At 62.9% G+C, this 57,671-nt stretch carries 43 protein-coding genes, 1 tRNA gene, 1 pseudogene and 2 riboswitches (2 of these 47 cut by a window edge); of the genes and pseudogenes, 21 read left to right on the top strand and 24 right to left on the bottom strand.

Annotation, left to right across the window (positions count from 1 at the left end; translation table 11 throughout):
- A protein-coding gene (locus F812_RS0107835; protein ID WP_020085413.1) for an ethanolamine ammonia-lyase subunit EutB crosses the window boundary here: on the top strand, positions 1-1,289 show its 3' portion. Its footprint begins 100 nt before the window's first position; only the last 1,289 of its 1,389 coding nucleotides appear in the window; its start codon lies off the left edge, out of view; the stop codon is at positions 1,287-1,289.
- A 13-nt stretch (positions 1,290-1,302) separates the two neighbouring features.
- Positions 1,303-2,115 carry an ethanolamine ammonia-lyase subunit EutC gene (gene eutC, locus F812_RS0107830; protein ID WP_020085412.1) on the top strand — a complete coding sequence of 271 codons (813 nt, stop codon included), beginning with the start codon at positions 1,303-1,305 and terminating at the stop codon, positions 2,113-2,115.
- Positions 2,116-2,186: 71 nt separating this feature from the next.
- Here the strand turns inward: eutC and gcvP are convergent, their stop codons facing one another.
- The 3 genes from gcvP to gcvT all read right to left on the bottom strand — a co-directional run bounded on the left by gcvP (position 2,187) and on the right by gcvT (position 6,714).
- A complete protein-coding gene (gcvP, locus tag F812_RS0107825; RefSeq protein ID WP_020085411.1) occupies positions 2,187-5,033 on the bottom strand; it encodes an aminomethyl-transferring glycine dehydrogenase in 2,847 nt (948 codons plus the stop codon).
- A 119-nt stretch (positions 5,034-5,152) separates the two neighbouring features.
- The gene (gene gcvH / locus F812_RS0107820) at positions 5,153-5,512 is read right to left on the bottom strand and encodes a glycine cleavage system protein GcvH (RefSeq protein WP_020085410.1); all 360 of its coding nucleotides are present in this window, start codon (positions 5,510-5,512) and stop codon (positions 5,153-5,155) included.
- A gap of 17 nt (positions 5,513-5,529) precedes the next feature.
- Positions 5,530-6,714 (bottom strand): glycine cleavage system aminomethyltransferase GcvT, encoded by a 1,185-nt coding sequence (gene gcvT / locus F812_RS0107815; protein ID WP_020085409.1) that lies wholly within the window; start codon positions 6,712-6,714, stop codon positions 5,530-5,532.
- A gap of 154 nt (positions 6,715-6,868) precedes the next feature.
- Positions 6,869-6,966, bottom strand: a riboswitch (glycine riboswitch).
- A gap of 224 nt (positions 6,967-7,190) precedes the next feature.
- On the opposite strand from gcvT, the gene F812_RS23070 reads away from it, so the two are divergent.
- The 7 genes from F812_RS23070 (at position 7,191) to F812_RS0107775 (ending at position 15,781) form a co-directional block, all read left to right on the top strand.
- Positions 7,191-7,700 carry a YqhA family protein gene (locus tag F812_RS23070; protein WP_020085407.1) on the top strand — a complete coding sequence of 170 codons (510 nt, stop codon included), beginning with the start codon at positions 7,191-7,193 and terminating at the stop codon, positions 7,698-7,700.
- Between the two features lie 239 nt (positions 7,701-7,939).
- Positions 7,940-8,278, top strand: coding sequence for a hypothetical protein (locus F812_RS0107800; protein WP_020085406.1), 339 nt, complete (start codon positions 7,940-7,942; stop codon positions 8,276-8,278).
- Positions 8,279-8,429: 151 nt separating this feature from the next.
- On the top strand, positions 8,430-8,999 hold the full coding sequence (locus tag F812_RS0107795) for an HdeD family acid-resistance protein (RefSeq protein WP_156827301.1): 570 nt from the start codon (positions 8,430-8,432) through the stop codon (positions 8,997-8,999).
- 57 nt (positions 9,000-9,056) lie between these two features.
- Positions 9,057-10,097: a patatin-like phospholipase family protein gene (locus tag F812_RS0107790; RefSeq protein ID WP_020085404.1), complete on the top strand. Its 1,041-nt coding sequence runs from the start codon at positions 9,057-9,059 to the stop codon at positions 10,095-10,097.
- A 3-nt stretch (positions 10,098-10,100) separates the two neighbouring features.
- Positions 10,101-11,558 (top strand): GntP family permease, encoded by a 1,458-nt coding sequence (locus F812_RS0107785; protein ID WP_020085403.1) that lies wholly within the window; start codon positions 10,101-10,103, stop codon positions 11,556-11,558.
- A gap of 39 nt (positions 11,559-11,597) precedes the next feature.
- Positions 11,598-12,716 (top strand): efflux RND transporter periplasmic adaptor subunit, encoded by a 1,119-nt coding sequence (locus F812_RS0107780; protein ID WP_020085402.1) that lies wholly within the window; start codon positions 11,598-11,600, stop codon positions 12,714-12,716.
- Positions 12,716-15,781 (top strand): efflux RND transporter permease subunit, encoded by a 3,066-nt coding sequence (locus F812_RS0107775; RefSeq protein ID WP_020085401.1) that lies wholly within the window; start codon positions 12,716-12,718, stop codon positions 15,779-15,781. The genes F812_RS0107780 and F812_RS0107775 overlap by 1 nt, the downstream gene beginning before the upstream one ends.
- 25 nt (positions 15,782-15,806) lie before the next feature.
- Here the strand turns inward: F812_RS0107775 and F812_RS0107770 are convergent, their stop codons facing one another.
- The 9 genes from F812_RS0107770 to F812_RS0107730 all read right to left on the bottom strand — a co-directional run bounded on the left by F812_RS0107770 (position 15,807) and on the right by F812_RS0107730 (position 30,652).
- Positions 15,807-17,558 carry a metallophosphoesterase family protein gene (locus F812_RS0107770; protein WP_020085400.1) on the bottom strand — a complete coding sequence of 584 codons (1,752 nt, stop codon included), beginning with the start codon at positions 17,556-17,558 and terminating at the stop codon, positions 15,807-15,809.
- 161 nt (positions 17,559-17,719) lie between these two features.
- Entirely contained in the window at positions 17,720-19,219 is a 1,500-nt protein-coding gene (locus F812_RS0107765; protein WP_198011157.1) for a caspase family protein, read from the bottom strand.
- Between the two features lie 49 nt (positions 19,220-19,268).
- Complete coding sequence (locus tag F812_RS0107760) at positions 19,269-20,807, bottom strand: caspase family protein (protein WP_198011156.1); 1,539 nt, start codon at positions 20,805-20,807, stop codon at positions 19,269-19,271.
- A gap of 60 nt (positions 20,808-20,867) precedes the next feature.
- Entirely contained in the window at positions 20,868-21,866 is a 999-nt protein-coding gene (locus F812_RS0107755) for an OmpA family protein (protein WP_020085397.1), read from the bottom strand.
- A complete protein-coding gene (locus F812_RS0107750) occupies positions 21,863-23,083 on the bottom strand; it encodes a serpin family protein (protein WP_020085396.1) in 1,221 nt (406 codons plus the stop codon). The genes F812_RS0107755 and F812_RS0107750 overlap by 4 nt, the downstream gene beginning before the upstream one ends.
- A 71-nt stretch (positions 23,084-23,154) precedes the next feature.
- The gene (locus tag F812_RS0107745; RefSeq protein WP_083929114.1) at positions 23,155-23,895 is read right to left on the bottom strand and encodes a DUF4384 domain-containing protein; all 741 of its coding nucleotides are present in this window, start codon (positions 23,893-23,895) and stop codon (positions 23,155-23,157) included.
- A gap of 36 nt (positions 23,896-23,931) precedes the next feature.
- The gene (locus tag F812_RS0107740) at positions 23,932-25,509 is read right to left on the bottom strand and encodes a trypsin-like serine protease (protein WP_198011155.1); all 1,578 of its coding nucleotides are present in this window, start codon (positions 25,507-25,509) and stop codon (positions 23,932-23,934) included.
- Positions 25,510-25,654: 145 nt separating this feature from the next.
- A complete protein-coding gene (locus tag F812_RS0107735) occupies positions 25,655-26,128 on the bottom strand; it encodes a DUF4384 domain-containing protein (RefSeq protein ID WP_198011154.1) in 474 nt (157 codons plus the stop codon).
- 576 nt (positions 26,129-26,704) lie between these two features.
- The gene (locus F812_RS0107730) at positions 26,705-30,652 is read right to left on the bottom strand and encodes a caspase family protein (protein WP_198011153.1); all 3,948 of its coding nucleotides are present in this window, start codon (positions 30,650-30,652) and stop codon (positions 26,705-26,707) included.
- Positions 30,653-31,318: 666 nt separating this feature from the next.
- Here F812_RS0107730 and F812_RS25365 point away from each other — a divergent pair.
- Both F812_RS25365 and F812_RS23060 read left to right on the top strand, forming a co-directional pair.
- Positions 31,319-32,707 (top strand): NADase-type glycan-binding domain-containing protein, encoded by a 1,389-nt coding sequence (locus tag F812_RS25365; protein ID WP_051113774.1) that lies wholly within the window; start codon positions 31,319-31,321, stop codon positions 32,705-32,707.
- Between the two features lie 37 nt (positions 32,708-32,744).
- Positions 32,745-33,608: a M15 family metallopeptidase gene (locus F812_RS23060; protein ID WP_020085391.1), complete on the top strand. Its 864-nt coding sequence runs from the start codon at positions 32,745-32,747 to the stop codon at positions 33,606-33,608.
- Positions 33,609-33,623: 15 nt separating this feature from the next.
- Here F812_RS23060 and F812_RS0107715 read toward each other — a convergent pair whose 3' ends face one another.
- The 4 genes and pseudogenes from F812_RS0107715 to F812_RS26975 form a co-directional block, all read right to left on the bottom strand.
- Positions 33,624-34,301: a hypothetical protein gene (locus tag F812_RS0107715; protein ID WP_020085390.1), complete on the bottom strand. Its 678-nt coding sequence runs from the start codon at positions 34,299-34,301 to the stop codon at positions 33,624-33,626.
- A complete protein-coding gene (locus F812_RS0107710; RefSeq protein ID WP_245257641.1) occupies positions 34,298-34,807 on the bottom strand; it encodes a hypothetical protein in 510 nt (169 codons plus the stop codon). The genes F812_RS0107715 and F812_RS0107710 overlap by 4 nt, the downstream gene beginning before the upstream one ends.
- A 301-nt stretch (positions 34,808-35,108) precedes the next feature.
- Positions 35,109-36,893 carry a PQQ-dependent dehydrogenase, methanol/ethanol family gene (locus F812_RS23055; RefSeq protein ID WP_245257653.1) on the bottom strand — a complete coding sequence of 595 codons (1,785 nt, stop codon included), beginning with the start codon at positions 36,891-36,893 and terminating at the stop codon, positions 35,109-35,111.
- Positions 36,894-37,046: 153 nt separating this feature from the next.
- Positions 37,047-37,754 (bottom strand): annotated as a pseudogene (locus F812_RS26975) (caspase family protein); the annotation flags it as partial.
- Between the two features lie 351 nt (positions 37,755-38,105).
- A riboswitch (cobalamin riboswitch) is annotated at positions 38,106-38,331 on the top strand.
- A 235-nt stretch (positions 38,332-38,566) separates the two neighbouring features.
- On the opposite strand from F812_RS26975, the gene F812_RS0107700 reads away from it, so the two are divergent.
- The 3 genes from F812_RS0107700 (at position 38,567) to F812_RS23050 (ending at position 41,817) form a co-directional block, all read left to right on the top strand.
- Positions 38,567-40,483, top strand: a complete 1,917-nt coding sequence (locus F812_RS0107700; protein WP_083929110.1) for a TonB-dependent receptor plug domain-containing protein — start codon at positions 38,567-38,569, stop codon at positions 40,481-40,483.
- A gap of 93 nt (positions 40,484-40,576) precedes the next feature.
- Positions 40,577-41,203: a DUF7676 family protein gene (locus F812_RS0107695; RefSeq protein WP_020085386.1), complete on the top strand. Its 627-nt coding sequence runs from the start codon at positions 40,577-40,579 to the stop codon at positions 41,201-41,203.
- A gap of 182 nt (positions 41,204-41,385) precedes the next feature.
- Positions 41,386-41,817 (top strand): hypothetical protein, encoded by a 432-nt coding sequence (locus F812_RS23050; RefSeq protein ID WP_198011151.1) that lies wholly within the window; start codon positions 41,386-41,388, stop codon positions 41,815-41,817.
- 251 nt (positions 41,818-42,068) lie between these two features.
- Here the strand turns inward: F812_RS23050 and F812_RS25360 are convergent, their stop codons facing one another.
- Positions 42,069-42,629, bottom strand: coding sequence for a hypothetical protein (locus F812_RS25360; RefSeq protein WP_020085384.1), 561 nt, complete (start codon positions 42,627-42,629; stop codon positions 42,069-42,071).
- 162 nt (positions 42,630-42,791) lie between these two features.
- On the opposite strand from F812_RS25360, the gene F812_RS0107680 reads away from it, so the two are divergent.
- Positions 42,792-43,865 carry a TraB/GumN family protein gene (locus F812_RS0107680; RefSeq protein WP_020085383.1) on the top strand — a complete coding sequence of 358 codons (1,074 nt, stop codon included), beginning with the start codon at positions 42,792-42,794 and terminating at the stop codon, positions 43,863-43,865.
- Between the two features lie 80 nt (positions 43,866-43,945).
- On the opposite strand, the gene F812_RS0107675 is transcribed toward F812_RS0107680, so the two are convergent.
- Positions 43,946-44,857, bottom strand: coding sequence for a LysR substrate-binding domain-containing protein (locus F812_RS0107675; RefSeq protein ID WP_026867940.1), 912 nt, complete (start codon positions 44,855-44,857; stop codon positions 43,946-43,948).
- 252 nt (positions 44,858-45,109) lie between these two features.
- Between F812_RS0107675 and can the strand changes: the two genes are divergently transcribed.
- The 3 genes from can (at position 45,110) to F812_RS0107655 (ending at position 49,626) form a co-directional block, all read left to right on the top strand.
- A complete protein-coding gene (can, locus tag F812_RS0107670; protein ID WP_020085381.1) occupies positions 45,110-45,835 on the top strand; it encodes a carbonate dehydratase in 726 nt (241 codons plus the stop codon).
- A gap of 170 nt (positions 45,836-46,005) precedes the next feature.
- On the top strand, positions 46,006-46,986 hold the full coding sequence (locus tag F812_RS0107665) for a TerC family protein (RefSeq protein WP_020085380.1): 981 nt from the start codon (positions 46,006-46,008) through the stop codon (positions 46,984-46,986).
- Between the two features lie 318 nt (positions 46,987-47,304).
- Positions 47,305-49,626 carry a heavy metal translocating P-type ATPase gene (locus F812_RS0107655; protein WP_020085378.1) on the top strand — a complete coding sequence of 774 codons (2,322 nt, stop codon included), beginning with the start codon at positions 47,305-47,307 and terminating at the stop codon, positions 49,624-49,626.
- A gap of 166 nt (positions 49,627-49,792) precedes the next feature.
- On the opposite strand, the gene F812_RS0107650 is transcribed toward F812_RS0107655, so the two are convergent.
- Both F812_RS0107650 and F812_RS0107645 read right to left on the bottom strand, forming a co-directional pair.
- Positions 49,793-50,194 carry a DUF1398 family protein gene (locus tag F812_RS0107650; RefSeq protein ID WP_026867938.1) on the bottom strand — a complete coding sequence of 134 codons (402 nt, stop codon included), beginning with the start codon at positions 50,192-50,194 and terminating at the stop codon, positions 49,793-49,795.
- 266 nt (positions 50,195-50,460) lie between these two features.
- Positions 50,461-50,545: transfer RNA gene (locus F812_RS0107645), tRNA-Tyr, on the bottom strand.
- A gap of 340 nt (positions 50,546-50,885) precedes the next feature.
- On the opposite strand from F812_RS0107645, the gene rlmB reads away from it, so the two are divergent.
- Complete coding sequence (gene rlmB, locus F812_RS0107640; protein ID WP_020085376.1) at positions 50,886-51,743, top strand: 23S rRNA (guanosine(2251)-2'-O)-methyltransferase RlmB; 858 nt, start codon at positions 50,886-50,888, stop codon at positions 51,741-51,743.
- Between the two features lie 73 nt (positions 51,744-51,816).
- Here rlmB and F812_RS0107635 read toward each other — a convergent pair whose 3' ends face one another.
- On the bottom strand, positions 51,817-52,143 hold the full coding sequence (locus F812_RS0107635; protein ID WP_020085375.1) for a hypothetical protein: 327 nt from the start codon (positions 52,141-52,143) through the stop codon (positions 51,817-51,819).
- 196 nt (positions 52,144-52,339) lie between these two features.
- Complete coding sequence (locus F812_RS23040; protein WP_156827298.1) at positions 52,340-52,720, bottom strand: hypothetical protein; 381 nt, start codon at positions 52,718-52,720, stop codon at positions 52,340-52,342.
- 249 nt (positions 52,721-52,969) lie between these two features.
- Here F812_RS23040 and F812_RS0107625 point away from each other — a divergent pair, with 249 nt between their 5' ends.
- Complete coding sequence (locus F812_RS0107625; RefSeq protein WP_020085373.1) at positions 52,970-55,141, top strand: GumC family protein; 2,172 nt, start codon at positions 52,970-52,972, stop codon at positions 55,139-55,141.
- Entirely contained in the window at positions 55,141-56,466 is a 1,326-nt protein-coding gene (locus F812_RS0107620) for a VpsF family polysaccharide biosynthesis protein (RefSeq protein WP_020085372.1), read from the top strand. Before F812_RS0107625 ends, F812_RS0107620 begins: the two co-directional genes overlap by 1 nt.
- On the opposite strand, the gene F812_RS23035 is transcribed toward F812_RS0107620, so the two are convergent.
- Positions 56,445-57,578 carry a glycosyltransferase family 4 protein gene (locus tag F812_RS23035; protein WP_020085371.1) on the bottom strand — a complete coding sequence of 378 codons (1,134 nt, stop codon included), beginning with the start codon at positions 57,576-57,578 and terminating at the stop codon, positions 56,445-56,447. The two genes, F812_RS0107620 and F812_RS23035, sit on opposite strands and share 22 nt — an antisense overlap.
- A gap of 63 nt (positions 57,579-57,641) precedes the next feature.
- Positions 57,642-57,671, bottom strand: partial view of a glycosyltransferase family 4 protein gene (locus tag F812_RS0107610; protein ID WP_020085370.1) — the 3' portion only. Its footprint extends 1,248 nt past the window's final position; only the last 30 of its 1,278 coding nucleotides appear in the window; the start codon falls outside the window, past its right edge; its stop codon occupies positions 57,642-57,644.

Below are 57,671 nucleotides of genomic sequence, written 5' to 3'. Positions count from 1 at the left end.
CAGGTGTGGCGGCAGGCGACGACGAGGAACGCGTGGCCGCTCAGATGGCGCTCGCCGATGTGCCCCTCAAAGTCTTCCTCGTCGAGCATCTGGTGCCTTACGAGACCGACGAGGTGACGCGCCTGATCATCGACGATCACGATGCGAAGGCGTTCGCGCCGATCTCGCATCTGACCGTCGGTGCCTTCCGCGACTGGCTTCTCTCTGACGAGGCAAACGAGCGCTCGCTCGCGGCGCTGGCGCCGGGCCTCACTCCGGAGATGGTCGCGGCCGTCTCCAAGATCTGCCGCGTGCAGGACATGGTGCTGATCGCGCAGAAGTGCCGTGTCGTCACCAAGTTCCGCAACACCATCGGGCTGAAGGGGCGCCTTTCGACGCGTCTTCAGCCCAACCATCCGACCGACGATCCGACAGGCATCGCGGCGAGCATCGTCGACGGCCTCATGTACGGAAACGGCGACGCGGTGATCGGCATCAATCCGGCGACGGACAGCATCTCCGCCGTAATCACGCTGATCGACATGCTTCACGAGATCATCCAGCGCTACAACATCCCGACGCAATCGTGCGTGCTCACGCATGTGACGACCAGCATCGAGGCCATCAACCGGCGCGCACCCGTCGACCTCGTGTTCCAATCCATCGCCGGAACCGAGGCCGCCAACAGCAGTTTCGGCATCAATCTCGCGGTGCTCAAGGAAGGCTACGACGCCGCGCAAAGCCTCCAGCGCGGCACAGTCGGCAACAATGCCATGTACTTCGAGACCGGACAGGGCAGCGCGCTCTCGGCCAATGCCCATCACGGCGTCGATCAGCAAACGCTCGAAGCGCGCGCCTATGCCGTGGCACGCAAGTACAAGCCGCTGCTCGTCAACACGGTCGTGGGCTTCATCGGTCCCGAATATCTCTACGACGGCCGGCAGATCATCCGGGCCGGGCTCGAGGATCATTTCTGCGGCAAGCTGCTCGGCGTGCCGATGGGCTGCGACATCTGCTATACGAACCATGCCGAGGCCGACCAGAACGACATGGACACCCTGCTGACGCTGCTTGCCGTTGCGGGCATCACGTTCATCATGGGCATTCCCGGCTCGGACGACATCATGCTGAACTACCAGACGACGTCGTTCCATGACGCGCTCTATGCGCGCAAGGCGCTCGGTCTCAAGCCGTCGCCCGAGTTCGAGGAATGGCTGCTCAACGTCGGCATCTTCGAGAAGAGCGAGGCGCTGAAGCTGGCCAATACGCTGCCGACGCCTTTCCAGCGCGCACTCTCGCATCTGCATTGAGGTGGAGCCCCGCATGTCGGACGATAACAATCCCATCGTCGTTCCCAATCCGTGGAGCAAGCTCCGCCAATACACGACGGCGCGCATCGCGCTCGGCCGCGCGGGCACCAGCCTGCCGACGAAGCCGCACCTCGAGTTCCAGCTCGCGCATGCGCGGGCACGCAACGCCGTGCATCATGAGCTCGACGTGAAGCGGCTCGAAGCGTCACTCGTGGCGCTCGGTCACCAGCCTCTCGTTCTGCATAGCGCCGCTGAAAATCGCCCGATGTATCTCCAGCGGCCCGACAAGGGCCGGCGCCTGGAGGCTGCCTCCCGAGAGGCGCTAACGAAGGTGGCGCGGCCCGCAGAGGGCTATGACGTCGTATTCGTGATCGGCGACGGACTTTCCTCATTCGCCATCGAGGAGAACGCCACAGCGTTCCTCGACGTGATGCTGCCACCGCTCGTGCAGCAAGGCTGGCGTATCGCCCCGCTCGTGGTGGTGCGGGAAGCGCGCGTAGCCGTCGGCGACGAGGTGGGCGAGCTTCTGGGCGCCAGCATGGTGGTGGTTCTGATCGGCGAGCGTCCGGGCCTCAGCTCGCCCGACAGCATGGGCATCTACATGACGCTGAAGCCCCGCGTCGGTCTCACGGACGAATCCCGCAACTGCATCTCGAACGTGCGGCGCGAGGGGCTCAACTACGGCGTGGCTGTGCACAAGCTGCTCTACCTGATGACGGAGGCCCGCAAGCGCGGACACTCCGGCGTTCAGCTCAAGGACGAGGCGGAGACGCTTTCGAGCACGCTCACCGCCCCGAGCAAGAGCTTCCTGATCGAGTCGCAGTAATCAGACACGTCTGACATGCATGACAGACGTCTCGGAAAGCGCGTGCGCGAGCTCTCCGAGACGCTGGCATTCTATTCCGCGGCCTCCTTGTAGCTCTCCAAGGGCGGGCATGAGCAGACGAGATTGCGATCGCCGTAGACGTTGTCCACGCGGTTGACCGGCGGCCAATACTTGTCGACGCGGAAGGCGCCAGGCGGGAAGCAGGCGGCCTCTCGCGAGTATGGCCGCTCCCACGAGCCCACCAGATCCTCGACCGTATGCGGTGCGTTCTTCAGCGGATTGTTGTTACGGTCGATGCGGCCGTCGGCGATGGCACGGGCTTCCTCGCGGATCGCCAGCATGGCGGAGCAGAAGCGATCGAGCTCCGCCTTGGTCTCGCTCTCCGTCGGCTCGATCATCAGCGTTCCAGCCACAGGCCAGCTCATGGTCGGGGCGTGGAAGCCACAATCGATGAGGCGCTTGGCGATGTCGTCGACGGTTACGCCCGCGCTTTCGAGCAGAGGGCGCGTGTCGATGATGCACTCGTGCGCCACGCGGCCATTGCGGCCGGTGTAGAGAACCGGATAGGCGCTCTCAAGCCGCTTGGCGATGTAGTTGGCATTGAGGATTGCGATGCGGGTGGCCTGGGTGAGCCCCCGCCCACCCATGAGCAGGCAGTAGCTCCACGAGATCGGCAGTATCGACGCCGATCCGTAGGGCGCCGCCGAGACGGTGTGCTCCCGGCCATCCGTCTCGGGATGTCCCGGCAGGAACGGTATGAGGTGCGCCTTCACGCCGATCGGTCCCATGCCGGGGCCGCCGCCTCCGTGGGGGATGCAGAACGTCTTGTGCAGGTTGATGTGGCCCACGTCCGCGCCGATGTCTCCGGGGCGGGCCAGCCCGACGAGCGCGTTGAGATTGGCGCCGTCGAAATAGACCTGGCCGCCGTTGGCGTGCGTGATCTCGCACAGCTCGACGACCGTCTCCTCGAACACGCCATGGGTCGAAGGATAGGTGATCATGCAGGCGGCCAGGCGGTCCTTGTGTTTCTCCGCCTTGGCGCGGAAGTCGGTGACATCGATGTTGCCGCCCGCGTCCGTGCCGACGACGACCACCGTCATGCCGCACATCTGGGCGGAAGCGGGGTTCGTGCCGTGGGCCGACGCCGGAATGAGGCAGACGTCGCGCCTCACGTCGCCGCGGCTCCTGTGATAGGCGCGGATGGCGAGCAGCCCCGCATACTCGCCCTGAGCCCCCGAGTTCGGCTGCATCGAGATGGCGTCGTAGCCGGTGATGGCGCAGAGCTTGCCGGAGAGATCTCCGATCAGTTCCTTGTAGCCCAGCGCCTGATCTGCCGGCACGAAGGGATGCAGCTCGCCGAACTCGGGCCAGGAGATCGGCAGCATCTCAGCCGTGGCATTGAGCTTCATGGTGCACGAGCCGAGCGGGATCATCGAGCGGTCGAGCGCGAGATCCCGATCGGCGAGGCGGCGCATATAGCGCGTCATCTCGCTTTCGGCGCGGTTCATGTGGAAGATGGGATGCGTCAGGATCTCCGACGTGCGGATCAGGTTCTTCGGCAATCGGGAGGCTGGATACGCCTCGTCGTACCGGAGGTCGAAGCCGCCGAACGCGCGCCAGACTGCCTCCAGCGTATCGGGACGCGTGCGCTCGTCGACGGTGATGCCGATGCGATCTCCGCCGACCTTGCGGAGATTGATGCCGTTATCGACTGCGTTCTTGAGGATCAGCCCCTGATAGGCACCGACCTCAACAGTGATGGTGTCGAAGTAAGCGGCAGGGCTCACCTTGAACCCGAGCGAGGTCAGCCCTTCATCGAGCCGCACAGCATCGCGATGCACGCGCTCGGCGATGGCCTTCAGGCCGCGCGGCCCATGGAACACGGCATACATGGACGCGATGACGGCGAGCAGAACCTGCGAGGTGCAGATGTTCGACGTGGCCTTCTCGCGGCGGATGTGCTGCTCGCGCGTCTGCAGCGCGAGGCGGTAGGCGCGGTTGCCTTTGCTGTCCACCGAGACGCCGACGATGCGGCCCGGAAGCGTGCGCTTCAGGGCATCGCGGGTCGCCATGTAGGCTGCGTGCGGGCCGCCGTATCCCATCGGCACGCCGTAGCGTTGCATCGACCCTATGGCGATGTCGGCTCCCATCTCGCCCGGCGATTTCAGGAGCGTCAGTGCCAGCGGGTCTGCGGCGACGGCAGCGATGGCGCCGGCGGCATGCAGCTTCGCGATCGGATCGGAGAAATCATGGCACGCGCCGCAGACACCCGGATACTGGAACAGCGCGCCGAAAACGGCCTTTGGATCGAGATCGGTGAAGGGATCGCCGACGATGACATTCCAGCCGAGCGGCTCGGCGCGTGTCCTCACGACGGCGATGGTCTGGGGCAGACAGTCCTTGTCCACAAAAAAGGCCGTGGCCTTGGAGCTCGCCACGCGGTGCGCCATGGCCATCGCCTCGGCGGCCGCGGTGGCCTCGTCCAGCAGCGAGGCGTTAGCGATGTCGAGCCCCGTCAGATCAGAGACGAGCGTCTGGAAATTGAGGAGCGCTTCCAGCCTCCCCTGGCTGATCTCCGGCTGATAGGGCGAATAGGCCGTATACCAGGCGGGGTTTTCGAAGATGTTGCGCTGGATGGCGGGCGGCATGATGGTGCCGTGATAGCCCTGCCCGATGAGCGAGGTCAGCACGCGGTTCTTGTTCGCGGTGGCGCGCACCTTGTCGAGTGCGCGGCGCTCGGTGAGCGATTTGCCGAAGTCGATACGCGACGTCTGGCGGATGCTCGCCGGAAGGGTCTCGTCGATGAGCGCGTGCAGGCTTTCAGCACCAATCACACTCAGCATTTCCGTGATCTCGGCCGCCGAGGGGCCAATGTGGCGCCGGTTGGCGAAGTCATAGGGATCGTATGAGCCGGGCATCGTTGTCTCCACGCAAGGGTGCTTCCGGAAAAGCGGGCGCCTTTCCGAGGCGAAGCACGACAGTATTCAGTGCCTATGTCTTTCCGCGTCTCAACGGCAGCGGAAGGCGCGCAAGTGTCTCAACCGACCAGGGCCTTGTAGGCCACCTCGTCCATCAAGCCGTCGAAATCCGCGACATTCGCGAGCCGCATGCGATAAAGCCAGCCTTTGCCGAGCGGGTCCGTATTGACCAGCGCCGGGTCCTTCACCACGGCCTCGTTAATCTCCACCACCTCGCCGTCGATCGGCGCGAAGACGTCCGACGCTGCCTTGACCGACTCGACGACCGCGGCGCCGTCACCCTTTTTCACCGTCGTGCCGACCTTCGGGAGATCGACGAAGACGAGATCGCCGAGCTGGGTGGTGGCGTGCTCGGTAATGCCGACGGTCGCCACGTCGCCCTCGAGCGTCAGCCACTCGTGCTCATCGGTGAATTTCATCTCGGTTGATCTCCTTCTCACGGCTGGCGGCTCGGGCCGCGTTTGAATCTGGTCGCGACGAACGGCAAAGGTGTGACAGTCATGGGCAGGCGCTTTCCGCGGATCTCGGCAAAGATTCGGGTGCCTGTTGCCGCCAACGAAGACGGCACGTACCCCATGGCAACGGGACGATCGAGGGTGGGGCTGAAGCCTCCCGAGGTCACTGTGCCGACGGCACGCTGCGAGTCTTCCGTGGGATACAGGTCCGCCCCTGCGCGGACGGGAGCCCGCCCCTCGGGCAACAGGCCGACGCGACAGCGCTCCGGACCACGCGCAATCTGGTCGAGAATGATGCGTGCTCCGGGAAACTCGGCGGGGTGCTCGCCCTCCGCGCGCCGCGTTCGCGGAACAGCCCAGGCTATCCCCGCTTCCACGGGCGTCGTCGTTTCGTCGAGATCCGCGCCATAGAGACAGAGACCTGCTTCGAGACGCAGGGAATCGCGCGCGCCGAGGCCGATAGGCTGTACGTTCGGATCCTCCAGAAGCGCGGCGGCGATCGCGCTCGCATGGTCGGCGGGTATGGAAATCTCGAATCCGTCCTCACCCGTGTAGCCCGAGCGTGTGACGACGCAGGGAACGCCCAGAATATCGATGTCGCGCACGTCCATGAAGTGCATCGACGCGCAGGCCGGTGCTAAGCGGGCCAGCGCGGTTTCGGCTTTGGGGCCTTGAAGCGCGATCAACGCGCGATCGAGCGGCTCGACTTCGCAGGTGCCGGAGAGGTTGACTGCAAGATGGGCGGCGTCCTCCGCCTTGCAATTGCTGTTCACGACGAGCAGGACGTGGTCCCCGCGATGGGCGATCATCAGATCGTCGAGGATTCCGCCGGTTCCGTTTGTGAAGAACGAGTAGCACTGGCGGCCAGGCTTCAGGTTGAGGAGATCGGCGGGAACGAGCCGCTCGAGCGCGAGCGCGGCGTCGGCGATCTGACCTGACCTCGGGCGGACGACGATCTGGCCCATATGCGAGACGTCGAACAAGCCCGCGGCGGCGCGCGTGTGAAGATGCTCCTTGAGAACCCCCAACGGATACTGGACCGGCATCTCGTAGCCGGCATAGGGCACAATGCGCGCGCCCCTCGCGACATGCAGCGCATAGAGCGGGGTACGGTTCAGAACGGGCGCGGGATCGGGGTGCGATGCGTCGCTCACGCGGGGCTCCATAGCTCTTCTGCGCGCATTATGCGCACAGATGCGAGCCCCCTCTGTCGTGAGACCTGAAAGATTAGGTGCCTTTCCCGCCAACTCACAGGCGGTCCCGGCCCTTGTCATCGTCGGTGGATGGAGCGGGTTACCGCCTCATCGCTTTCCAGAGTGTCGTTCGGCTGCAGTCCGTTTGCCTGAGAGTTTCCGGGGCGGTTGCTCCTTCGGCGCCGGTCATGCGTGAACATGACCGGTCTCTTCCGCAGTCGATTGCCGACATGGGGAAAATGGTGAGCTTCGCGGCGAGGGTCAAGTCCACTTTGGTCGAGCACTGTCCGCAAGGGGGCACTCTCTGCCCAAGAGTTGCGCAGATGGCCAACACAGGCTTGCCCCTGAACACGTCCTCGCTCTGAACACGTTGTCAGCTATTTGGTTGGTGCTTATGCTCTTGCGCGTGGGACAATTTGAGATGGACCGTATCCAGAAGAGGCCAACCCATGTTGCGCACGACGCTTGCCTCGAGCAAATACATCGTTGTCGTTGCCATCCTCGGCATCTATGTCGCCGCCGTTGCGCTGATCCTCTACGAGATCGCCGTTGTCGGCTCTGCGATCGTCGACACGCTCCGGATAGGGTCCGTCTCTCCAGAAGGCGCGCGTCTCTTGGCCGTTGGCCTGCTGGCGGCCATCGACGTGTTCCTGATTGCCATCGTGGGCTACATCACCTGCGTCGGATTGTTTGCGCTGTTCATCGACGACACCATTCCTCTTCCGGCATGGCTCGTCATTCGCAACATCGAGGATCTCAAGAACAATCTGATCAGCGTCGTCGTCGCGGTTCTTGCCGTTCTCTTCCTCAAGGAAGCGGTTGCGCGCACACGGGACCTCGATCTCCTCGGTCTCGGCATCGCCGTCGCGCTGATGATAGCGGCCTTGACTTTCTTCCTCAAAATTAACGCGACAGCTCCCCGGGCAGGCGATCCGCCGAGCGAGAAAGACGGCTCGTGAGCCCGATCAAAGCAAACGCCGCACGGCTTCGCATTCCGATCGCTTACTGCTCCAGATCAGAACGTCCAGGTTAAAAAATGGACGCTGCGCAAACTCATTGAGCCGAAGCGCGCTCTGATTTTTGAACAATTAACTCCAATTGGTCCGCTTCATTACATTTCCTTCTCATGGGGATGAATTGGGCCTATAGTTCGAGCACGGGGGACACTTAGTGAACCAATCGCTGAGGAGTCCGTGCAATGAAATTTTTGATTACGCCTGCTATTGCAATCGTCTCTTTCGGAGCCTTTTCGGCCTCCGCCCTTGCTGAAGAGCGCCCCATGCCCAAAGGGCCGCCCGTGACAATGGGCGATCAGGGAAAGCTCCCTGCCAGCGAGACCATGCGTAACGCAACGCCCGATATGACGGGGCCCAGCACGGGCTCGGCCGCCACTGGCGCAAGCACCGGAACGGGAGGTTCTGCCTCACAGAAAGGCCCGCCGCAGAGAATGGGTGACGAAGCCGGAAAGCTTCCCGCGACCGGCACCGTGAGCGGTGCCGTTCCCGAAATGCGCGGGCCCGCGCCTGAAGAAAAGTGATTTCATATCGGCAGCTTCATTCGAGCTGCCGATCACTTGAAACTTGAAACAGTACACTCGCTTCTCCGGAGAGCTGTTTTCGGAGACGAAGGAATTCGCCCCGAAATCTTTCTCGCATTTCTCTTTCACACTCGATTTCAAGAGGTCCACCATGGTCGACAAGTCAGTCATTCATTCGAGCCCGAATCTGGCGACAACGAGCTGGTGGGGCGCACTCCTGCTCGGCATCGTCTTCGTTGCCGCCGGTCTCTTCGTTCTCGGCGATGTCGCGCTCGCCACCGTGATCAGCGCGATCCTGATCGGCTTCTTCCTGATCATCGCCGGCGGATCTGAGGTCTTCCACGCATTCACGGCGCCGCATTGGAGCGGCTTTGCGTTGCGGCTTCTCATCGGCGCACTCTACGCCGTCTGCGGCGCGATCCTCATTTCCGATCCGCTGGTGGCATCCGTGATGCTCACCTTCGTCTTCGGTCTGGCGCTCATCGCATCCGGCGTCGTGCGCGTCGTGCAGTCCTTCCAGTACTGGCGTTGGTACGGCTCGCTGCTCCTTCTGTCCGGCGTCATCGGCATCATCGCCGGCTTCGTGATCCTCGCGAAATGGCCGGTGAGCGGACTGTGGGTGCTGGGCACGCTGGTCGGCATCGATCTGCTGCTGCATGGCGCCTGGTGGATAGCACTCGGTCTGCAGCTCCGTCGGGAACCCCGCGCGGTCGAACCCTAGACCGCGCGCCGAGCCCCGCAGATCGGGGATGGCTGAGATCCCGATTCGGAGCTACCGATGCCCAACGTGCGTCTCGAAGATCGCAAGACTCCACTTCTCGTGGACCTGGCCTTGCAGGGTGGTGGCGCGCACGGTGCCTTTACATGGGGCGTTCTGGACAGGCTCCTCGAAGAGCCCAACCTGCGGATCGACGGGATCTCTGGCACGTCCGCCGGTGCGATGAACGCCGCAGTGCTGGCAGACGGCTATGCCGATGGCGGGCCGGAGGGTGCGCGCGCTGCGCTGGAGACCTTCTGGCGGAAAGTCTCTGAAGCGGCCCGTTTCAGTCCCTTTCAGCGCAGCCCCCTCGACGTCATGCTCGGACGCTGGACACTCGACAACTCGCCCGCGTTCATCACCATGGACCTGATCGCGCGGCTCATCTCGCCCTACGATCTCAATCCGGGCGGCTTCAATCCCCTCCGCGACGTGCTCGCCGAATGCGTCCATTTCGACCGGCTTGCGAGCGGCTCAATCAAGCTGTTCGTGAACGCAACGAATGTCCGCACGGGACGCGGCCGCATCTTTCGCAACGCCGAGCTTACGCCCGACGTGCTTCTTGCGTCCGCATGCCTGCCCCAGCTTTTCCAGGCCATCGAGATCGACGGGGACGCATACTGGGACGGGGGCTATTCCGGCAACCCGAGCATCATGCCCTTGGTGCTCGAATGCACCTCGCGCGACACCATCCTGGTTCCGATCAACCCGATCGAGCGTCCCGGCACGCCGCGCTCGGCGCGGGAGATCCTCGACCGGATCAACGAGGTCGCGTTCAACGCCGTTACGCTCAAAGAGCTCAAGATGATCGCGCTACTGAGGCAGGTCGCCGATCCCGGCACGACCGAGGGAGCCCTGTGGGGCAAGATGCGCGTCCATGCGGTGCCGAACGACACCATGAGCAATCTCGGCTACTCATCGAAACTCAATGCGGAGTGGCCCTTCCTCGAAATGCTGCGCGACGAGGGACGGCGTTCGGCGGATGAGTTCATGACCAAGCACAGCCAGGATCTCGGGCGCCGGTCATCGGTCGATCTGGACTCCCTTCTTCATCAGGTCTAGCCAATGGGACTTCTTGGCATCATCGTTGCGCTCGGATTTCTCATCTGGCTCGCCTATCGCGGCTGGAGCATCCTTCTCCTGGCCCCTGCCGCCGCGCTGATCGCGGCCGCCTTCTCGCGCGAACCGCTGCTCGCCCACTGGACCCAGACGTTCATGTCCAACGCGGCGCAGTTTCTCGCGCAGTTCTTTCCGCTGTTCCTGCTCGGCGCGTTGTTCGGCAAGCTCATGGACGACAGCGGCTCCGTGAAGGCCATCGCGCGCTACATGACGGAGACGCTCGGTCCTTCGCGCGCCATCCTCGCCGTCATTCTAGCCGGCGCGGCGGTGACCTACGGCGGTGTCAGCCTGTTCGTCGCGTTCTTCGTTCTGGCGCCGATGGCAATCGAGCTGTTCCGGGCCGCGAACATCCCCCGGCGCCTGATACCGGCCGCGATCGCGCTCGGAACTTCCACGTTCACAATGTCCGCCCTGCCCGGCACGCCCGCGATCCAGAATGCCATTCCGATGCCGTTTTTCGGCACGACGCCTTTCGCAGCTCCCGGTCTCGGCATCATCGCCTCGGCCATCATGCTCGGCTTCGGGTTGTGGTGGCTGCGCCGTGAGGAGGACAAGGCGCGGCTCAAAGGAGAAGGTTTCGGGGGCGCGGACCTTGGGGATGCGGGCGCTGCAGCGGCGGACGACGAGTTCATCCGCGAGCGTGCGACAGCGGCTCGCGAGTTCGACCCGGCCGAAATTTCTCACGGCCAGCACACCGAGACGTTGCCGCCCATCTTGGTTGCCGCGCTGCCCCTGTTCGTCGTCGTGCTCGTCAATCTGCTGATGGCTTTGATCGTTCTCCCCTCGCTCGACTTCGCGTTCCTCAAGGAGGAGCGGTGGGGCGGAACCTCCATCCAGGCCGTGGGGGGCGTGTGGTCGGTGGCCATCGCGCTGGCCACGGCGACGCTCGTACTCATCATTCTCAACTACGAGCGCCTCCCCGCCTTGCGCAAAAGCATGGATGCCGGCGCCAACGCGTCCGTTCTCCCCGCGCTCAGCGTTGCGAGCCTCGTCGGCTTCGGCGCCGTCGTCGCCATGCTACCCGCCTTCGCGTTCGTGCGCGATTGGGTGCTCTCCATCGGCGGCGGCGTGCTGGTGTCTCTCACGGTCGCGACCAACGTGCTCGCGGCCCTCACCGGTTCTGCTTCCGGCGGCCTCACCATCGCGCTCGATGCGCTCGGGGGCACCTACATGCACCTTGCTGCGGACCAGGGCATCCATCCGGACCTGCTGCATCGCGTCTCCGTCATCGGGGCGGGAACGCTCGACAGCCTCCCGCACAACGGAGCGGTCGTCTCCCTGCTCGCCGTGTGCGGATCGACACACCGCGAAAGCTACCGGGACATCGTTGTCGTTTGCATCTTCGGCGCGATGATAGCCCTCGCGGCCGTCATCGTTCTGGGGTCGTTATTCGGATCGTTCTGAGGTCGCGCGCCGATCAGGCAGTTGAGGGAGCTTTGTCCGATGAGCAGATGGAGCCGAGCATCACAGCAGGTCGCGCCTCTTCTCGGCGTGCCTCTTCCCGCGATCGCGCTGCTCGGCACGCTCGCCCTGTCGGCTTGTAGCGACGACACCGAAAGCGCGGCGCCCGATCCCCGTCCCGTGCGTACCACGACTGTCGAGAAGCGTGTCGGCGGGCAGCCGCTGGCGCTCACCGGGCGGGTCGAGGCGGCCAACGAAGCCGCACTGGGATTCCGCATCTCCGGCCGCATGGCAGAGCGCACGGTCGGAATTGGAGATCGCGTCGAGGCAGGCCAAGTAGTCGCGCGGCTCGAGCCTCAGAACGAGATGAATGCGTTGCGCTCCGCGCAGGCCAACCTCGCGGCCGCTCATGCGGCGCTAACGGAAGCGCGCAATCGCTTCGAGCGGCAGGAGACGCTTCTCTCCCAGGGCTGGACGACGCGCGCGCTCTACGATCAGGCGGAGAAGGCGCGCGCGACCGCCGAAGCGCAACTCGACGCCGCGGAGGCTCAGCTCAAAGCGGCCCATGATCTCGTGAGTTTCACGGAGCTCGAGGCCGACGCGCCTGGCGTCGTGACCGCGACCGGAGCCGAGCCTCACGAGGTGGTGCAGGCGGGACAGATGATCGTCCGTCTCGCCCGCGAAGACGGAAAAGACGGCGTGTTCGACGTGCCGGCGCAGGTGCTGCGTTCCGTTCCAGCCGACGTGGAGATCGAGGTTCGGCTGAGCGACGATCCCTCCGTCAAGGCAGCCGGACGCGTGCGAACCGTGGCGCCCCAGGCCGACCCGACCACCCGTACATTCGAGGTGAAGGTGGGGCTGACGGACCCGCCCGAAGCGATGCGGCTGGGCGCGACAGTAACCGGCCAAATCGAACTCGACACGCTGGCGACCATCGAAATACCGGCGAGCGCGCTGACGAAGGTCAATCTGCAGCCTGCCGTCTGGATCGTAAACCCGGCCGATTACAGCGTCTCGCTCCGCAACGTCGAGGTGGCCCGCTTCGACCCGGCAACCGTCATGATCTCCGACGGCCTCGACGTGGGAGACGTCATCGTGACCGCGGGCGTTCAGGCGCTTCATCCCGGACAAAGGATACGCATCCTCGGAGCGGAACCGTAATGGGCGTCAATCTTTCACACTGGGCGCTGCGCAACCGCTCGCTGGTGATCTACTTCATGATCATGGCGGTGATCGCCGGTGTCTTCTCCTATGCCCGGCTCGGGCGCAACGAGGATCCGACCTTCGTCATAAAGACCATGGTGGTGCAAGCCGCCTGGCCCGGCGCCACCATCGAAGAAACGCTCAACCAGGTGACGGAGCGGCTCGAGCGCACGCTTCAGGAAACGGAAAAGCTCGACTTTCTTCGCAGCTACACCAAGGCGGGCGTCACGACCATCTTCGTAAACCTTCAGGGCGACACGACCGCCCGCGAAGTCCGCGACATCTGGGACGAGGTGCGCCGCAACGTGGCCGACATGAGATCCACCTTGCCTATGGGCATCGTCGGTCCCGGCTTCAACGACAATTTCGGCGACACCTTCGGCATCATCTACGGCTTCACGGCGGACGGCTTCACCCACCGTGAGCTTCGCGACCACGTGGAGGACGTGCGCTCCACCCTTCTCAAAGTCCGCGACGTCTCGAAGATCGAGATCCTGGGCGCGCAGGACGAGAAGATCTTCGTCGAGTTCTCCATGAAGGAGCTCGCCACGCTCGGCGTCGACCGGTCGGCGCTGATCCGCGCGCTGCAATCCCAGAACATCGTGCGCCCCGGCGGCACGATAGAAACCGGAGACGAGACGCTATCACTCAGGGTGTCCGGTGCGTTCACCTCCGAGCAGGATGTGCTCGACGTCAACTTCGCGGTTGGCGACCGCATGTTGCGCCTGCGCGACATTGCGCAGGTGAGGCGCGGTTTCTCGGATCCGCCGCAGCCTTTGCTCCGCGTCAACGGCAAGCCGGCGATTGGACTTGCCATCGCCATGCGCGACGGCGGCGACATTCTCGCGCTCGGACAAAACATCAAAACGAAAATGGACGAAGTGAAGGCCACGCTTCCGCTCGGCATCGAACCGCGGCTCGTGGCGGATCAGGCGGTGACGGTGGAGAGCGCCATCTCTGAGTTCATGTCGTCGCTCTGGCAGGCCGTCGGCATCATCCTCGTCGTGAGCTTCATCAGCCTCGGCGTGCGCGCAGGGCTCATCATCGCGCTCTCCATTCCGCTCACGCTCGCTATCGTCTTCGCGATCATGGAGCTCTTCGGCATAGACATGCAGCGCATCTCCCTCGGCGCGCTCATCATTGCCCTCGCTTTGCTGGTCGACGATGCGATGACCATGACTGACGCAACGCTCACCCGTCTCGCCAGGGGGGACAGCAAGGAGGAAGCGGCCTCTTTCGCGTTCCGCACTTACGCGTTCCCCATGCTGGCTGGCACGCTCGTGACAATTGCCGGGTTCGTTCCCGTGGGCTTTGCCGCCAGCTCCGCCGGCGAGTACACCTTCTCGCTGTTTGCCGTGGTGAGCATCGCGCTGCTCGTCTCCTGGGTCGTGGCTGTGATCTTCGCCCCCATCCTCTGCTCCGTCATTCTGAAGCCGCCTGCGCCCGCCGAGAGCGGCCAATCGAGCAAGGTGCTGGAGACCTATCGCGGCTTTCTTTCGCGCGCCGTCGCGGCGAAGGGCTTGACGATCGCCGCCACGCTAGCCGTGTTCGTGGCCTCCATTCTGGCGCTCCCTCTCATTCCCCGGCAGTTCTTCCCCTCCTCCGACCGGCCCGAGTTGCTGGTCGACATGCGGCTTCCGCAGAACGCCTCGATCTTCGCGACGGAGGATGCCGTCGAGCGGCTGGATGCGGCACTTCGCGGCGATGAGGACGTCGCGCGCTGGAGCACCTATGTGGGCCGCGGCGCCATCCGCTTCTATCTCCCGCTCGATGTCCAGCTCCCCAATGCGTTCTTCGCGCAGGCCGTGGTCGTCGCCAAGAATGTCGCGGCGCGCGAACGGCTGCGCGCGCGCCTCGAAAAGCTCCTGACAACCGACTTCCCCAATGTGGTCGGCCGCATCTCGCCGCTCGAGCTGGGCCCGCCCGTGGGCTGGCCGGTTCAGTATCGCGTCAGCGGGCCGGACATTGCGGTCGTCCGGGACATCGCGTTCAAGCTGGCTGCGGTCGTGGCCGCCAACCGCCAGGCCGAGCATGTCAATTTCGATTGGATCGAACCGACGCGCGAGGTTCGCATCGCCGTCAACCAGGACGAGGCGCGCCAGCTCGGCCTCAGCTCCGAAGCGCTGGCGTCCGTTCTCAACACCGTCATTACGGGCAACACGCTCACCCAGGTTCGCGATGATATCTATCTTGTCGACGTGATCGCCCGGGCAACGGACGAGCAGCGCGTCTCCCTCGCGACTCTCCGCACCATCCAGGTTCCGCTCCCCAACGGCAGAACCGTTCCCCTGAGCCAGTTCGCCTCCTTCGAGTATGCCCAGGACCAGCCTGTGGTCTGGCGGCGCAATCGCGTGCCGACGCTTACCGTGCAGGCGAATGTCTCCGGCGGCACGCTGCCGGAGACCGTCGTCGATGCGCTGGCGCCCAGCATCGCGGCGCTGCGAAAGGAGCTTCCACAGGGCTACGCCATCGTGGAGGGCGGAACTGTCGAGGAAAGCCAGAAGTCTCAGGCTTCGGTGATCGCAGTCGTTCCGCTCATGCTACTGATCATGCTGACCGTTCTGATGGTGGAGTTGCGCAGCTTCCAGCGGCTCGGGCTGGTGCTGACTGTCGGACCGCTCGGACTGATCGGCGTCGTGGCCGCTCTCCTCGTCTCGGGACGGCCGCTCGGCTTCGTTGCCATTCTCGGAATCCTCGCCCTTCTGGGCATGATCACGAAGAACGCCGTCATCCTGATCGGGCAGATCGAGTCCGAACGGTCTCAGGGCAAGGATGTCACCACCGCCGCCATCGATGCGAGTTGCACACGCTTCCGGCCGATCATGCTGACCGCGGTCTCGACGGTTCTCGGTATGATCCCCATCGCGCCAACCGTGTTCTGGGGACCGATGGCCTTCGCGATCATGGGCGGGCTTCTCATTGCCACGCTGCTGACGCTCGTGTTTCTTCCCGCCCTCTACGTCGCGTGGTTTTCGAGAACCGCGCCCTCTGTGGCGGTCGCAAATGACGGCGGCACTGCTTGATGGTCCGTTTCCTGCGCTTGCGCCATTACGATACCTCCCGCGTCTCGTCCCCGGCGACCGTCATGCGCTGCGGCTTCAGCAGGCGAATGCGGCCGTCGCTCCCGGCCTCCAGCGTGTGAATGTAAAAGTGCGTCTCGACGTCGTTGGTCGCCTCCATCACCGGAGAGGGCGCCGAGACAATTGCCATTCCTCCACACTCGCCGATCCAATCGATATGTCGGTGGCCATGCATCAGCACGGCGCGGCTTGCCATCGGCCGAAGCTGGCGCAGGAACCAATTGCCGTTGACCAACGCCGTGCCAATACGCTCGGACAGAACCTTCGCGGCGCGCGGGTATTCTATCGGGTGGTGATGGAGGCCAATGAGCCAGACAGCACGCGAATATTGCGCGGCCGCCGTCTCGATGCCCCTCACCTGATCCGCCGAGACAAGCCCCAGCGCGTTGGTGAAGGAGAAATGAGACTCGGCGTTGGAGTTGAGAAGGATGATGCCCAGCCCGTCCTCGTCATCGGGCGGCAGGACCATGGGGAAGAGATCGTTCCACAGGTCCGAGATCGCCGTCGAGAAGACGGGACGTCCGGTATCGGCGAAGCTCTTAAGGCCGGACGCGCGCGCTGCCAGGGCATCCTGAAGCGTTTCGCCGACGCGCTTGCCTGCGCGGTCGATCACCTTGGCGCGAGTGCCCTGGATTGCCGCCGTGGCCGATAGCGTGCGGATTTTGCGCAAGCGACTGTTCGGATCCACGTTGAGATCGAGGCGCGCGGGGTTGGCGCGATCGACGATGTTGACGTCGTGATTTCCCGGAAGGATGAGCGCGCGCTCGGCAATAGCGGGGTAGGCCGCCATCGCATCGAGAAACTCGGCCCACTCGGCCGCGCGGCCGGCATCGGTCTGATCTCCCGTGATCAACACAGTGTGGAGCGGCTCTGAAGCATGGAGCGCGTCGAGCCCTGCGAGCAGTCGGTGCAGGCGCGCGTTTCCTTGCGGTCCCGACCTGCCGCTCTCGATCCGGTATCCATATCGCTCGCCGACGACGTGAAGGTCCGACAGATGCGCGATGCGCCAGCTGCGTGCACCCGGCGAAGCTCGCGGAAAGCTCTCGATGTCGCGCGGAGGCGGCATCGTCATATCGGCGAACGCCCACACGAGCGACGCCACGGCAAGGTAGGTGCCAACCAGCACGACGGTGTTGGCAAGCGCGATCCAGGCTAGCGTACGCGGCGCAAGTAGATCGCCGGCCGTACCGATCCAACGGGAGGCCGGCCACGCGAGCAGCACCGCGCCCAGCGCGAGCCCGCTGATGAGGATGCCCGACAGTGCGGCGGTCCACGCTCTGAGGCGCTCTCGGCGAGCGACCTCCGCGGCTTCCGGAAGCATGAGCTCCGCGACATGGCGCAGGGACTCGCGGCACATCGCGTAAGCGGGCTCTACCGCAAGCGCGTTCAGCGACCAGAAACTGCTTTCCGCCAGATGGAAAAGCCTGCGCCCGAACAACCAGCCAAGGACGAGAATGGCGAGAAGAATGACGACTGGCACGAACCCGAGGAGCTGCGTGCCGAGCTGCCCTCCGACCTTGGCGGCCCAGCTCGTCGCGATCAGCGGCGCAACGCCGAGCACGATAGCCGGGACGATCAACAGAATGAGCCATGCAAGCAGCAGCTTGGGCAGGCTCACCTCGACCAGAATACTGCCCGCCATGGAGAGCAGCGAGCGGTGCTTCGTGCTGGACGCATCGTCTTCGACGTCGCCGCGTCGAGGATCAACGATCAACCTCATGTGCTTGCCCCGCAGAATAGCGCCTGTTCCTCCCGGAGCTTGCCGATGAGTGGCGCGGCGAGCAAGCCTTGTCGTCCCTCATACTTGCCGGAACGTCAGCGAGCACTCCCCCTGCGGTCCGACCGAGCGCCCACGTCTACGATGGGTCATCGGCCTAATCGTTACTTCACAATCTCATAGGAGGCCGTCGCGAGACCCCACTTCACCGGACGGTTGCGCGGATCTCCGGTCCATACGGCCAACAGGGCCTCTGCAATACTTCCGAGATATTCCGACGGCCTTCCAATCACATCGATGCCCTTCGCACGCGTCCCCTCGAGCAGGGTGTCGAGAGGCACCTTGTCTTCTGCTACGATGGCAATGATTTTTCCCTGTCCGGCCTCATCGGCTTTGAAGACGCAGCCATAAGAGGGGTCAGGCATCAGCAGCGGAGCGTTTGCGCGGATGGCGCGCTCCTTGTGCGTACAAACGCTCGGAAAGAGCTGGAAGACCTTCCCGTCGTCACGCGCGTCGAGCACGATCAGCGTGCCGGGCCGCGAGCTTTCGATCCGCAGCTTGATGGACTGCCCAAGCCTGACAGTCGATCCGGGCTCGATCGCGAGCTTCACGGAAAACCCTTCTGGCGGAACCGGAATGACATCGGTGGGATCAAGGGGAGCCTGGCCCGCATCTCCCGCAGCCGCGCCGACGGGCCAAACGGACATATCTCTGCCGAGCTCGGACCCTCCGGGCTCAAAGGTTGGCGTCATGCCCGTCTTGCACGCGAAGCTCGCGCAATAGTTCTCGGCCTTGGCACGGGCGTAGGTCAGGACCTCCGATGCCGTGACCTTTCCGTCGCCGTTGCTGTCGGCTGCTCCGCCGATGCCATCCACGAACGCCCGGGTGAAAACACCTTGTCTCGCGCCTGGCGCAAGGGACGCATCCTCCTGTGCGAGCTGCGTGGCCGCGGCTGCGGTCCATACCAGCAGCGATCCTCGCCCCGTGACCGTGACATCGCGCGCCTCGATGAACGAATTCGCCTGGCGCAGCTTCTTGTAGGCTTGCTCGCTCGTTTTTAGTGCAACGGCGAGATCTTTGTCCGGGCCGCCGCGCATACCCTCGGTTGTCCACGTGGGAGAGCGGACCATACCCTCACTGCCGGTGGCCTCGTCCTCGCTGACCAACGAGCGCTCGATGGTCCCGGAATGACAGCTATCTGAAAGTAACATGACCTGCCGATCGGCCATCTCGCGGAGAACCCGTTCGATTTCATCGTCAATCACGAAATTCTCGTACCCGGATGCGAGCAGTTTTCCGTCGTGGGGAACGATCACCTCGTCCCGGCCGTCAGCCTCGTCCCCACTGGTATCCTCGACAAAGTAACCGTGCCCCGAGAAGTAAATGAGCGCCCGGTCCCCAGGTGACGTATCGGCTACGATCCAATCGCGAAGCGCACTTCGAATTGCCTGTGCCGTCGCATCGGCATCCAGCAGCATTTTTATCTGCTGCGGCTTGAAGCCCCATTTTGTTTTCGCCAGGCCGGCCATGACGCGGGCGTCGTTCACAGCGCCGCTTAGCTGCGATTTCTCTCCGAGATAAGCGTATTTGTTGACGCCGATGATGAGCGCTCGATCCTCGCATCGCCCCGCCGTGGCGCCTCCGAGCACAAGAGCGGCCGCCAAGACCAATCCGGACACACACCGGCCGATGTGTCTAGGGTGCTTCGAGGAGCTATTCTGCACGCGTGTATATCCCCACTACCCCAATCCTGAACGTCGCGCCGTCCAACACCTGCGCCAGCAGACCCGTAAGGGTTGCAGACGACACGGCAGAAGCAGCCTTGTACAATCCATCGATCGGCTTATCGCTTGCGAGCACCACAATGTGGTCGGCGCCGTAGGGAGCCTCCACGCGAATCCTCGGAATGAAGAAAGGGATGTCGTCAGGCCATCGCGACGCCTCGCTGTCCGCGAGGCTTCGTCGCGTCTTGTCGGGATGGAGAAACGCGACCGACCCGTCCGGTGCGAGGTCGAAGACCGTGACGTAGCTGCCCGAGGGCAATGTCTCACTCTCGAGCCTGAACTCCTCCCCCGTCCGGTAGGTCTTGTTGGTTCCTCCCGACAGGTTCACTTCAATCGCATGCCCGGCGGACACTCGCTTCAGCATCCCGAGAACACGCCACTTCTCGACAATCTGGGAAAGTTCCTCAAACCGCACGCCTTCGGCGACAATGTCGCCCGTGCTGCTGCGAACGGTTCCGTCGGCTTCATTCCAGATGAGATCAGCGTCCCTCTGCGCCGCGACAATCGTCGCGTTGTCCAAACGCAGGTTCGCAGAGGCCGTAGCCCCACCGGACTCGATGTTGAGGGACAACGGCGGAAGAGCGTGCAGTCCCGCGCCCGTGGCCGTCGCCTTTCCCGCCGGAAGCAAACCATCTCCCGACTGCCGGAGCGGAACGAAATCCGGAATCTGCCGTCCTTCCGACCACAAGGCCACTTGAGGGATGAGGAACGTTTGCAGCTCGAGACCCGACAGCATCCCATCCCGGTCTGCATCTGCCTGACCCTCGATTGCACGGCTGAAAGCGTAGCTCAAGGCACCGCGCCTTTCGCCGTCAATGCGCACTTCAGGAGATTGGTTCTTTTCGCTGACGGCCAGAAACTGAAAGACACCCGGGATGTCGCGATCGCGCCCCCTCTCGACCGCATCTTGTTTTTGCGATGCGTTGACCGCTTGCGCGATCGATGCACCTTCCTCTTCCCCATAAGGCGGCACGAAGCGTACCTGCCCACCGCCGAAGGTCGCACGGCCCGCTCCGCCGGAGTGACAGGAATCGGCAACAAAGACGACCTTGAACCCCTTGCTCACCGCCTCTTTCAGCCAGCCGTGGATCTCGTCGTCTACGAGGCGCTCTGAAAAACCTGGATCGCCCTTTTTCGTGCTGAAGCCCGCCAGGAGGAACGCTTCGTCCTTGCCATCCTCTTCGTCGAAAGGCTCGCGATCCGGCTCCTGACCTCCATGCCCCGCGTAGAAAAAAACGACGACGTCGCCGGCCGCCGCACCTCCCACAATCTCACGCCAAGCGCGCTCGATCCGCTTGCGCGTGGCCTCCTTGTCCGTCAGCAGTGTCACGGTGGCCCCTACGGACCGAAGCGCCTGGGCGACGTCCTGGGCATCGGCAACGGCGCCCTCCAGCTTCTTGATTGTTTTGTAGTCGTTGATGCCTATGGCAAGCGCGTGAACTCGCGCCGATGCCACATCGGGCACCACGGCCCAAAGCGTGCACACCACAGCCGCTGCAATGAGCCGTCTTAGCAATGGATTCATGCCTCACTTTTGTGCTGCTTGATCATTCGGCACCTCGAGCTCCACGCGGCGGTTCTGCTGATGGATTTCGTCCTCGGAAAGCTCGACCGAGCCGTCGCCGACGTAGGGCTCGTCTTCTCCGCGTCCTTCCACGCGGATTTTGCCCCTGTACCCGTTCGAACGCAGATAGTCAGCAACCGCTTTCGCCCTGCGGATCGACAACGCCTTGTTGAACGCGTCGTCTCCACGGCTATCCGTATGCCCCGTCAGCGTGACATGTGGTGGAGAAGTCTCTCGCAGGAGCTCGAGCATCTCCTTCACGGCCTGCGCGCCGGCTTCCGTAAATGTCGCTTCCCGATAAACGAACTGAATGGGATGAGCGACCTTTTGCGGCACGAACCCGCGTACATCGCCACCGGCAATTCCACCTGGCTTTCCGCTGCGCATGTTGACCTGGGCGACATGCCGGGGTGCGAGCAGCGCCGCCTGCTCCGCTTTCTTGAATATGGCCTGCTGGACCTCCAGAGACGGCGCTTCTGGATTGACCACCGTGTCTCTCATGTCATCCAGCGCGTTCCTGTAGAGCTCGGCAGCGCGGAGATAGCCCTTTTGCGCCATTTCTAGATCCCCGAGCATGGCCGACATTTTCCACGGCTCAGCCAAGCGGAGACCGTCCCGCAACAAGCTCGCCCTCCGCTCGTCGCTGAGCGAGGGCGCGATAGCCTGATCATAAAAAGCGAGCGCAGCCTGTCTCAGAATCAACTCGCGCTCCAACGCCGTGCAGGGTGTGTTGCCTGAGAGGAGCCTTGATGCCAGCGCCGAAACCTCCGTCTGATCTCCGGCCCTGCGCGCGGCGCGCATTTTGCTTTCGAGGTCAAGGCAGTTTGCGCCTTCCGCCACGACCGGCGCGGCGATCAGCGGCACAAGGGCCAGCGCACCAACCAGGTGAGACAGCGCTATCCGAAATTTCTGGATCATGACACGCAGGCTCGGCCAAAGGTGGTCGTCTGTCAGCTTGATCATGACGCCGGATCCTCAATGAGCCCTTGGACGAGATCTAGGTTGAGGCCGCGATGGGAGATGCTGAACGCGAATGGGCTGTCCACGACAACGCGCACGACCTCTGTCATAGAGCGTGTTGCCGTGACCGTTGTGGCAGCGGCGGCCGTCGCGCCCCTCTCGTCAACCTCGATCTTGACCGCATGATTGATGACAGGCGCGCGCACCGCATTCGAAGATATGCGAGTGTACTTGGAACTGCTGGAGACCAGCGCCCGAAGTCCACTCGCCTCAAGCGCCTCGCGCATGTCGCTTTCAAACTTCACCGCGAACTTGGGGATCGTCACATCGATCCGGGCCGGCGTGAAGCTCGCCTTCGAAAGCACGGCGCCGAGATCCCATTGCCGTGTCGAGAAGGGCCGGCTCCTATCCTTTGACTGCACAATCACGAACTGGAAGCGGGGGGCCTCGGCGGTTCCAAAAGGAATGGAGATCGCGCGGAGCTTGCGGTCCTCCCAGATCCCACCATCGATCTCGGCGGCCATCATCGGGGTCTGCTTGATCTCTCCCGCTCGCAAGCGGAAGGGCAAAGGCGCCGTCCGCGCCGGATCGAACGACTGGGCCCACCGCCCCTTGAAATAGAGGGCCGATGCCAGAACGAACTCGGTCAACGGATCCAGCCGGTCGATCATCTGCGGGATCTGGCCCTCGGTCTTCTCGCCAATCCATCCGTTGATTTTCGCCAGCGCATCCGAGCCACGGAAGTCCACGCCCGCGACCTCGGCGGCAAACGCCGCATTCAGCCGGTCCTTGAACTCCGCCTCCGGGGTGACGTCCTGGTGGACCCAGACGCCGACAGCGGTCTTCAGTTCGACGCCCTCCCGTGACGATTTCGCGAGCTCGCTACCGAGAATCGCACAATCCGCGAGCACACTTTCGACCGTTGCTTTGGGTCCCGTCAGAATGGTGCCGGAAAGGGCCTTCTGCAGGCTGTCGTCTCCGCCCGCCGCAAGGCCCACCAGCGCCGAATGAAGGCAGTGAGGGGCGATAACGACGTTTTGCCCTTTGTGCCTGCGAGCGATGCGGTCCAGCACCGACACGCCGAGCCTGTTGACGACCGAACCGTTCGCTCCCTTTGCCGGCGCTTGCGCGAGCAATGCGTCCGGCCAGAGGGTCAGCGCGCCCAGTCCTGCAATGACCGTCCGGCGCGAGGGCCGGGCTTCTCCTTGGACAGATGTCATGGGATCGTCTTCACTTGGAAGCCACCGCCGTCATTGCTCGCCTGTCTGGGCCGGCACCCGCACGGAAGCCCCTACTTCTTGACCCGAACAAGTAGGTTCCGCACGCCGAACGCAGGGTCCTTCTCATCTCCACCGTCCGGCTTGAGTTCAGCGCTCAGATCCTTGGCGGTCTCCTCGCTCGAGCGTCCGATGGAAATCAGCGGGTTCTTCTCGTCGGTCGCCGCGAGGGTCTGCAACTCCTTGAGCGTGAGCGGCTTTTTTGAAGCGATCACCTTGATCAGATCGACTCCCGAAGGGCCGCCGACCGTGATCTGCCACTTTTCCTTCCGCCCGGGTATGCGGACCACGGACCCGGCCTTCACACGAGCGTCTTTCTGGAAATGATTTGGATAGAGGACAGTCGTCGAGCCGCTCGAGCCGATATTGAGAATGGTGATGTAGGCATCTTTTTGCGGCTTCACGGAAATCGACAGCGTATCGCCGACGGCGTAGGTCAGACTCTTCTTGTTCACCCACGCGTCGATGCCGATCTTCGGCCCCTTGCCGTTCTCGTCACCAAGATCGTAGATCGGCTTCAGCTCCGCGGCGAGATCGCGCTCGAGCTCCTTGCTTGCGCTCTTCTGTTCATTGATCTCCTCCGTGCTGGCCTCGCCGTCAGCCTCGGCAGTTGCGGCTGCGCCCTCAGCGGGAGCGGCGTTCTCGGCCAGAGTGACCGGCGCGTCTCTTTGCGCGCCCGCCCAAGACAGTTGAGAGGTCAAGGCCAGAGCGCCACAAAGCGCGACAGCAAACCTCAAAGCTCCATGGAGTGTCATCGTACGTTCCTTTCGCCCACTCGTGTTGACGTTCTGCTAATTGGTTACGATATCGAACGGCCGTTTCCCTACTGCACGCCCGACCTTGGCCGCTCCCACGACGTCGACGCCGCGCGAACGGTCAGCCTCATTGCTCCGCTGCGTGATTTCGGTAAGCAGCGCCACGGGATCGGCAATCTCCTGCAGCGCCTTCGATGGATCGACCAGATCCCCAATCTTCGCATCGGGAGGCGCCACGATCGCGATGATGGTGTTGCGGGCCGCCGGCGGCGAGGCCTTCAGCATGAAGCTCTGATCGCTGCCCGGAATCTCGATGGTCTCTCCGGCGTGGATGATCTCGCGGGCTTTGCCTGCCTGCGTGGAGGCGCTGAAGCTGTTGGGGAATAACTGCGTGACCTTACCCGCCTGGTCCTGGTTGAGCACGACCAGCGCACCCGTCAGCGAGCTCGTGACGCGGATCGAGATCGCTTCGCCGATCTTGACGCGGGCTCCGTTGGTCAGACTGACCGTCACCTCACCATTGGCGCTCGGACTGTCGGCCGGTGGCGGACCTACGAATTGACCGAGCGACGCATCGACACCGGACGGCGCGTTTGAGGAAGGCAAGGCGAATACTGCGCCGGGCACGTATTGCCGAATCCATCCCTCATGCCCGGCGACTGACGTGTAGATCCCAGGCTTTCCTGCCTCGGCACACCCTGCGCCCCAGCTCACGATCCCGATCAGAACCTGCTGCCCCAACGGATCGCGGATGTAGAGGGGACCGCCGCTGTCGCCGCCGCAACTGTCCTTCCCGCCCGCGTCGAACCCAGCGCAAACCTGGAGCGCATAATCCACGCCCGCGTCGGAGTACGCCTTGCGGCAGTCGCGTTCGCTGAAAATTGGAACGTCGACCTGACGAAGATGGTTCGAGATCCCTTCTCCGGTGTCACCAAAGCCAATCACCGTCGCGAAGGCGCCAGGCTTGGTAAAGCTGAGACCACCCCCATCCTTCTTGTCGAGCAATCCCGTGGGGGATTTGGCAACCGTTTTCAGCCGCAGCAGGGCAATGTCGTGATGCCCCTTTGGCGAAGCGCACAATCCCTTGTACGCGGGATGGCGGACCACCCGGTCGACAGCGAGGCGCCGTCCCAGCTTTTTCTTCGAAGCGCCGTATCGTGTGTCCGTACCTTCGAAGACCGTAACCGAAGTGGCCGCGTAGTCCGTCACCGGCCCCGGCGCGCAGTTCTCAGCGGGAGAGGGCGCATCCGCAATGCAATGCGCCGCCGTGACCACCCAGTTGCTATCGATCACAATCCCGCCGCACAGAAACTCCGACTGTCCTTTTTGTATGTTCAGGTAGACGTAGCTCGGCCAGCTACCGGGGCGGGACTTACACCCGCCGATGATCTTCGCATCACGATCGCCGCCGCTTTTGACTGCTCCACACACATCGGATGACCGCTCCTCGTCGCTCTCGCCATGTGCTTCGAGAGACTGATCAAAGTCCTCTTTCGCGCCCTCGTCAGAAGCGTCGTCTGCCTCCCCGGTGTGCGGCACCGCCGCATCCGCTCCTTCATCGTCTGACGCTCCGGCATCCGGCTCCATGAACTCCTCGTCGGCGGCCTGGGCCATCTCGATTTGGGTTTGGGAAGCGCTAGGGTGTGACTCAGCGAAAGCTGGCGCGGCAAACAAGCTGAGAAGAACGCCCCACCAGAGAAATGAATAAAACATGCCACCGATCCCGAACATGTCTCAGACGTCTGATAGTATGCTAGCTTTACTCGCGTACCGTCACAACCGTGCGCGCCCATACCCACGGATTTTTGCTATCGGCAGTTAAGATCGTCGCGAGTTCGTCCTCGAATTCCCGCACATCCAGGTCAAGTTCCGTGGGAGAGGACGTCATTCTCCGGCCGATGAAGCCATCAACCTGGAACCGCGTCAGCACCGCTACGATTTCGTCGTCCCCGAACGGCGCGATCGCACGGATCTTGATCGACGGGTCCATCGGATATTGAAGCTTCCGGCCCGCACGGATGGGAACGTTTTCCATCCAGAGCTGCATCCGGCCGGACGCGTTCCTGACGTAGAGGTGCACGAAGCCGGTTTTGTTGCTCTCAATCCTGAAACGAGCTGTCTCACCCTCCTCCATCCGCCTCCCGTTGAGCGCCGACACGCTGATCCTGGCGCCGTGCTCCGCGTTCGCCACAGCAAGGTCGCGGAGAGACGCGGCCTGAGCGGCAGGCGCCAACAGGGTTGCCGCGAAAATGAAAGAGGTCACGATAGAGAGAGGAAATCTGATCCGGGCCATGGGCCGCTCCTTCCGCTGTTCGCCTCGATGGATCGAGGTCGCCTGTCCCCAACATGGCTGACGGAGCGGATCGGCAAAATGGCCCGAGCGGCTTGCCCCCTTCCCATCCGATTGGAAGCCCCCCAGCGACCGGGAGAGAGCGGATGGATCGGACTAGCGCGATTGCGGATGAAGATTGCGCATCTGTTCTTGGACACAGAGACTATGCGTTACCGCTTGGCGGGGGCGCGGCCGGGCTCAGATCCGGGCCGACCGGGGTCGCCAGCGGCTCCGTGCAGGTCCACGGCCCCACGCCGCAAGCGATCCCGGGACATGAGCATCCGACGATTTCGCCCCGCGGGGTGAGCTTGCAGACCCGGCATCCGTCGCTCACGGAAAGGCATTGGGCCGGCATCTCCAAAGGAGGAGAGGTCTCTCCCGCCGGCGCTGCACCCACAAACCCCAGGGCATGGCCGAGCCCCACACTCGCAAGCAGAAGACCGCGAGACACGGCCATCGCTGCTCTCGTCAATCTTTTTACTGCAGCTTCTGGGCCTTGGCCTCCTCGACATAACCGATTGCCTTGCCATCGCGTGCAATCAGCGACCACCCGTTCTCGGTTTTGATTACCGCAAAGGTCATGCCGGGCTTCAGCTCCAGAACCGCCTCACCCGCCGGACCAGCATCCTTGAAGACCTGAACCGCTTCCAAGGCTACGTGTGTCGGCTTTTCGGGAATGGCAGGAACAGCGGGTCCGGCCCCGCTCTCGGCAACCAGTCCGTCCACTTTGCGGGCAAGCGCGAAATCGGATCCCTGAATGCTCATCTGCGGCAGCTGGCGCAACCCGAACGCCTTCTCCGTAATCTCGGGCACGGCCGTGTCGACGAAGCCCGCAAGCTCCGTGACCTCGATGAGGCCGTTCCCATTGCTGTCGGCGCGGGCCAAGCCGTCCAGCAGGGCGTAGGTGAACACGCCGTGCCCTCGGTATCCTTCGAGCGCGGGCCGGTCCGAGGTCGCCGCTGTCAGAACCGTGCGCCCCGTGGCCTGGATGAGACGGCCGACTGCCGCCTGTTGCTCGAGACCCGAGCGCATGGCGATCTGCTGGGCATTCGCGCCGGTCAGAGTTCCGCTTTCGCAGGTGTCGTAGATGAGGATGCTCTTGCGGGCCGGAATCTTCGCAAACCACGCTTGCCACTTGTCCTGCCCGATGCCCAGTTCCGCAATTGACGCTTCTGTCTGGTAACGGAAGTCTCGCGGCAGGTAGTAGTAGCGCCCATCCACCGTCTTGCCATGGCCCGCTGCGAAGAACACGAGCACGTCGCGCGGCCGCACCTTCTTCGACAGCTCCGAGAAGGCCCGCTCAAGTCCCTCCGACGTCACATCGCTGTCGGTCAGGGTGGTTACGTCTATGCTGTTGTAGTGTCCGGCTCCGGCACGCTCCAAGGCCGCGGAGAACTTGGTCGCGTCCGGCACCGCGTAGGTCAGCCGCAATCGGCCGTCGTAGTAATCGTTGATGCCGACGGCCAGCACGTAGAGAGTCGGCGGCGTCTTCACAGCACTCTCGGGAAGAGACAGCCGGATCGACACAGGTTCGGACGCAATGAGGTTGGCGGCGTTGTAGGCAACGAGCTCGATGGTGTTCTCGCCAGGCTCGAGGGACAAGGCTTGCGCCGCCTTGATGCTCCTGCCGGCAGACGCTGACGTCGTGGCCTCCTCGACGCGCGCGAGTCCCCGCTGCCCCTCCACCTCGCCTTGCGTGACGCCGTTGATGCGCCATTCGATACGCCCGACGCCGCCGCCTTGGTCGGTGATCTCGCCTTCAACCGTCATCCGCTCGCTCTCGACGGATCCCGACGCAGCGGGGGATACGATCGATACCTTCGGCGCAGCCCCCGAGGCGACCAGTTGGCCAAGATCCAATTTCACGGCCGCGGCACGGACCAGCCCCTGGGGATCGCCCGCAAGCTTCTCTTGCACCAGGTCCGGGCGATAGAGGAACTGATAGAGCTGATCGATGGTCGAGATTTGCATCGGTCCCGTGCGGAGATAGATGAGCTGACCTGCTTTCGGAGACCCGTTGAAAAAGCCCTCCGGCGTCATGGTCAGCCACTCGCCGTCCCCAAGCAGGACGCTGGTAGCGAGCAACTCTCCCGTCGCGCTATCCCACGTCTGCACCATGCCCTCGTCGCTGCCGCCATAAATCCGGCTGCCGTCATGAGACACGTCGATCGACGAGAGCCCGCCCTGAGTGGTCTTCATCCGGTGCAAGAGCTTGCCCGAGGGGAGTTCGTAAACGAGGATCTCCGACAGCCCGTTGACGCCAAAAAAGCGCGTGCCTTTGCGATCGATGGTGCCGACGCGGATTGTCTCCACCTCCAGCACCCGCTCGGGATGGGAGAAGCCGTAGCTGTAGTCGAGAAGAAAGGTCTTTCTGGGCGAGAACCCTGTATCGGACGCATCCAGAAGGGCATAGATCCGGCTCGTCTCAGGAGGCACGAAGAGCTGCTGAACCCGCGAGAAACCCCGTTCGGCATGGGTGGCGACACGGCGGTCCTCAGCGGTCTTCACGCCAACCTCAGGCATGAACCGTTGGAACTTCTGCAGTGTCTCATAGGTCTGAATGCGCTGTCCGGAATCGACGCTCCACATCCCAAATCGCCATTCGCTACGCGCAGCGAAGAGGCGGGCACCATCCGGAGAGAACGCCATCTGCCCGGTGTTCGACCGGCTGGAAAGCGCTACAACGCGCGTTTGGTTCTGGCCCCAGGTCTGCTCCGTCGTAAGCTTGTCGAAGGCGATCGTCCGCTCGGCTCCGCCGCTCTCGGCATTGTAGAAGACGATCTCAGACCGGTTCTTGCGCGCCGTGCCGGGAGACCCTTCCGGCTCAACCATGCCATTGCCGCGGCTCACCGCGATGAGACGCTTGTCGGGCGAAATCGCAACGCCAAGCATTTTGTCGTAGGCCTCGCTCGGCCGCCCGGCGATCGTCGACAGGCGTGAGGGCTCCGCCCCGGTCAGGCTCCATCGCACGACGTCGCCAGAGCCCAGCCCTGTGATGAGCATCTCGCCATCGCCTGAGCAGACGGCGGAGCTGACACTGAGATCGCTGCCGGATGCATCAGGGCTGCCAAGGGGCTGGCCATCCATCCTGAGCTGCGCCGCCAGCGTGCCCTTCTGGAAGTCCCACACACCCAATTTCTGCGAATAGCGATCGTATTGGATCGTCGAGAAGCCAGGCCCACAGGGAAGCACGTTGTCGATCTTCAATCGCGGATCGACACGGTTCTTCCAACTGGTTTTCTCCTTGAGGCTTCCGATCCGTACCATCCCCTCGCTGCCGGCGAGGATGGATCGGCCCGCATCGGAGCCGCCGGCCATCTCAACGTTGCCCGATGCGAAGCCGGTTTCCGACAAGGGATAGTCCGGCTCGAAACTCCCGGTGCCGGGGTCCAGCATTCCGATCTGCGAAATTCCCTTCTGGTCCACGATCACCGCGTAGTTCTTCGTCAAAGCCGGATTGAACAGCAGTCCGTTCAAATAGCCCGGAAGCGCGATGGACCTGAACTTGCCGGAGGATAGCTCGAGCTCTCCCATCGAGTTCTTGTAGTGTGACCAGACGACAAGCTTGGTCGCATCGCTGTTGAACGCGAACCGCGCATCTTCGAATTCTTTCGGAAGCTTCACCGTTTTCGACTGCTTGCGAGACACGAGGTCCCAGATCACCACACGGGGATCGTCGTCACGAACCGACGCCGCCAGGCGGCCGTCCAGCGACACCGCGAGACCTTCGATGTCGTTGCTGAACATGTTCGAGGCTGGGGGATGGCGCCCCAGCTTGGCCACTTCGGCGTTCTTCTTCCAGTCGAACACGAACACCTGTCCGACCTGGTCGGCGACAATCAACTCGTCACTGTTGGGGCGCACCTCGATTTTTGTGATGTTGCGATCGAGCGTGTCGATCTTTCCCTCGATCACGACACGATGCGTCATCGCCCCGGTTGCAAGATCCAGGATCCGGATAGACGGGCCCGATGTGCCGATCGCCAGACTTTTGGAATCCGGCAGAAACGCCGCTGCCTTCATGCAGCAACCAAATTCAATGTCGCGGACCGCAAGGCCGGTTTCGAGATTCCAAATCTTGATCAACCGGTCTGCAAAACTCGCCGCCCACTTCCCATCGGGCGAGGCCACGACCTCCAGGAAGGAATCTTTTGGATGGCTGCGCGGAACGACGACACGCGCTTTCTTTCGATCCTCGGCGACCTGTTCTGCGTGCTGCCTCAAGAGATCGGCGACTGTGGCGACTTGGAGATTGTTGAAGAGACCATTCTTGTCCAGCCGGTTCTCCTCCGCGAAGAACCAGATCTGATACCGGGTCTGAACGTCCATAAGCCCCGTGTCGGGCGTATCCACATAGCCAAGACCCCGGAGCTGCCGCTGCAGAGCCCGCACCTCTTCGGAGGGAGACGCCGCCGGCTCGGCCAAGCTGTGAGAAGCCGCCAGAGTCGAGAAGAAAACCGCCGCCAGTAAAATGAACCAATGCCGAGGTGCACTCTGCCGTTTCATCATTTGCCTCGCCCCTATGCCCTTGGCATTGCCGAGATAACACGTGCGGTTTATCCGTGCCCGGCAAAGCGTGACGGACCCGTCTCTCAAAAGATTTCAAACAAGCCGCCGCTACTCTGACGGCCGAAGAAGAGTGCAGTTAGTTACATCTCACCGCGTCTCTGAATTGCGTCTCTCAAATCATCAAATAATCGTCCGCCCGCTTTTCTCTCCAAGCAGAGCCGGCCGTCGTGCCGTGCAGGTCCTGCCGGAAAACGACCCGGCAAACGGGACGGCATCTAGACATCCTCCAAAGCAAAGAGACCGTCCAGAGGAAGGGCTCCCAGGCTTTGGGAAGCCCCTTAGCGGCCACCACCTCGCCGAAACAACGCCGCTCAGGAGGACGTCCAAAACAACTGGCGTTTTCGCATGATAATCACTTTGACGGGCTTGCGCACGAGGTCGTCTGCAGACATACTATTCTTTCAGAATCCCCGGTCGTGGGAGGAGTGAATGCACAGACGGATCTGCGCTGTGTTTTCATTGCTATGCGCTTGTGCATTCGCAGGCGCGCCTGTTTCCGCCGGAACGGGGAAACGGGTGGCGTTGGTTATTGGGAACTCGGCCTACAAAATCGCGCCGCTGGCAAACCCGGTGAATGATGCGCGCGCCGTAGCGTCTGCGCTGCAAGACATAAAATTCGACGAGGTCATTCTCAGACAGGACCTTACGGGAGACGGCATGCGCGCAACGTTGCGCGAGATAGGGCGTGCCGCCGTCGGCGCCGATATCGTTGTCGTGTTTTTTGCCGGCCACGGGCTGGAGTTGCATGGACGCAATTATCTGATTCCAGTCGACGCAAACCCCGAACGCGCAAGCGACGTCGAGCTCGAAGCCATCAATCTCGATACGGTGCTCCAGCAGCTCGAGGGTGCAACGCGGCTCAAGCTGGTCATTCTCGACGCCTGCCGCAACAATCCGTTCCGTCCGGCGGGAGGAAAGCGAAGCGTCGAGCGGGGCCTCGCCCGCGTCGAGCCGGATGACAATACGCTCGTTGCTTATGCCGCCAAGGAAGGCACCACCGCCGATGACGGCACGGGCCAAAGGAACAGTCCGTTCACCGCAGCGCTGCTCAAGCACATCGCGACGCCGGACATCGACATTCGCTTGATGCTCGGCCGTATTCGCGACGACGTCATCTCGGCGACTTCCGATACTCAGCGCCCCCATATCTACGGCACCCTCGGCGGATCGGCGATCTCTCTCTCCATGAGCGAAGGCGGTACACACGCCTCCCTTGCTCCCTCTCAGGACGTCCTCAATAGGCTAGAGGCGTCAGAAGCTGAAAAACGTCGCCTTGAGCGTCAATTGGCCGACGAAGCAAGAAGACGCGGCGATGCCGAGCGCCTTGCAGCAGAAGCCGCCAAGGTCGAGACAATGCGAGCGGAGATCGAAGCCCTCAAGCGTCAGCGAGAAACGCGGGAGCAGCAGGCGATGCTGGCCCCACCCGCCCCCGCCTCGCCGTCCGCGGAAAGGCCACGCTCCGCGAAGGAACGCTGCCACAGCCAGGGAGACTTCACGCTGTGTGCAAGCTCAGTTCGGAGCCCCGAATACGGAAACTCCTACCTTCCGGTGAATATGCTGGACGGCAACGATAGGACCGCCTGGGTGGAGGGCGTGCGCGGAGACGGCACGGGGCAATGGGTGGTGTTCGATTTCCAGAGCCGGCGCAAGATCCGTCAGGTGCTGATCAAGAACGGCTACGGCAAGAACAGCGACATCTTCCACAAGAACGGCCGCGTCCAATCCGGCGAGCTCGTATTCTCGAACGGACAACGCATCCCGTTCCGGCTCGATGATCATGCCGAACAGCAGGTGATCGATGTTGCATCCAGCGGAGACGCCGCATGGATGCAGCTCAAGGTAACCTCCGTCTATGCGGGCTGGAAATACCAGGACCTCGCGATCAACGAGATCAGGCTGATTGGCAACTAAATCCCGTCATAATCCGCTCCGAGGAGAAGCAAGGATCATGCAGCGGCTCGTGCTCGCTCTCGGCGCCGCCATCGTCCTCGGCCACGCTGGCGACGTAGCCGCGGACGCGCGAGACCTCCCTTCTCCCCTCGTTTACCTCGGCAAGATCGATGCGTCGATCGAGCAGGATATGCGCTATGCAGGCCCGCGCAACTTCACCGGCGCGCGGGTCCCGGGCTATGAGGCGCCCGAATGCATTCTCACGCGTGGCGCGGCCGCGGCTCTGAAACGCGTGCAGGCCGCGCTTGCAGCGCAGAAATATGCCTTGAGAGTCTACGACTGCTATCGGCCGGTGGAAGCCGTCAAATCATTCGTTCGCTGGGTGTCCGACGGGAAGAGCACGCCACTCACGAAGACATACATGCCCAAAGTCGCCAAGCGCTCCCTCATCGAGGCGGGATATATCGCCTCGCGCTCCATGCACTCGACCGGCCGCGCCGTCGATCTCACGATCGTGCCCCTCGCGGCCGCGCCGTCTCTGCCTCCATCCGAAACACAACAGGAAACGAGCCTCGAGGCCTGCACGGCAGAGGTCTCCAAAAGAGGCTCCGACGGCAGCGTCGACATGGGAACGAGCTACGACTGCTTCGACAGCAAGAGCCACACCCACGCTTCGGGCCTGACCTCTCAGCAGAAGGCCGCGCGCGCCTTGCTCAAATCGGCCATGGAGGCTCAGGGCTTCTCGAACTATTCCCGTGAGTGGTGGCACTTCACGTTTCAGGGCGCGAGTTCCCGGTCTTTCGACATCCCCGTGCGTCGCCGGCCGGAAGCGTCCCCGTCGAGCGCAAAGGGGGAGCGCACCTCCGAGCCCCCGCAAATGGAAACATCGGAGCCAAGCCAGCCGGAGAGCCCTCATCCCTAACGCCAAAACGCGCTTTCAAGGGGCAGACGGTTGCTCCTGCCGATCATGGGCTTCTTCAATCGCGTCCGAGAAGACGGCGGCAAGGTCCTTGGACAGGGTAAAGCGTCTCGTCACGAGTTGATCAGGTTTCGCCAAGAGGTCCTGAAATTCGGCCGCCGCGATCGCATCTCGCAGTGCGCGCGCGGTCGCGTAGGTGAGGCCTTCTCCCGGAAAGGCCACCGAGGAAACCGCAAACGTCCCGCTTTGGCTGTCATAGGACACGATCTCGATGTGAGTTCCGGCAGGAAGAGAAAGGCTTTGCTCGTCGGATGAGCCTTGCGCATTTGCCTGGGACTTCAACGTATCAGCCTGCCCCGCGCTTCCCGCCTGCATGATAATCTGCAGAAGATCGTGGGCCGCTTCAGGAGACGACCGAAGGTATCGATCGATGTCGGGATCCTGGCCCTTTCCCTCGGCCCCGCCGGCTTCTTCGTCAAGCTTCCCCAACCGCTCCAGAAACCCCTTCACCACCCAAGGATCGCTCTCCCGGGTCCGCCGCAGCGACTCGTTACGAGCAATGATCGCCAACTCGGCGTCCGTGAACTGCGGGCTAGCCCGCGCGATCACGTCCGCGAAGCCGGGAGCCGTCGCAAGAGGGCAACAAAGGAGAACAGACGACGCGAGCGTCAGCGGCAGGAGCGGCCACGTCTTCATTTAGAGTTCCTCGATCTAGCCTCACGAAGTGTCGATCCAAATACTCTCTCGAGATCCCCGGCGGATTTTACGATGAAGGTCCCATAGGGCGATTTTCTCCGGACGAGGAAGCCGGCCTCGGCGCAGGCAACCACGGTCTTCCGGCACGTCTCGGGCGACATGACGACTCCGAGAAAGCGTGCGAGGTTTGATTGATCGATTGCCCCCGGCTCCTCCTGCCAGTTCTGCAAGAGCCTCGGCATCGTGTCGGAGGTGAACATCGCGTCGAGCAAGCGGTCGGACGTCAGCCCAAGCCGGCGCATCTTGCTCTTGTCCTTGGTCACGGCGACAACATAGGCGTTGTGCAATTCGGCAAGCCTCTGCAATTGGCCGACCGTGCGGATCTGCTGGCAATCCAGCAGATAGAAGAACTCGGCCATCTGCGAAGTCGGCTCCTGGCGCAAATGGACCAGAACCTTGTCGGACTGACTTGTGCTGGAGGTGCAGATGCGTTCAATCAACGACATCCGAAACCATCGGATCCGCTCGAGAAACGCGATGTCGGAAGCCGCGTCCGAGAACGCGAATGAGCTACTGTCGGCACTTTTAGCAGGGCCGCGGGGCACCCAGTCCTCCATAACCATTGACGAGTAAGGGTATCAACAGGCCGAAAGGGGGGCAACAATGTCTCCCACCCCTCGTCCGCGCCACAGAGCCGGTTCATGCCCGATGAAAACACGACGGCGTCCGGCCGAAGCCGCGCCCGCTCGTTGGATGCTTGTCTCTTCGCAGGAAATCCCGCGCGCCACCTCGCACCACGTTCTACGGTCAAGGCAGCGCAAACACCACGAGCGCACCCCCGAGGCTTGTGCGCCTCTGCAGATCCGCTGTCGCCCCGACCATCCCAAGGCCGTCGGTCGGATTCGTCAGCCCCGCGGCCATGCCGATCCCCACCCAGCCGCCAAGCCCCGACAGCACCGCCAGGTACTGCTTGCCTTTGTGCGCGTAGGTCATGACGTTGCCCACAATGCCGGACGGCGTCTTGTACTTGAAGAGCGCTTTCCCGTCCTTCTGGTCGAGGCATTTCAAGTATCCGTCAACGGTTCCGAAGCAAACGATGGAGCCGGCGGTTGCCAGCGCCCCGGACCACACCGGAAAATCCTCCGGGGCCTCCCAAACAGCGCGCCCCTGAGCCGCATCCCACGCGATGAAACTGCCACGCGTGGTCTGTCCCTGCGGAGGGAACATCGACAGCACCGCTCCCACGTACGGCTGGCCGGGCGTGTAGGTGACCCGAAACGGCTCATAGTCCATACACAGGGCATTGACTGGCACATAGAAGAGGCCAGTCAGCTTGGAATAGGCCGCAGGTCCCTGGTTCTTAGCGCCTGAGCTGGAAGGACAGATGTCCTTCGTATTGATATCGGAGCCGTTGAGAAACGGTGAGCGCGAGGCGACGACCGCGGGACGCCCATAGTTGCGGCTCGCGCGATCCAGACTGACACCGCTGGTCCAGTTTGTCGCTTCGAGAAACTTGGCAGCGACGAGCGGCTCGCCGGTCGCGCGATCGAGCGTGTAGGCGATGCCGTTCTTGTCGAAATGAACAAGGACCTTGCGCTCCCGGCCCTCGACGTCGATGTCTGCAAGGATCATCTCGTTGACGCCGTCGTAGCTCCATTCGTCGAACGGCGTCATCTGATAGGCCCACGCGGCCATGCCGGTAGTCGGATTGCGCGCGATGATCGACATCGTCCACTTCTGGTCGATCGCCTTGCCATCCGGTCCCGCCCTCTGCACGGCGTTCCACGTCGAGGGATTGGCGGTGCCGTAGTAGAGCAGGTCGAGGTCCGGATCATAGGAGAACCAGCCCCAGGCCGTTCCGCCGCCAATCTTCCATTGATCGCCGGTCCACGTCTTCAGCGAGGAGTCGCGCCCCACCGGCTTTCCCAGAGACATGGTCTTTTGCGGATCGAAAAGGATATCGCCGTCCGGCCCTGTCGCGTGCGCGCGCCACAGTCGTTTTCCCGTGTCGGCGGCGTAGGCGGTGATATGGCCACGCACGCCGAATTCGCTGCCAGATAGGCCGACGATCACCTTCCCGTTGATGACAATCGGCGCGTTGGTTCCCGTCTGTCCCCGTTTCGGGTCGCCATTGACCGCTTTCCAGAGCTCCTTGCCGGTTTTCGCATCGAGCGCGGTCAGCGTGGTGTCGCTTTGGTAGAGAAACAGCACGCCGTCTTCATATGCGACTCCCCGATTGACGGTATCGCAGCACATGACCGGGATCGTAGAAGGATCCATGCGCGGCTGGTACACCCACTTCACCTCCCCCTCATCCATGTCCAACGCATAAACGTAGTTGGGGAAGGGAGTATGGACGTAGAGAGTGCCGTCAATGGCCAGAGGGTTTCCTTGATGACCCCGGAGCACACCGGTGGAAAAGCTCCAGACCTGACGCAGCGTGCTCACGTTGTTTGCATTGATCTGATCGAGCGAGCTGTAACGCAAGTTGGCGTAGTCGCCCGTCGGCATCGACCAATTCGCATCGGGATGATTGGCGGCTATCGGCGCGACGGACCGATCGTCCTTCGGCAGCGGCGCGGTCTCCAGCATTGCGGTCTTGGGCTGGGGTTTGCTCACGGCGGGCCGCTGCGGGCTCGGCGCCTGTGATACAGGCGGGGTTACTGCCGGCGCAGCCGCCGCAGGTGGCGTAGCGCCCGCTCCACCGAGGTAAATCTCTCCTCCGCCTAGAGACCCGTAAACATGCGGAATCTGCTGACCGTGCGTGAGCTCCATCACGTCATCGCGGACGCGGCCGAAGACCAGCCGGATCTCCGTGCTCGACGCAGAAAGGTGGCGCAACAAGGCCTTCGTGTAAGGGCTGTGCTCAAGCCCGCTGCCGTCGTCCGCCGTCATCCCCTCCTTGGCGGCGTAGGCGACGAGCGTATTGCCGTCAGGTTCAACGCGCGCCAGGCCGCGCGGGATGCTTCTGCGCCCGCCGGCCATCGGAAACACGTTGTTCCGGCAGGCGTCGAGGATAACAAGTTTGAGCTTCCGAACGCCGTCGAGCTGATTGAGGACCGTGTCGAGGCTCACGGCCTCGAGATCGAGATCCGAGCTGCGATCAAGCCGGGCATCGACCGGGATCAAATAGTTCTTGCCGGAATACTCAGTGCCATGTCCGGCAAAATAGATGACCGCGACATCGGCCCCAACAGCAAGCCGCGAGATCTCTCCCAACGCACTTCTGATGCCCTGGATACCCACATCCTTTCTGAGAAGGACCTTATCGAATCCCAAGGATTCGAAGGTGCGGGCAATGGCTTCCGCATCTTTGATCGGATTGGCGAGTGGCCCCACCTTGTAGTTCGAATTCCCAATGACCAGCGCTATTCTCTGCGTCGCGTGCGCGCTGTGTCCAAGCGATAGAAAAACTGCAAAGGCCGCAACAAATGCGAATAGACGATGAGGCATGATGTATCCCCAATAGTCATATGCAAAAAGTATATTACATACCAATTTGTACTCTGATGATTTGCGGCCACACAAGGGTGTCCCAGAAGATCTGACAAATCTTCCCGTGTGATGAAAAGGTGTGCCGAACCCACGGCATCGCTGAGCACGGCACACTCTCTCATCGCCGCGCATCGTTGAGCGTGCCTAGCCGAGTGCACTTCGCTCCTCGCTCCATTGCTGTGAACAGGCATCACCGAGTTCGCGCTCACGCTCGGTTTGGAAACCAGAGAAGCCACGTCGCGCGACCGGCGCGCCGCGGGTGTCACCACATCTTCGCGATGGGGGATTGACAACCGCCGCAAGTTACCGCGTCTTAGTACGCGTGACGGTTCCCGGAGTGCGCGCAAGCGAGCGACGGGTGAAAAGGGAACACGGTGAGGCGCGTCACTGCGCCGAAGCCGAGGCTGCTCCCGCAACTGTAAGCGGCAAGTCTACTCCTTTTATGCCACTGGAGATCCGCGTTGGATCACCGGGAAGGTCGGAGCGAGACGTTCGAGCCGTGAGCCAGGAGACCTGCCGGCACGAGTCGCCCATCCTCCGTGCGGGACGCTCGGTGGAACGGTTACCCGTAGTGGCGGCTGATGTGCAACCTTTTGGGAGCTACGTCAGGCATGCCTTGGGTCGAAACAACCCTCTGACAAAACAAAGTCTCGCGCTGCAACGCCGCGCGCCGCTGCATGCATGTGCGGCTGCGTGGGCATCGTGTGGGGCTGTTTGATTTTGTGGTGAGTCTGCACGGGCTCCCGTCCATCAATCGTGACGGGGGACTTATGACGTATCGAATTTCTTTCGTGGCAGCGCGCGATTTCGGGACTGCCCGCAGGGCGGTGCTAGTGTCGTCGACCGTGCTGCTTGTCGCGTCGGCATTCGGCCATTCGGCGAAAGCTCAAGTTATGGAGCTTGAAGGCATAACCATCTACTCGGCCAACCGCACGCCGACGGACGCCTCGAAAGTCGGCTCCACCGTGGAGGTTCTCACGGAGAAGGATCTCGCGAAGCAATCGAGGACCTATCTCAAGGACTACCTCGAGACCTTGCCTGGCGTGAACTTTTCACAATTCGGACCGCCGGGCACGCAAGCCGGAATCAGCATCCGCGGGGCGAGCGGAAGGTACGTAAAGTTGCTCGTCGACGGGATGGATCTGAGCGACCCCTCGGGCGTCACCACCGAGACCGCCTTCGAGCATTTGCTTGTCGGCGATGTGTCACGTATCGAGCTGGTGAAGGGCTCGCAGAGCACGCTGTTCGGCGGCGACGCTGTTGCCGGTGTCATCAACATCGAGACCAAAAAAGCGACCAAGCCCGGCTTCTCCCAAGGGGGAGGCGTGGAATACGGCGCCTACAATACCTTTCGCGGCGCCTATACCGCTGGCTACGCCGCCAACGACGGCAGCAACATTTCGGTCACCGCCCAAGGCGTCGACACGGACGGTTTCTCCGCAGCCGCGGTTGGCACCGAGGATGACGGCTACAGAAACCTGACATTCTCGGGACGAGGCGAATACTATCTCACCCCGTCTGCGAAGGTCTTCTTCAGCGCCCGCACGCTCGACGCCGATCTCGATATCGACGGCGGATTTCCGTTTAACGACAATGCCGATACCGTCGATGTCGTACAGCATGCCGGACGGGTGGGCGCCGAGGTCTCGTTTCTCGACGGGGCATTCCGGAACACCGTCGCGCTACAAGGGATGCGGAACGAGCGCGAGTATTTCGGCAGCTCGGCCGGGAGCTACGTCGGCGAGCGCGTCAAGGCCGAATACCAAGGTGTTGTGACACTCAACGAGCGCTTGTCTTTGCTGGGCGGCGTCGATTGGGAAAAGACGACGGCGGACTCCTACTCCGTCAACGGCCAATCGGCAGATTGGACAGGCTACTTTGCGCAGCTCATGATCGAGCCAATTGACGGCTTGGTGCTGACGGGCGGCGGCCGTCTCGATAGCCACAGCAATTTCGGCGACTTCAAAACACACCGGCTGACGGGCGCCTATCTCTTTCCGGGAAGCGCTACGAAGATCCGGGGAAGCTATGGGACCGGCTTCCGCGTGCCGTCCCTGGACGAGCTGTTCGGGGAATTCCCGCTCTATCCATCCTATTCGGAGTACGGGAACCCTAATCTCGAGCCGGAGACCAGCAAGACCTGGGACGCCGGCATCGACCAGGGTTTCCTGGACGGCAGGGTGCAACTGGGCGTGACGTATTTCGAGCTCGATACCGACAACCTCATCTCCACCGAGTACAACCCCGGAACGGGCAAATACAAATACACCAACATCCCCGGCGTGACGCGACGCAACGGCGTTGAGCTGACCTCGGCTGTGATGATCGTGCCCGGCGTCACCGTGTCGGCGAGCTACACCTATGTCGACACCGAGACCGCGTCGGGTGCCCGGCTCAACCACGTTCCCAAGAACAACGTGGTACTCGGAGTTGACCTCGTGCCCATGGAGAAGGTGGCCCTCAACGTCACCGCAAAGGGCGTGACCGATACGCTCGGTAGCGGCGGCGTCGAACTCGACGACTACGTGTTGGTGAGCGCGAAAGCCTCTTACGAGTTGCTTCCCGGTGTCGAAGCCTACGTACGCGGCGAAAACCTGCTCAACGAGGACTATCAAACCTACGTCGGATACGGCACCGCTGGGCTCTCGGTCTACGGCGGCCTCAAGATGCCATTGCCCCGCAACTGACCCGGACGCCGGATGGACTTTGAAGATAGAAACGAGCGGTCATTTCGGGTCCGCTCGTTTCACCACAAAGCAAAACGATTGGGAGAGCCACTCATGGAAATGCCCCGAAGTTTCGAGACCTGGAACATCAATCCCGAGCCGACTCTCATCAAAGCCCCAAGCTGCGGCGGCGTCGCGTCTCGTCAGGAGTGGGCACTTCCCGCAACGCAGGACTTCCTGGTCGCGTTTCTCACGGACATCTTCGAAAACCACTGGGATGGCCTGAGATATGGGCCTCTTATTCAGGGCGCGGCTTACGAGATCATGTGCGTAACGCCACCGAGCCGGATCACCGTGCATGACGGCTATCTCACTATCTTCTTCAGCAAGGGCGGCCATTTCCACCTCTGCGTTGGTGAGACGATGGGCCCGTCCTTCGCTCCGACCTCGCCCGAGGTTCGTGCGCATCGCAAGCCGTCACGCGCCGTGATGTATCGCGGAATGATGCGCGACGGTTCGCCCGTGACATGGGGTTTTGAGATGTGGAACGGCAAGGATGAGCCGATGATCTCGATCTTCTTCCCGAACCCTTTCGTCACGGACGAGGACACCGCTGAGGAAGAGCCTGTTTGGGATCGTCTCAAGGCATGGCGCGCGATCTCCAAGAAGTGGCTCGGCCGCGAGCCTGAAGCCTTGGACGAAAAAGCCCGCGGTTTTGCCGCGAAACCGAAAATGGACTGAGCGCGGAACCGAAGCTGCTTTTGGTCGTGCGGATACCCCTTAACATTTCCATTGAGGAGAACCTGGATATGAACGCAAACGCCTCTACCTCCCTCCGGACACCGGCTCCGATGCTCTGGATGGCTCTCATCTGCGCATTGGGCCTCGGAGGCACGCTTGCATTTTCTTGCGGCGCCCCGTTTGTGGCAGTCGCCGCGCTTGCCGCCGTCGGCCTGAACCGGATGGAAGGCCTGCTCACCGTCTTGGTGGCATGGCTTCTCAATCAACTGGTTGGGTTCGCGATCCTCGGATATCCCATGGAAGGGATGTCACTCGTCTGGTCCACCTTGATCGGCGCAGCGATGGTGGCGGGGTTCTTCGCCGCGCGGCTATCGGTGCGCCTCGCCTCACCGTCAGGTTCGGCCGCACTCGCGTTTGCCACGGCCTTCATCGTTTTCCAGGGAGCCATCTTTGCCGCGGCTCTCGTTCTCGGCGGAGCCGAAGCCTATACGTTCGAGACCGTCGGCTGGGTTCTCGCGCTCAATGGTCTGGCCTACGCCGGCCTTCTTGCCCTGCACTTCGTACTGAAGGCATTTGTCGAACGTTCATCGTCTCTGACAGTCCCCGCGGCCTAAGCGCCTGTCAGCCTATAGCGCCGCTACCAGCAGGAGGGAGCGTCGGCTCCCTCCTCCATCAATCAAAGGCTCGTTGCAAGATGCACCGCCCAGCCGCGATCAGCGGGATGGGTTGCCGTCGCGACTGGGCCGCGTCGGCCGAGTGCTCATAAACTCAGCGTCCGCGCTCGCGTTACGCTAGCAAGCCGCGAGCTGGATCACGAGGCGATGCACAATCATCACGTGGAGCATTCCTGGTGCGCGAGGGTTGCTCAATCGCCCGTAGATTTGACGGTGCGGGTGCCGTACCGCTGCTTCAGCAAAGCGAGCGCTGCTTCTCGATCGTACTTTCCGCTGCGCAAAATGTAGTAATGCTGGGAAACTGCGCCGAAGCCCTCGGTCTGCCCGATTTCGCCAGCGACCGAGGAAATATCCTCCAGTATGTTCGCCGCGCTTTCCTGCACATTGAGCTTTGCCAGCATCTGCTCGAGCTGAACGGCGCGATTGGCAATCATTCGCTCGCTTTCCCGGTAGATGCTATGCGCCGCCGTGAGATGCTTTTGCACGCGCTGCATCTCCTCGTCAGAGGCCGACCGTTCCTTCGGATGCCGCCAATCCAAAACCCACTGCGCAGGTTTGATTGAGCTGTGGATCTCCAGCCATTGCCGGTCGAGGCCCGAGCTCGATTGCGGCGTTTTCGCTGGCTTACCTTGAACCGCCGGTTCGTCACTGCAGGCGCTCAGAAGAGGCGCGAACACAATGACAATGAACACGCCCCGCTTTGAGAGCGACGAGTTTCTTTTGCAATTCGATGAGGCACGCCAGCTTGGCATCTCCGTACTCCCCTTGCAGTCTCCCGCAAACGTCGACGCGGCGGTGTTGGATTTGATCTGCGGGCTGGAAAATGGAGCAATAATTCCATGGAATATTTCCCGCCCTCGACTGATCCCAGATTTGCTGGAAAATGAGATCCAATCCGGAGATCCGAGCCGCTCGTGGCTTCGTTCTACGAAGCGACCTTTGTTCATCTCAACACGGCTGGCTTGCTCAGTGAGAACGCAATGGCAAAAACAATCGCGACGGTTCGTGCAATCGCAGTATCTGCGATGGTCTTGGTCAGCTCTTTGAGCCCATCGAACAGCTACGCGGCACCGCAGCCCGGGTGCGAGGGACGCAGTCTCATCGCCGAACTCTCACTCAAACGTCCGGCAGGGGTCGCATCCTTGCTCGAAAATGCAAGGCAGGCGGAAAACAGTCAGGCGATCCTGTGGCGCATCGAAAGGCACGGCATTTCGCCGTCCTACGTTCTCGGCACGCTTCACATCGCTCACCCTAGCCTTCAAGAGCTTAGCCCGGCCGTTACATCCGCTATCACCGCTTCGCGTGTGGTCGCACTCGAGCAAGAGCAATTGTCACGCGGCGCTTACGGTCATGTGATGGCGCAGGCCGGAAAGCTGATGAGCGCCCGCGACAAGCCTTTGCAGCGCATGCTGGACGATAGCGAATTGCGTGTGGTCGAAAAGGCGATCGCCGCCGCGGGCTATCCCGAAGACCTCGCACTAGGCGTCCGGCCGTGGGTGGCCACACTCTTTCTGGCGGCTGGATGCCCGAATGTGACGCATGAACCCATGGATCTCATCGTCGCAAACTTTGCCAAGTCACAAGGCAAGAAAATCGTGGGGCTCGAAACTCTTCTCGAACAGTTTGAAACGCTGGCTTCCATACCAGACGAAGCTCAAGCTGCCTGGCTACGCTCCAGCATCGAGATGAATGACCGGGCCGACGACGTGACGGCCACGATGCTGGAACTCTACAAAGGCCGGCAAATTTCAGCTTCGCTCGATCTCATGCGTGAGCTTGCACCGAACGCGGGGCTCACGGATGCACGTATGCAGGACATCCGACACGGCCTGATCACCGCGCGCAACGTGCGAATGGCCGAGCGGGGACTGCCGTTGTTTGAGACTGGCGGCGCCTTTGTCGCCGTTGGCGCAACCCACCTTCCGGGAGCGGACGGCCTTATCTCGATCCTGAAGTCGAGCGGGTTCTCTGTGACGCCTGTCGAATAGCCAAGCTCGTCACATAGCCGAGCTCTGGGGACGCCAGCGCTGCCAGATCTTTCTGTGCTTCAGCGCGGCCTAACCAGTGCTTATCGGCGTCTTTCGAGCCCGGCTTCAACCATCTTCTTGAAGAAGCCCGCGAGCTTCTCGTAGGTTTCCCTGCGTGCGCTGGACTTGCGCCACGCCATGCCCATCGTCCGAAACAGCGGACGATCCTTTATCTCGAGCAGCCTCACGTCCTTGTCCTGAATGAGCTCGCTTCTTGCGTAGAGGCCAGGCATGAACGTGACGCCGAGGCCCATCACGACCATCTCGCGCAACATGTCGAGGCTCGTCCCCTCGAAATCGTAGCGCAGCCTGGCGCCCGTGGTTTTGCAGAGCTCGATGGCCGTCTCGTGCAGCTGGTGGCCCGGCCCTAAGGCCAGGACATCCTCTCCCTTGATGTCCGCCAGCGTCGCATGTGCCTTCTTGCCCAACGGATGATCCGCCGCGACGGTGAGCAGGAGCGGCTCGCGGAACAGGACGACACTTTCTATTTCCGCGCCTTTCACCGGCAAGGGACAGATGATGACGTCATGCACCCCTTCCTCGAGCGAGCGCGGGAGAAGCTGGGGCAGGTCCTCACGCACATAGAGCCGCAGATCCGGGTAGGTCCGGTGCAGCTTCGGCGCGGCACGCTGCATCAGGTATGGACCAATGGTGGGCGGCAACCCGAGCCGCAATAGGCCGCTCAATTCCTTGCTGCTGCTCGAAGCGAGACTCCGGATCTCGCTTGCGTCTTTCAGCATGCGCCTGGCGATCTCCACGATCTGAGCCCCGAGAGGCGTAAGCAGTGCCCGAGAGGTCGTGCGCTCCACGAGCTGAGCGCCGAGCCGGTCCTCCAGCGCCTTGATCTGCTCGCTCAGTGTGGGCTGGGTCGTGTTGGCCCGCTCCGCCGCGCGCCGGAAATGGCGCGTCTCCGCCAATGCGACGAGATATTCGAGTTGTCTCAGGCTTGGCACTGCTTTCGCGTCCTCTCCTCACAGGCTTTCGTCGAAGAACGACGCGCATAGGAAGGTCATCAGGCCGAATAAATCAATCGGAATTTCCGATCAGTAGACCGGCTAAAACCCATTGGACGACGATCGGTAGAATACCCATCTTGCCACTCAACGGGGGCAACACCCGCCCGGGCGAGAGCTGACTTGGGAGAGCGATCGCGTGCGGGCGAAACACGAAGGCGGAGCCTCCAACACGAATATCAAGGAGCAGAAATGGCTGAACTCGAAAGACTGTTCAAAAACAACAGGGCCTGGGCCATCGCGCAAGCGGAAGCCGATCCGCACTATTTCTCGCGCCTCGCATCGGGCCAGGCGCCGAAATATCTCTGGATCGGGTGCTCCGACAGCCGCGTGCCCGCCAACCAGATATTGGGGCTCAGTCCGGGCGAGGTTTTCGTTCACCGCAATGTCGCGAACCTCGTCGTTCACACCGACATGAGTTGTCTGTCGGTCATTCAGTTCGCGGTCGAGGTGCTGAAGATCGAGCACATCATCGTCTGCGGGCACTACGGCTGCGGGGGCGTGCATGCCGCAAGCGGCTCCGGACAGCACGGCCTTATCGACAACTGGCTGCGCAACATCAAGGACGTCTACCGGCTGAACAAGGCCGAGCTCAATGCCATATCCGATCCGCAAGCGCGGGAGGATCGCCTGTGCGAGCTCAACGTGATCGAGCAGGTAAAAAACGTCTGCCACACGACGATCGTGCAGAACGCCTGGGCGTGCGGACACCCGCTTTCCGTGCACGGGCTGATATACGCGTTGAAAGACGGTCTCCTGCGCGATCTCGCCGTTCGCATCAACACCCCCGAAGCGCTCGAGGCGATCTATCGGACGCATGCTCGCGACAATGCCGCCCCGGCTGGTGAGAGGCCCCAGCGCGATCCAGTCATTCGGCTCGAGCGCGAAACGATCCGCTACGCAAACAGCACATTGTAGAGCACGACGCAAAAGCACGCCGGACTTTACTCGCGAGGCTCCCGAGGCGGCTCCCGCTGGAGACGCTAGAAAGAGCCTCGCGATACATGATCGCGCGACGGCTTTCTCTGCCCTTTTCGCAATGGCGCCTGACAGCGGCTCCTGCGCCTATGAGACGTTAGGAAAAATCCTTGGACCTTCTATTCGAGACCTTCCTCGATAAGCCCATCTGGATGTGGGCAGGCTTCTTCAGCGTGGTGCTGATGCTGCTCGCGCTCGATCTCGGTGTCTTCAACCGCACGCCGCATGCGATAGGAACACGCGAGAGCCTCATCATGAGCGCCTGGTATATTGTCATGGGGCTCGCGTTCGGTGTGTGGGTCTGGATAAGTCTCGGGGCCCAGGCCGGGTCGGAGTACTTCACCGGGTTTCTCGTCGAAAAGACGCTGGCGCTCGACAACATCTTCGTCATCTCGCTCATCTTCGCCCACCTCGCGATCCCCGCCGTCTATCAACACCGCGTGCTCTTCTGGGGCATCCTTGGCGTCATCGTGCTTCGGGCTGTCATGATCGGCCTCGGAGCCGCGCTGGTTTCCGAGTTCTCGTGGATCCTCTACCTGTTCGCGCTCTTCCTGGTCGCGACGGGTTTCAAGATGCTCCTCATGGAGGACAAGCCCCCGGAGCTCTCCGACAACCCCGTGTTGAAGCTCATCCGCCTCGTCTTCCGCGTCACCCCCGAGCCCCACAAGGAGCGCTTCTTCGTGCGCCTGCCCGATGAGCGGACCGGCCGGGTTGTGCTGTGGGCTACGCCGCTCTTCGTTGCGCTCCTCATGATCGAGATCGTCGATCTCATCTTCGCTGTCGACAGCATTCCCGCGATCTTCGCGATCACGACGGACCCGTTCGTCGTCTATACGTCGAATATCTTCGCGATCCTCGGCTTGCGCGCGCTCTACTTCGCGCTGGCGTCTGCAATCGACCGTTTCCGTTATCTGAAGCCGGCGCTCGCTGTGGTTCTCATCTTCATCGGCGCGAAAATCTTCATTGCCGACGCCCTCGGATGGGAGAAGTTTCCGGCGAGCGTGTCTCTTGCCGTCACCCTGGCAATCCTGGCGGCGGGACTTCTCTACTCGGTCATGCAGGCTCGGAAAGAGGCTCAGCTTCCGTCATGACTTGTCCGTCATGGGGAGGCTGAGCCGCCTCGCTCATGCTCACGCGCCTAGTCCTGGACCTGGGCTCGGGCCTGGGCTCCGGTCTTAGGCTCGGACTTGGGCTTGGGCTTGGGCTTGGGCTTGGGCTTGATACCGGATGTGATTTGATCACAGACAAGGCGGCCTATCTCAGCGTAGAGGCATTTATTCAGCTCGATATTTAGTCCTCCAACTCACGGTGCACGGGCTCGGGGCGCAAAGTCCTGTCGCGCCCTCAGCCCGCTCTGACGAGAGCTGACTTGCCGAGTATGCTCGCTTCCTGGAAGCGAAAGGTGCTGGATGGGTTCCTATCTGGATCGGATCGGGGTTTCCGCGATCGATGAACGTCTTGTCAGGCGGGTCCTGCTGCTTGCGGTTCTGGTTGGACTCGTTGCGGGAGGAGCGGCGTTTGCATTGGCCCAAGAGCGGGCGGCAGACTGGCTCTGGATCGGGGCCACCCTTCCGGTGGTCATCGCACTTGCGATTTCCATCACTCGCGATCTTCTGGCGCGACGCATGGGTGTCGATGCGATCGCGCTCCTGGCCATGGCGGGCGCCATCGCGCTCAACCAGTCGCTCGCCGCGATTGTCATCGCCATCATGTACACGGGCGGCACCGTCCTCGAGGACTACGCCGTTGCACGCGCCGAGCGCAATCTCAAGTCGCTGATAGACCGCGCTCCCACCATCGCGCTCCGCCGCAAAGGCGATGCGAGCGAGGTGGTTCCGATCTCATCGATTGCTATCGGCGATACGATCGCGGTCCGCGTGGGCGAGATCGTGCCCGTGGACGGCCTCATTACGTCGCCGCTTGCGGTTCTCGATGAATCCGCCCTGACCGGCGAGCCGATTCCTGTCACGCGGCCTCGGGGCGAGAGCGTGCGGAGCGGGGCCATCAATGCGGGCGATACCTTCGAGATGACGGCGCTCGCCACGGCCGAGGACAGCACATACGCTGGCATCGTGCGTCTCGTGACAGCCGCCCAGACGGCCAAGGCCCCTTTCATCCGCTTGGCCGACACGTATGCACTCTGGTTTCTGCCGCTTACGATCCTCGTTGCCGGGCTGGCCTGGGTCATGTCCGGCGAGGCCGTCCGGGCCCTGGCTGTCCTGGTCGTCGCCACCCCCTGCCCGCTGATCCTGGCCGCGCCGGTCGCCTTCATCGCGGGTGTCTCTCAGGCAGCACGCCGCGGCATCATCATCAAAGGCGGGGCTCCCCTGGACGCCCTGGCGCAGACGCATACCGTGCTCTTCGACAAAACTGGAACGCTGACGGTGGGCGGTGCCCGTCTCGTTGCGGTCGAGACGGGACCGGGAGAAAGTGCCGATGACGTCCTTCGACTTGCCGCGTCTCTGGAGCAGGCGTCCCAACATGTCGTTGCCAGCGCGATCGTGTCCGCCGCCGCGGCCAAGGGGCTTTCTCTCAAGACACCATCGCAGGTGCATGAGGTCGCGGGGGCAGGCCTGGAGGGGATCGTCGATGGGAAACGCGTCCGCGCGGGCTCGCACCAATTGATCTTCGGGTCGCATCGGCCCGACGATTGGGCGCTTCGGGCATTGCGCCGCGCGTCGTGGCGATCTGCGCTGAGCGTCTTTGTCTCCATCGACGGCCGCGTCGCGGGCGCGTTGCTGTTGGGCGACGAACTGCGCAAGGAAACCCCGCGCGCGGTGCAGTCGCTTCGCGCGGCGGGGATTTCGCGCATCGTGATGGTGACCGGTGACCGGGCGGACGCGGCCGAGACCATCGCCGCAGCGCTCGACATCGACGCCGTTCTTTCGGATCGGGATCCATCCGACAAGGTCGACGCCGTTGCCATGGAGAGCCGGCTGCATCCGACCCTGATGGTCGGTGACGGCATCAACGACGCTCCTGCACTTGCCGCCGCAGACGTGGGCGTTGCCCTGGGTGCGCGGGGGGCCAGCGCCTCATCGGAGGCGGCCGATGTGGTCATTGTGGTCGACCGCCTTGACCGCGTTTCCGAAGCGGTGGCCATCGCCCGCCGCTCCCGCCGCATTGCCATGCAAAGCATTGTCATCGGCATGGGCCTATCGGGCATCGCCATGGCCGTGGCCGCCTTCGGATGGCTCGAGCCGGTCGCAGGCGCGCTGACGCAAGAGGCGATCGATGTCGCAGTGATTGTGAATGCCTTGCGCGCGCTACGCCCCCCATGGGGGTCCGGAAGAGGCGTCGTTCCGGGGAACATGGCAAAGGATCTTGGCGAACAGCATCGGCTCCTGGAGGACGTTCTGGACAAGCTCCTCCAGATCTCCGATGCGCTCGACGACGTTGAGGGTCAAAAGGCGGTAGACCTGATCCTCGAAGCTCATCGCCTTGTCGAGGACAGCGTCGTAACCCACGAGCGGGAGGACGAGACGATCATCTACCCGCGCCTTACGCGGTACCTGGCAGATGGCCACGGGCTCTCTGCGATGAGCCGCGCTCACAGAGAGATTTTGCATCAATCGAGGCTGCTCGCCCGGATTGCCAGCAATCTACGCGCAGAGGACGCCGACAAATATCTGGTGCGGGATGCCCAGCGCGTCATTGGATCGATCGAGGCGCTCGTTCGCATCCACAACGCGCAGGAGGATGACATCTATGAGCACGTCGCCCAGGGATAGCGGCGAGGCCCGAATGCTCTCGTAGCAGGCGGCGAATGCGGCCTACCATGAGATCGACGGCTCCATGCAGCCCGCTCTTCGCGGGCTGCATGGAGGATTTATGCCGTCATCGATAATTCAGCGACATTGCGGGAGCTCGAGTGCGAGCGCGCCGACAACTCCGCGTTCAGCTCGGGAACATCTCGACGTGGGTTTCCGCGGTGCGCCCAATGTAGAGGACGCGCCGGCCAGACAGCGAGACGATGTAGCTCGCGCACCCTGCCGCAACCGCCTTCTTGCAGAAACCGGTGTAGGTATAGCCGGGCACATTCTGTTGAGCCTCGCGGATTGCCGCTTGCAGGGCTTTCGCATCGAAGGCTTCGGCGACCGGCTCACCGACCTGATGCATGTCCAGAACGACGCTATCTCCGCGCTTCGTATAGTAGGTCGCGGCACAACGGAGAAAATCGATCTGGTAGGCTTCGAAACCTTCCTGCGTGAGAGTTGCGAGGATCTCCGGGAACGTCTTCGTGTTGTCCTCGGCGGCCTGAAGGCAGGCCCTGGCGACGGCCACTTTGCTCTCGTCCATCTCGCGCTCCACCACTAGAGGTCCTGCGAAGCGGGTCGCAGTCTCGACGCCAGCTGTGGCACGACGCTTGTCTTTTCTGAGGCCGATCCGCCGGGACGTTTTCTTCCAATCAAGTTCGGGAGATCAATTCTTGGCGGAGTAACAGCCGCACCGGCCGCGCAGACCCGCCAAGTTGAGCGGCGCTTTCGGCACTGGATAAGTCCATGCTACCTGGGCCTAAAAGGAGGCTGAAAATTATGCTGTTATTTCAATCATATAAGGAGGATTGGTGGAGGGGGCTGGATTCGAACCAGCGTAGGCGAAGCCAACGGATTTACAGTCCGTCCCCTTTAGCCACTCGGGCACCCCTCCGTGACCAATCCCATCGTGCGTGGCGCGGCAGCACGCTCAAGAGCCGCCTCATCCGCCAGCACTGTAAACGAAATCGCCCTGCGCTCGCCGAGCGGCAGGGCAACGCCCGTCCTTATGGTAATCCGGCCCACCGATGTCAATTGGAAAAGCGCGCGAAAACCCGTATGCGTTCCGGGTCAGGCCGAGTCCGCCCGCACATGGCAAGGCATGCGGGCGATACGGGCGGCCGAACATGTTGTTTTTACATCGATAACGACCTGCGAAACCGCGAGCGAGACAGCGCTATCGCAGGCAATCCGTCCCCTTTCTACGGCACAGCCGCATTCCGGAGCAGAACACAATGACAAGCGGCTGGGCGGGAAAGAAATCAGCGAAGAAGGGCGGGTTCGGCCGCCCCGCCAAAGGCGGGGACCGGCGGGCAAGCCGGCCTCGCGGGCAGGCGCCGGGCGGACGGGCAGCCGAGATCGCCGATGACGGCATGGTGCGCCTTTTCGGAAGCCATGCGGTCGAAGCTGCGCTCAACAATCCGCGCCGCCGTGTGCTGCGCCTGCTCGCGACAGAGAACGCGGAGCGCCGCTTGGCGGATGTGATCGCCGCCAGGGGTGTTCCCATCGATCGCGCGACGCCCGGCGACCTCGACCATCTGCTCGGTGCCGACACCGTGCATCAGGGACTTCTGCTCGAGGCCGAGCCACTGCCGGAGCCGACGCTCGAGGAGCTGGTGAAGCGCGCGGCGGAAACCGGCCCGCTGGTGCTGCTCGACCATGTCACCGATCCGCACAACGGCGGCGCGGTGCTCAGGTCCGCTGCTGCGTTCGGTGCGGCCGGGGTGGTGATGACACGCCGGCACAGCCCGCCGCTCAACGGCGTGCTGGCGAAGGCCGCCTCGGGTGCTCTCGATCTGCTTCCGGTGCTGCCCGTGCAAAATCTGGCGCGGACGATGCTCGAGCTGAAGGGCCTTGGCTTCCGCCTGATCGGCCTCGAAGGGAGCGCGCCGGACCGGCTCGAGAGCGAACGGTTCGAGGGGCTCACCGCGCTGGTGCTCGGGGCGGAAGGCAAGGGCCTCCGCGAGCTCACCCAGCAGACCTGCGACAGGCTCGTCTCCATCACGACGGGCGGGCCGCTCGCGAGCCTCAACGTTTCCAACGCAGCCGCCGTCGCGCTGCATTGGGCGGCATATGCCCGCCACTCTCATTAGGGCTGAATTACATAAAAAGGACGGAGCCGAAACCGGCTCCGCCCTTCTCAATCTCGAAATTCTCGCGGCTCGATCAGTCGCAATAGGTCGGGCGCCAGCAGGTCCAGCGGCCACCGCGGCAAACCGTATCGCCCCAGCTGTTGGTGAAGCAGCGACGGTTGCGCCAGCCGCACTCCTCGGGGCCCGGATAGCATTCGCCGGACGAGCGGTAGTAGTGGCGATCGTAGTCACGCTCGCGCGCGTGACCGTAAGCACCAAGCAAGCCAAGACCGATGATGCCAGCGGCCACGCCTGCGGCCACTCGCCCGCCGCGCCCTGCTTCGGCCGGCTGAATCGATGACGCCGTAACGCCTGCGATCAGGCTGAGCGCCATCAGCGCATGCATAATCTTCTTCATCATGGGTCTCTCTCCCCACTCCTCGGGTGTGCTTCCGATCTGAGATCAACAACGCGCCTCAGCGGAAAAAAGTTCATGCGACCAGAAAATCATGTCGCGCATGAATGCGGCATGAACGCGGAGGAGAGGTGCCCGAAAAATGCTAAAGGCCGCCTTAATGGCGGCCTTTGCGTGACGTGCATGACTGGGTTGCTTGTGCTCACCAATCGCGATGACGGTGGTGACCGCGATAGTCGTGACGATGATGCCCCTTGCGGTAGGCGTAAGCCGGACGCGGATAGCCCCAGGCCTGATAGTAGGGAGGCAGCGGTGCCACCGGGCGGCAGCAGGCGCGGCGATAACGCAGCTCGACCGTGGGGCGCCAGTAGCCCGAGTTGTAATAGGGATAGTAACGCCGGGGAGACGGATAATAGGCGTACCGATCCAACTCGTAGTCCGAGCGGTAATGGCGATGATAGAAGGGATAGTACTCGTTCGTGCCGTGGCGGTGATAGTGACCGCGGTGGCCGGCCTCGGCGGCGACCGGGATCAGGGCCAACCCAATGGCGGCCGCAAAAAGGGCAAAGACCCTAGAACGCATGGACGGAACTCCTCGGGGTCGAAATGAGCAGATTTCGCCATCACCCTAAAGCACAACGCATAAAATTGCTTTAACTTCGCTCGCCAATCAGCCGTCTGATCTCATTCGCGGCGGGCGAAGGCCCTCATTACCGCCTGCGATCCGCCATCGGTAACCAATTGATTAACGATGCCTTTCATTCGGCGTCGAATGAGCACATTGGTGGAGCATCCCTGAAGCGCGAGAGGCTTTCCAAGGTACGCGTACACGATGCTGATGACCTCGCCGTATTCGATCTCCGGACAAGAAACGGGGCGCGAAACCACCGATCTTGCCGGACTGGTCGACATCCTGCGTCGCGGCCTTCCGCAGATCCTGGTGACGACCGCGCTCGCACTCCTGCTCGCCGTCCTCTATCTCGTCTTTGCCGCGCCGAGCTACACGTCGAATGCCGTCCTCTACATCAATCCCAGCCCCAACCGGGTGGTGAACGAGACAGCGCCGGCGCCGAACAGTACGGGCGCCGATCTCGCCATCGTCGACAGCCAGGTGGCCATCATCTCGTCTGACGCGATGCTGCGGCGTGTGGTCGATACGCTCAGCCTGGACAAGGACAGCGAGTTCTCCGGCGCCGGTCCGCTGACGAAGCTCAAAAGCCTGCTCTCTAATTCCGCCGCGCCCGACGCTAAAGCGCTTGCTGCCGAAAAGCTCGCCAAGCGCATCAAGATCCTTCGCGCACAGAAGACCTACATCGTCGAGGTGGAGGCGACGGCCAGCTCTCCGGCGAAAGCCGCACAGATCACCGACACGCTCATCAGCCTCTATCTCGCGGACCAGGCAACGGCGCGCGCGGAGGACGAGCGGCGTGCGAACGAGCTGATCACGGGCCGCCTCGGCGAATTGCGCGACGAGGTGCGCCAGGCGGAAGACCGTGTGGACGATTTCAAGCGCCGCAACGGCATCACCGTGTCCGAAGGCGGCATCGTGGGCGAGCAACAGCTCGGCAAGCTCAACGGCGAGCTGGTGGCCGCGCGGGCAACGGCCGCGGAGGCCAAGGGCCGGCTCGACGCCGTGCGATCCGCAGCCGCCTCCTCCGGCGCGGCGCTCGACGCAATGCCGGAAGCGGTGCGTTCCGCCACCATCCAGCGGCTTCGCGAGCAGCACGCGCAGGTCGCGCGGCGCGTGGCGTCGCTCTCCTCGCAATTGAAATCCCGCCATCCGGTGCTGATCGAGGCCCGCTCGCAGCTCGGCGAGATCCGCGCGCAGATCGATGCCGAGTTGCGGCGCATCGCCAACGCGCTGGCCGCGGAGTATCGCATCGCATCGAGCCGCGAGCTCGAGTTGCAGCGCCTGATCGAAACGAGCAAGGCCGAGGTCTCACGCACATCCACAGCACAAATCAAGCTCAGGGAGCTCGAGCAGGACGTCGCGACGAGCCGTGACGTGCTCGGCACCTTCCTGCAGCGGGCGAAGGAAACGCGCGAGCAGGAGCAGATCTCCGTTCCCTACGCGCGCGTCGTGTCGCCCGCGACGGCGCCCTCCAAGCCGAGCTGGCCGATCAACTGGCTCGTGCTCGGTCTCGGCGCGTTCGGGGGGCTTGGGCTCGGCATCGTGCGTGTGCTGGCCGGGGCCCAACTCGACACCACCGTGCGGCTGACGCCGCGCACGTTCCAACTCGGCAACCACGCCTTGTTCCCTATCCCTGCGCTCGGCGAAGCGCGCCTCTCGCGGATCGGCTCTGTCTCGAGCCGCCTGCCGGCGCTTCGAGGCACCACGCAAGAGACCGAGGATCTCGGCCGCGCCCTCGTCGCCGTGTCCGAGCCCGAAAGCGCGGCGGAGACGGCCTATCGCCAAAGCATCCTGCATCTGCTCGCTTCATTCGAGCAGGATCGCCATGACAGCTATCCCTCCGCGATCATGCTGTGCGCGGCAGATCGCGAAAGCGAGGCTGCGTCGGTCGCGCTCGCACTCGCTCAATCCGGGGCACTTCGCGGCGAGCGTGTGCTGCTGGTGGATGCCTGCTCTACCGACGCGACGCTTTCTGCCACCCTCGCCCCCGACCTCACGGAAGGCTGGGCGACCTTGCTCGCAAAGCCGGAAGCGCTCGCGGCGCATACGGTGCGCGATTCCAAATCGAGCCTCGCCTTCCTTCCGCTGGCGAGCGCCGATCTCAGGCTCCTGAAGCGCGGCGAGCGGCGTCAGCTTGCCGCCAATCTCGCGGCGGCGGCGCTCGACTACGATCTCGTCATCATCGACGGCGGGGCGCTGGCGAGCGACGAGTCCGCGTCCGCACTTCTGCCGCTGGTGGACAAGGTCGCGATCGTTGCGCGCAGCGGAAAGACTCCCCAGCACCGTCTCGACGATCTCTTGCGCGCGCTCGCGCCCGTGAGAGACAAGATCTCAGGCGTGGTCCTCACCGGCACGGGCGTGGGGCGTGCGTGATGGCCGCCTCTCTGCGCGCCCAGCCCTTCCCGGCCTCCCGTGGCGCGCTTGCGACAGGCAGCGCGGAAAGCCGTCTCTTGACGGCGGCTCTGGCGCTTTTCGTCGTTCTGGTGCTCGCCCTGTCACCGTTCGCACTGACCGCGCTTGGCTTCGACTACTCCGAGACGGGCGGCAACGCGCTCACCAAATTTCATCCCGCAACGCTCTACATTCTATCGCTGGCGCTCCTGGCGGCGCTCGCGACCTCAGATCCGTTCGGCGCCATTTTGCGCGCGCTACACGAGGCGCCGGTGGCGCTTCTGATGCTGCTCGCGATCCTGCTCGGAACGCTCCACTCGGCGTTCATCTCGCGCCTGCCCGTCACCCCGCTGATCGAGACCTTCCTGCCGGCCGGCGTGACCCTGCTGCTTCTTCGCCGCATCTCTGAGCAACGGGGGCGAACGCTTGCGCTGCTGATCCACGGCATCATGATCGCCAACGCGGCGATCGGCATTTTCGAGTATCTCAGCGGCTGGCGGCTGACACCGTTCGTGATCAAGGGCGAGGATCTCGCTTATGAATGGCGCTCCACCGCGCTTCTCGGCCATCCGCTGGCAAACTCGATCCTCACCGGCAGCTACATACTCACGCTTGCCGTGGGCGGCGGGCGCGATCTCCCGCGATGGCTGCGCCTCGCCGCCTTCTGTCTCAGTCTCGCGGCGATGGTGACCTATGGCGGGCGCGCGGCGAGCGTTCTCGTCGTCCTCATGCTCGCCGCGCTCGTGGTACGTAGAGTGCTGGCGGTGCTGAACGGCGCTCCCATCAACGTCACGACCGTGACCGCGGCCCTCGTCAGTGTGCCGTTCGCAGGGGCTGGACTTCTGACGCTGCTCTCCACCGGCTTTCTCGAGCGTTTCCTCGACCGCTTCGCCGATGACTCGGGCAGCGCCCAGACGCGCAGCGACATGTTCGAAATCTTCTCGCACGTGCCGCTTCCAGATCTCCTGTTCGGCCCCGATCCGCGGCTGGTTGCGACATGGCAATCTCTGCTGGGACTCGAACGTGGCGTCGAAAGCTTCTGGCTGAGCTTTCTCCTTTCCCACGGACTTCTCGTCAGCCTCGTGATCTTCGCCGCGCTGCTTTTCTTCTGCCGCGATCTCGTGCGCCGCACATGCCCGGGGGCCGCCTGGGTGCTCCTCTATTTCGTCGGCGTCGCCTCGCTTTCTCTGAGCCTCGCGGGCAAGTCGAACGTGCTGACCGTCGTCACGCTCTTCGTCCTCGTGCTACTGCGAGCCTCGTCCAGCAACCGGACGAGCGCGATCGCTCAGGCCGTCAACGTGCGATAGAGCGTGAGATAGGCGTCGCGCATGACCTCAATGTCGTGCGCTGCGGCGGTGCGCCGTCCCTCCTGTACGAAGCGGGACGCCGCCGGACGATCCTCAAGAATCCGCGTGATCTTGTCCGCGAGGTCGCCCGGATCTCCGGCGTGCGCAAGGTAACCGTTGATGCCGTCGGATATGAGCTCAGCCGGACCATCCAGCCGCGAGGCGACGACCGGTACGCCGGCTGCCATCGCTTCGAGGATCACCAGTCCGAAGCCTTCCTGGCGCGAGGGCACGACGCAGATGTCGGCATCGCGGATGTGCTCCGCCGCGTCCGACACGCCTTCTAGGATCTCCACACTGTCAGCCAGACCATGACGCTCGACCAGAGAGGCCAGCAACGCCGGCGTCTCGGGCTGATCGCGCGAGGGCGATCCCACAAGGCGAATGCGCACGGGAGTGCCGCGAGCCCTCAGCAGCGCGGCGGCCTCGATCAGAACGTCCTGGCCTTTGATGTCATGGACCAGGCGGGCGACCGTGACGAGGAGAGGTACGCGATCCGGCTCCCGCTCCAGGCGGCAGGCCAACGGTTCCTCTGCCGTCCGGAAACGGGACAGATCGACGCCGTTCGGGATCAGCACGACGTTACGCAGCCCGCTTTCCTCGCACTCGCGCGTGACCGCCCTGGAAATGGCGACGGTGCGATCCACCAGCGCGTTGTGCAGCATCCGGTGGCGGGCGCCGTACCCTGATGCGACGTTCATGGCGTGGACCGTGAACACAACGCGCAGGCGCGGCTGCGCGAGCTTGGCCAGCATCGCCCACATCTTGCTGCCCCGGTTATGGGCGTGGATGATCGTGGGGCGCGTGTCGCTCGTGAGCTTCAGAAGCCGGCCAAGATAGCGCGGGTCGCGGGAGCCGCGCGGCCTGTTCCAGGCGAGCACTTGGGCAGGTCCCTCGCGCAACTTCTCGAGAAGAGCGGGATCGGCTTCGTTCATCACCACCACGGTGATGTTGCGCGCCTGCGCGACATCGAGCGCGCGCACGAAATCCACGAGCAGCCGCTCCGCCCCGCCGACGCCGAGCGACGAGATCAGGTGCACGATTCGCGGCGATGGTCCGCTCGGCCTCTGCATAGCGCCCTTCCGCTCCCGCCTACGCCCGGCACCTCGCGGCGCCTGCCCGCACCTGTTCTAGCATTATGTCTCGACCTGATCGCGCACCTTGCC

The organism is Hyphomicrobium zavarzinii ATCC 27496, from assembly GCF_000383415.1.
GTDB lineage: Bacteria > Pseudomonadota > Alphaproteobacteria > Rhizobiales > Hyphomicrobiaceae > Hyphomicrobium_C > Hyphomicrobium_C zavarzinii.
The sequence above is the reverse complement of the archived record's forward strand: the minus strand, read 5'-3'. Positions and strand labels throughout refer to the sequence as shown.

Excerpts from the sequence above, each read along its gene's own strand:
- gcvP (WP_020085411.1), bottom strand. The coding sequence starts at position 5,033 with ATGCCCGGCTCATACGATCCCTATGACTTCGCCAACCGGCGCCACATT.
- rlmB (WP_020085376.1), top strand. The coding sequence starts at position 50,886 with ATGACAAGCGGCTGGGCGGGAAAGAAATCAGCGAAGAAGGGCGGGTTC.
- F812_RS0107795 (WP_156827301.1), top strand. The coding sequence starts at position 8,430 with ATGGTCGACAAGTCAGTCATTCATTCGAGCCCGAATCTGGCGACAACG.
- F812_RS0107770 (WP_020085400.1), bottom strand. The coding sequence starts at position 17,558 with ATGAGGTTGATCGTTGATCCTCGACGCGGCGACGTCGAAGACGATGCG.
- F812_RS0107790 (WP_020085404.1), top strand. The coding sequence starts at position 9,057 with ATGCCCAACGTGCGTCTCGAAGATCGCAAGACTCCACTTCTCGTGGAC.
- F812_RS0107755 (WP_020085397.1), bottom strand. The coding sequence starts at position 21,866 with ATGATCAAGCTGACAGACGACCACCTTTGGCCGAGCCTGCGTGTCATG.
- F812_RS0107715 (WP_020085390.1), bottom strand. The coding sequence starts at position 34,301 with ATGAAGACGTGGCCGCTCCTGCCGCTGACGCTCGCGTCGTCTGTTCTC.
- F812_RS23060 (WP_020085391.1), top strand. The coding sequence starts at position 32,745 with ATGCAGCGGCTCGTGCTCGCTCTCGGCGCCGCCATCGTCCTCGGCCAC.
- F812_RS0107695 (WP_020085386.1), top strand. The coding sequence starts at position 40,577 with ATGGAAATGCCCCGAAGTTTCGAGACCTGGAACATCAATCCCGAGCCG.
- gcvT (WP_020085409.1), bottom strand. The coding sequence starts at position 6,714 with ATGGAGCCCCGCGTGAGCGACGCATCGCACCCCGATCCCGCGCCCGTT.
- F812_RS0107650 (WP_026867938.1), bottom strand. The coding sequence starts at position 50,194 with ATGGACGAGAGCAAAGTGGCCGTCGCCAGGGCCTGCCTTCAGGCCGCC.
- F812_RS0107780 (WP_020085402.1), top strand. The coding sequence starts at position 11,598 with ATGAGCAGATGGAGCCGAGCATCACAGCAGGTCGCGCCTCTTCTCGGC.
- F812_RS0107740 (WP_198011155.1), bottom strand. The coding sequence starts at position 25,509 with ATGGCCCAGGCCGCCGACGAGGAGTTCATGGAGCCGGATGCCGGAGCG.
- F812_RS0107700 (WP_083929110.1), top strand. The coding sequence starts at position 38,567 with ATGACGTATCGAATTTCTTTCGTGGCAGCGCGCGATTTCGGGACTGCC.
- F812_RS23055 (WP_245257653.1), bottom strand. The coding sequence starts at position 36,893 with ATGCTGGAGACCGCGCCGCTGCCGAAGGACGATCGGTCCGTCGCGCCG.
- F812_RS0107775 (WP_020085401.1), top strand. The coding sequence starts at position 12,716 with ATGGGCGTCAATCTTTCACACTGGGCGCTGCGCAACCGCTCGCTGGTG.
- F812_RS0107710 (WP_245257641.1), bottom strand. The coding sequence starts at position 34,807 with ATGTCGTTGATTGAACGCATCTGCACCTCCAGCACAAGTCAGTCCGAC.
- F812_RS0107800 (WP_020085406.1), top strand. The coding sequence starts at position 7,940 with ATGAAATTTTTGATTACGCCTGCTATTGCAATCGTCTCTTTCGGAGCC.
- F812_RS25360 (WP_020085384.1), bottom strand. The coding sequence starts at position 42,629 with ATGCCAAGCTGGCGTGCCTCATCGAATTGCAAAAGAAACTCGTCGCTC.
- F812_RS0107745 (WP_083929114.1), bottom strand. The coding sequence starts at position 23,895 with ATGACACTCCATGGAGCTTTGAGGTTTGCTGTCGCGCTTTGTGGCGCT.
- F812_RS0107750 (WP_020085396.1), bottom strand. The coding sequence starts at position 23,083 with ATGACATCTGTCCAAGGAGAAGCCCGGCCCTCGCGCCGGACGGTCATT.
- gcvH (WP_020085410.1), bottom strand. The coding sequence starts at position 5,512 with ATGAAATTCACCGATGAGCACGAGTGGCTGACGCTCGAGGGCGACGTG.
- F812_RS23040 (WP_156827298.1), bottom strand. The coding sequence starts at position 52,720 with ATGCGTTCTAGGGTCTTTGCCCTTTTTGCGGCCGCCATTGGGTTGGCC.
- F812_RS0107620 (WP_020085372.1), top strand. The coding sequence starts at position 55,141 with ATGGCCGCCTCTCTGCGCGCCCAGCCCTTCCCGGCCTCCCGTGGCGCG.
- eutC (WP_020085412.1), top strand. The coding sequence starts at position 1,303 with ATGTCGGACGATAACAATCCCATCGTCGTTCCCAATCCGTGGAGCAAG.
- F812_RS0107785 (WP_020085403.1), top strand. The coding sequence starts at position 10,101 with ATGGGACTTCTTGGCATCATCGTTGCGCTCGGATTTCTCATCTGGCTC.
- F812_RS23070 (WP_020085407.1), top strand. The coding sequence starts at position 7,191 with ATGTTGCGCACGACGCTTGCCTCGAGCAAATACATCGTTGTCGTTGCC.
- can (WP_020085381.1), top strand. The coding sequence starts at position 45,110 with ATGGCTGAACTCGAAAGACTGTTCAAAAACAACAGGGCCTGGGCCATC.
- F812_RS0107655 (WP_020085378.1), top strand. The coding sequence starts at position 47,305 with ATGGGTTCCTATCTGGATCGGATCGGGGTTTCCGCGATCGATGAACGT.
- F812_RS0107625 (WP_020085373.1), top strand. The coding sequence starts at position 52,970 with ATGCTGATGACCTCGCCGTATTCGATCTCCGGACAAGAAACGGGGCGC.
- F812_RS23035 (WP_020085371.1), bottom strand. The coding sequence starts at position 57,578 with ATGCAGAGGCCGAGCGGACCATCGCCGCGAATCGTGCACCTGATCTCG.
- F812_RS0107635 (WP_020085375.1), bottom strand. The coding sequence starts at position 52,143 with ATGATGAAGAAGATTATGCATGCGCTGATGGCGCTCAGCCTGATCGCA.